Origin of the sequence: Adlercreutzia sp. ZJ141, assembly GCF_011038965.1 — a bacterium.
Classification (GTDB): Bacteria; Actinomycetota; Coriobacteriia; order Coriobacteriales; family Eggerthellaceae; genus ZJ141.
The window spans coordinates 1-57,671 of the sequence record NZ_JAAKEB010000007.1; the positions used below are offsets into that span (position 1 = coordinate 1).

Sequence of the window (57,671 nt, forward strand, 5' to 3'; positions counted from 1 at the left end):
CTTCATACACGTAAACGATGCCTGTAGCCTTGTCGGTCTGCCTTATCTGAGCCATTTTCTGTCTCCTGCACTGCCTAAACAACGTCATAATTATAACCTATGACGTTGTTTCTTGCAACAAAATATGGAGCACAGTGCCCCATATCGGAGGAATTACCACAAGATCATGTGGCAGGAATCAAATCACGTCATGGAAAAGCGGGAATTCAGGCGGTTTGCGAGTTTCGCAACAAGGCAGGTTTTAGATATTTCACAGTCTTGCATCCTTGCGGCGTTGAACAGGGGTTTTAGTTGTCAAAGAAACGTTCAATTCTGAGAGTTTTGCCTGATGCGAGTTGATTATTACTTTGTATGCCCTCGAATCGTCCACACTAAATCCTCGATACCCTAAATCCTTCAGAACCCATCAAAGTGAAAGGACTCACCACACACGAGAGCCTCACTACAAACCTTCGCTTCTACTGCAGAATTCGCTTTCCACTATTCGAAGAACGTGCTCACCGTATTTTTCGGAACTCAAATAGTCCAGCAGCGACCGTCCAGAATAATCTTGCTCACAAGGTGAGACCCCGTGTTCCATGAACAATTTGAGCAGCCTGTCATCGCCCGTGTTGATGTAGGCGTCCTTCGCGTACATAAGCAAGTTCGTACCCTTAAAATTTCGCTGACGTGGATCCGCTCCTTGCACCAAGAGATACTCCACGATAGCTACCTTGTTGTTGTACGTCGCGACGATTAATGGCGTCCAACCGTGGTCGTCATATTGGTCGAGATAACACCCTACCCCATGGATCGACCTTACGCCCTCGAGATCCCCTGTTGCGCAATAGTGCATGAGGTCAGCAAAGCGATCCTTGTACAGCAGAATATCGTAGTCGACAGTGGCTAGTCTCAGTGAAATAGCGTCATCAGAAATCAGTGTTCCAGGTCGACTATGCGACCGATCGGCCGTAATCTCATAGTCGAAGATGTCATAACCCAGAACAGCTGGGAGCTGGAACTCCCTGAAGGTGAACGCTCGAACCTGCCTGCCGATCTCACAAGCCGTTCTGTTAAGATCAAGGCGAACGTCAGAATAGTCGATAGCTGCCTTCGAGTAATACGTAGAACCCCTGCACGGTTGCGGTCTCGCAGCATAAGTTCCGTCTAGAATGTCGTCGAGATAGGAAATAACCAGCTTCGACCCATGCTCTATATACTTCCGGTAGAGGTCTCTCGAAGAGTCTTCCTCCAGAAGCGCAAAGGTATCCTGCGCGATAATGCGACCAGTGTCTATTCCAGCATCGATTTCATGTAGAGTCACTCCGACAACAGTTTCCCCATTCAAAATTGGGAGGGCAGATGTGTACATCCCCTTATACGCTGGAAGCTTAGAGAAATGGATATTAAACAGCCGCCCAGACCTGAACAACTCAGGCTTTACAAGCCGGTCATACTCCATCGAGAGGAACACAAGCCCTTCAGTAGCTTGAGCCTCATCGAGCGTTATCTCCTCAACACCGTAGAGAGCAGCGAAATAGCGCAGCGACCTCTGCCAGTCATTGCATCCATCTTCTGTTCGATTACAAGTTACAACCAAGCGAACGTTGGGAAGGTTCTTGGAGAGTATTTCCTCCAGAACATTAACGGCTATGTCATTCTTCCCCGCAACGCAGATCGTTTGCAACGTCTCGCACATTCCAAAACACCATCCCTTCCTCCAGTATCGAATGTCCCAGGCCGCCCTACGAAAACTTATCGGCACGCTCGCTGGAAAAGGCGGATAATGTAAGTAAGCGCGCCTTGACCGCCCTACATCTAGACGTCCATTCTCAAGTTCACACTGAGCCTACGGCGCAGTCCGTGCAGTTCCTCACGGTACAGCCGCACGCAGAAGAGCGCGAAGCACATGAACAGAACACAGAGTGCTGCGGTACTACCCATAAGGAGAAACCGCCACGTCAGCAAGTAGACAGCGAAGACCACGAACAACACGTGAAACCGCCTACGAACAGCCATAAGCTTCATGCGCGTGAGAACAACGAGGGCTATAACAACCGTCATGAAGTAACCCGCAATGGTACCGATGGCCGCACCTTCGATACCGAGTAAGGGCACGAGCGCAACCTGTAAGGCAATGCAAGTAGCAGCGCCACAGACAAGCATGAGAAGAGACGGCCAAGTCCTTTTCACTACGATGAGTTGGTTGACCGCCACTTGGTAAAGCATGAGCAAAAGCGGTGCCAAGAACAAGTACGGAACACACACAATGCCGCCAGTGTATTCATCCGAGAACAGCAGGCGGTAAACTGGGTCCATAACGGCAATCACCAACGCCGTAGCCAACAGCGAGATAACTCCGAGGTATTCGTAGACTCGGGAGTTAAGTTCCACCTGGTCCTCATCCCTCATGGTAGAAAAGGCAAAGTACTGCCAGCCCTGCGCGAAGGCGGTGTAGATGAGCTGACTCACCTGACCGATCTTCGCAGCCACTGCGAAGATGCCCGCAGCAGATGCCCCTAACGCCGAAAGGATCACGAGCCTGCTAGCAGAGTTGAAGGCCCAATAGAACAGAAAGCTCGGCATGAGGGGCACGCCTATGACGAGCATCGTCTTGAGCAACTTCGGATCGAAGTTCTTGAAAGAGAACCATTTGCGGTTAAGGAAAGCGAAGACCGCGAGAGCCGAAGCTGCCGCGACAAGAGCTGCGACTGGAAGCGCCATGAGATATTCCCCAACGAGGAGCAGTGGGATGGAGACCGTATAAGAGAGAATCGAAGTCGCCAGGTTCATGATGATGAAGACGCGCCTCTTGTTCATCATGCGCGTGGGAGCTTGAATGATCGAATTGCTCCCGGAGACGAGAACGGTCATCGCGCTGACCACCACCAGGTTGACAAACTCCGCGTCGCCGAAGAATAACCTAGCAATGGGATCTTCCAACAACAGCATGCATGCTGCAACAAGGACGGTCATACCCATGACGAAAAACAGCGCAGTGGAGCAGACACTCTTTTTGAAGTTTTCATCATCACGGTCGAAAAACATCCGAAACATCGCGTCATACATTCCCATGATGGCCACAGGTTGCATGAGAGAGACGAGTGTATTCGCGAGATCTGAGTAGCCGAAGTAGCTCGCATCAGGCATAAGACGCGTAACTACTGGCAGCATGACGAGCGGGATAACCTTAGCTACCATCGAGCCTAGACCATAAACGACGAAGTTTTCTACGAACAGGCGAGCACGACTCATGCAGCGGGCGCTTTCTTGACGCTAGTTATTGTCGGGAGAACACGCTTGGCAGCAAGTGCTACTACAGACAGAGCAAGACAGCAGACAAAGGAGACCGATACTGGAAGCAGCACACCAAGACTCAGCGCCGTCCAGTAGCGAATAACGAGTTGATGAACCATGAAAAGCTCAAGCCCGAGTCCACCGAAGGTGATAACGAGAATAAGCATACGCTTTCTAGGCAAGACCAACCTCTCGTTGAAACTCTGCGAAGTCACGGATGTATTCCGTACCGTCGTAGTGTTCGCTCGCAAGTACGAGTAACACTGAGTCCTCTGAGAAGGCATACATATCTTTCCATGTCATACGGGGCACGTAAACTCCCACGTGGGGCCGATCAAGATCAAATACCGTCTCCACACCGTCAGGCTCCACCGTCCTCACCTTGCTCGTCCCCGACACGTTCACAAGCACAAACTCGGTCAGCCGATTGGCATGCTCCCCGCGTACCACATCTGGGTCAGACCCGTACATGTAAAACGCCCTCCTGATCTCGAAGGGCACGTCCGAGCCACCCTCAACCACCACAAGATGCCCGCGCTTATCCCCGTGCTGCGAGAACTCGAGAAACCTTGGCCTCTCGCTCATTGATCCTTCTCCTATTCCTTTTTCAAAGTACTGTTTCAAGCTATTTGGTTGATCTAACCTTCAAATGCGTTAACCGACTCAATGACCCAGCTTTGTTCCTCTGCGGTCATGCCGTTATACATAGGTAGACTCAACACTTCTCCGGCCGCGCGTTCTGCTATCGGAAACGATCCAGAACCGAACCCGAGGTAGCGATACGCTTCCGAAAGGTGCGGAGGTATCGGATAGTGGATGATGGTTCCTACACCCCTCTGGGCAAGGAACTCCTTGAGAGCATCGCGCTTACCACCTCTCACGTGGATAACATACTGATGCCAGGATGAGTCCGCACCAGGGCGTACCTTGGGCTTTATCACCAGCGGGTTCGATATACCAGAATCGTAAGCTGCAGCAATCGCACATCGCTCCTCATTCATTTCATCTAAGTAGCGCATCTTTACTCGGAGTAATCCCGCTTGAATCTCATCAAGGCGACTGTTCATACCCACGACCGAATTGTGGTAGCGCCTCTCTGAACCATAATTGCGTATAACACGCGCTTGAGCATCCCACTCGGGGTTGTCAGTACATAGGGCTCCGCCATCCCCGAACGCACCACAACCCTTCGAAGGATAGAAACTAAAGCACGATATATCGCCGAGCGAGCCCGCACGCTTTCCATGCCAATGATTACCGTGTGACTGGGCGCAATCCTCTAACACGTACAGACCGTGCCGGTCAGCCACTTCTCTAATGGCATCCATGTCACAGCACTGCCCAAAGAGGTGGACGGCAAGGATCGCCTTAGTTCGCGGAGACACCGCGTCCTCTATGCGGGATGCATTGATGTTGTCGTACTCGTCTGGCTCGACAAATACCGGCGTGCCTCCGTTTATGGTGATACCCATGACACAGGCGATGTAGGCGTTAGCCGCAACGATTACCTCGTCGCCCTCGCGGACGCCGAGGACGCGGAACGCGATGACGAGCGCGTCGAGTCCGGAAGCCACACCCGCGCAGTGGGCAGTCCCCACGTAGTCCGCCCACTCGAACTCGAAGGCCTCGACCTCATGCCCGAGCACATACCACCCCGAATCCAGAATCTCGCAAGCCTTGGTCTTGTATTCATCAGCATGGAGGTTGTACTGGCGCTTCAGATTGTTCGGCATTATTTGCATTGACTTCATCGACTCAGCCTTTCATATACTGGCTCTCTATAAAAGAGGCGTTTCAGCTATTAAAGATATTCTCAATTTAGCGAGTTATGCCTGATGGCAAGTTTTTTGAATCCTCTAATCAGCATTTTGGCTGAAACCAATTAACTCATTCTTGAAAACTAGAAGCGCACGCTTGAATATGAGCCAAATATCTTGCAGCACTAGCCCATTGGTTCTCATATTCATTCTTACAAACACCCGTCTTGCCGATGTCCATCATATATGCAGGAAGATAGGCTGCTTTCTTAATTCTTCTTTCCCACTTGGTCTTTTGTCCTGAATTCGGACATGCAATCGACCTAATCTTCTCTTCTTCAATTCTGAATTGCGAAGCATCTTCATGTTTAAATGAAGTACTAATCCCTGAGCCCACTCTATACATCACATAAGGAACTACAGATCGACCAATAGCTATTTGATTGCATTGAACATTGAACAAATAATGCCACATGGGCAAATCTTCGATATTTCGATACTGCGAGATATATTTTTGCAGTCCATCATCCTTTACAATCCGTCTTGATAAAAAAACTCCCGGAGCAGAAAAAAAATATCCCCTCGATAGATTTGTTTTGATTCGTTCTAGCGATATAGGCTTTACTCCATATCGATAACAGAACTCCAGCCCCTTCTTCGCTGAATATTCCACGCCTTGACTTTCCGTGAAAGGGATTGTCGGTGTTTCAAAAAGATCAAATCTACCAACAGCATCAAACACATTGTTCATCGCATAAAGATCATCACCAGCTAATATCTTGAATCTATCCTCTTTTACCAACGAAATCGCTTTGATAAAGTTACGAGTTAATCCCTCATTACGATGAGAGGAAACAACTTCTGCGTTTTGAAACAAGTCGCTATTCTTCGCTATCCATGTTTTCGCTTTTTTTACTGTCTTATCTCTAGAACAATCATCTACCACTAAAATAGAGCATGGCTCGGAGGCAAATCTCTCGACCTGGAATTTAATACTCTCCAGATGCTCGATAATATATTTCTCATGATTAAAGGTAAAAGCAATAAACTGCATTCAAAACTTCCTGATTCTTCCGGATCTAGCATTGCTTACTCTCGGGTAACCGCTAATTCGTGTGGGATTTTGCACGGTTTTCACCGCCTTGTGCCTACCCACATGTTTTCCGCCTGTTTTTGCGTGGTGCGCCGTTTTGTAAGTTTCCCCATGCCCCCAAGTCTTACAGTTTGAAAAACAGGACGGGTGTCTTTATTCAACGTATAGAGGGACGGGATGCCTTGCCCGTCCGCAGTTCTGTTTGGGGTCTTAGGGAAGCTAGCACCTCCCCCAAGACCCCTATGGTAGCCCGTATCCTCGGAAAGTAAGGCAGATATGGAGAACACAGGCAATACCACCGTAGGAGTAAAAGCGCGTCTATACGAGCGCATAGCGATTAGACTCTCGCTTAACCGGCCATTCAGATGGCTGGGTATACGAGCACTCGACAGACTTTGCGACCGTTGTCTTAACTCAGGCCGCTGCGTTAGTGACCTGTATAAGGATAGCTGGTATATCCCCGCAGACTTACTTGGATGCCCAGGCTTCTGTGCGATGATCTCGCACCTTTGAGGCTTGGAGAAATGGAAACCGTTTTGAAGCGATGGATATCTATCGCTCGACGCACTGACGTACCTGAGATGCGCAGCGTGTCTAACACCATAAGCAGACGTAAGACCTACATCTTGAATGCCTGGGAATACGGGCGTACAAACGCAATTGCAGAAAGTTTGAACCGACAGATCAAAGACATCATTCGCACATGCCGTGGCTTTATGAGCTTTGCAGCTTTGAGACGCCGCTGTCTTTTGGTGCTTGGACACAAACAAAAGCCCAACAAGCCCATCCCGCTGTTTACAAGAAGCGACAAGAGAAAGGAGGGTGCTAACTAGCGAATAGGTCAAGTGCGATGGGTTTAAGGTCTCCCCCACACCAGGCGTAACATATTCGATTTTCTGGCTTTTGGTCATCTTTTTTGAAGCTACTCTATGGAGGGCTTAGGTTGGTATGCCCTCTTTTTGCCCCCAAGTGATAACTTGGGGTTAGATTCTCTTTGTTTTACCTGTTCAGACATTAGATTTGGCTATTATTCCCACACGAATTAAGACTTACCCAGTTGTTTTTATGTTATTCTATCCAACTTTTTGGCTGAACCTTTTTATCGAAATTCAGCTCAGCGAGTAAAGTTTCTGTATGCAAGAACGTAGTGCGCTTTTGTCATACCCGTTTCTACGAACAATATCTGCTGCGTCTTTACGGTTGTGTGTTCGATTAGCATGCGCTATCGCCTCAGCCCAGCTCTCAGGCCCATCTTCGAGACGTAGGTAATATACGAAAGGATAGAAAGAAAAATCTCTGGGAATGTTCGTAGATAGAAGCGCTGGAAGACCCGAACAAATCGCTTCTAAAGCAGCGAAACCAAATCCCTCGTACAACGACGGCATTAAGAACACATCGAACACATTGAGATACCGCTGAACGTCGGAGCACCTTCCGAGAAACAACACGTTTTCTTTAATCCCAAGAGAGCGGCACATAGTCTCTAATCGCTCTTTTTCTGGACCATCTCCAACAAGAACAAGAGAAGCATCGATACCTTGTTTTATCAGCCTATTTAAAACCTGAATAGCAAAAGAAACGTTCTTTTCTTCCCCAAGATTTCCAACACACCCAAGGACCAATCGGCTGCCTAGTCCTAAACTATCCCTGAGGCTAACTCGCGTCTCTTCATTAAATCTAAACACTTCCACATTTATTGAATTATTGATTAAGACAGCTTTTTCAGAGGCGCTTTTGCCAAAAACAGATATCGCTGCCTCCTTCGAGCATGCCGCCAATGTTGTTGCAGAGACTCGAATCAACAGATGTCTAAGTCTACTAATTGCCATATACTTTAACCCGCGACCGCTCCTGTTTGTATGCGCATGGGCAATTCTGATATTTACTCCAGCGAATTTTGCAATAAACAGAGGGTAGTAGCTTGTGTCGTTGTAATGAACATGAACTACATCATACTGTCCTTCAGCTAGGATCTTTCTTAGTTGCCTCATATATCTAATAGGATACCTAGACTTGAGAGGCAAAACAAAGAAATTACATCCAAGTTTCTCCAGATAACGTCCATTTGTTCCGAGCTGGCCATTATATACTGCGCAATCGTAAACGACATCGTCATACTTTAATGACTCGCAAATTGTCAAGACCACCTTTGAAATGCCACCCGATACTGCCCCATTCATAATATGAAGGATTCTCTTCATATCTACGTCCTTTCACTGCCCCTTAGGTCTTGAGCCAAGCTATTTCGACGATCACTATCTCGTTGATTCCTATTAATTCGATCACTAATCTTCATGCCGAAGAGCATCCATAGCTCTTTTGATGTGAAAAAAGAGCCACTAAAAAAGCCACGAGGGAATACGGTGATTGAAATCAGCAAAGCAAGCTCTCCTCTTGACGAATTCTCTGAAGAGAGCTTAACTGCAGATATTACCGACCAAGCTATAAGCAACCCTCCGATGAAATAGCCAAAAGTCACAAATATGTCCAAATACAAACTGTGCGTGAGACCTACGAGAACCTCACCACTAAAAGCCCCAAGTCCGGTCAATGGGCATTCATTAAGGCGATCGACAACAACAGAATAGTAATCAGAGCGTCCAGAATCATAAAATGCCTGATCGCTCAGCATCAACACCAAAGTCCTACTAGATATCCCACGAGATTCCAAAAATTCAATTATTGTAGACAGCAATTCCGTATAAAATAGGGTAGCAAACACAAAAGCTGTTAAAACAACAAGAGATATAATGATCTTCTTTCTCCCCTTCTCCATCATTAGAAGAACAACCATAGCAATACCAATACTCAACAATGGCCCTCTCGAACCCGACAGAAGAATATAAACAACAGACAATATAAAGGCTACGATTACCAGAGGGGTTTTCCTCCTTCGCATCTTCAGTAGAAGCAGCAAAGACAACAGCAACACCGCGTTACCGTATCCCATGCTGTATTGGATTGTTCGCGATTCGCTAATCGCAAGAGATGGGACTAATGAGCATACAAAAGCTATAGATGCAAACACAAACAAAACCGGACAACACTGCAACAAATTATTCAACAGGTGATCATAATCTCTCATCATGGATAGAAGCATGAATAACGGCAGACTGTACATTAAGAATGTCTGAAGCTGCGATTTCACATAATTGTACGGAAATGTTGAATCAACAAACAGACGGTTATCATGAATCCATGCCAAAGCAAAAAACATGAAACAGCAAATAATAATCAGTACCGTTATAGAAGATAGATTACCGATAACGGTACGATCAAATAGAAGCCGAACATATAGTACTAACAACACCCCTATAACAATTGCATTTAATATATCGTTATAAGCGAAGGCAAGACTAGATGCACCCACAAGCATATTCTTACAAGCTGGCAAAACTAAATGTACTGCAGCAACAAAAGCTATCCGTTCATCAGAACGTTTAAGCCTTTCTGAATCTGGTGTTGTTTTGCCAATTTCTGACTCCATTATGGGCATGTCAACACAACTCTTATGGAGAGTTGTGTTGCTCTCATGGACTGTACTGAGGTGTTGCGATTTCATGCGGCCACTTTCATGATTGTCGCAAGCTTCCGATTACATCTATTCACAACGATTTCCGATAACGCAGATCCTGTAGCGTATCGGAAGCGGATAATCGAGAGGTGTAAGGTGCTAGCACCACCCCACACCCCCCTTGCGGCATCTGCGTCATCAAAGGATTGGAGAACTCCTGTGGACGGCAGAGAAGCCAACAAGAAAAGAAGGCTTGCATACACGCAGGGATTGCTTCCCTATACATATGAGAGTGAGTGCACAAAACCCGACGGAAGGGTGTTAACCGCACACGAAGTCGAGCATGCAGTACTTGGAAGAATCAAACAAGGCGAGCCCAGTGCATGGGATGTACTGTGTGCCGAGTCTCTTTCGGAGAAGTGCTTTTCACATGGCTGTGCTTTTGATGACGGCGCTATCGATGAGTATCCCGGGTGGTGCAAGTTTGTCATCTTGGGATTTGAGGGCTGGGTGATGTGACTGCCACGATAAGCCATATCAACACCACTCGCGCAGAATCGACCAACAACAAGATCAAAGAACTCAAAAGCGAAAGCCGAGGGTTTGACACCTTCAATGAAACCAGAAGACGACTTCTTTTGGCCTTTGGTGCACCCGATGCTGTTGAAGGATCTACTGCCTATGAAAGAAGAAAGAAGGCTCAAGCAAGCGCTTGTGCTTCCAAACCTTCCAAGCGAAGGAAGAAAAAGCGCTAGAGGATAGACATGACACGCCTGTCTGTACCCAGAAGCCCGCCGGGACCCAAGGTCACATAATGTCGCATTTCTAGTTGTAAAGCTGCATCTCATAGCTTGTGTTTTAAGCCCTTAGATCCAAGGGCATCTGCCAGTGCGTCCTAAAACCCATCCTGTTTCTTCCGAAACTGGTGTTGCCGCCTTAGATCTCATATAAAATGCCTGATCAAGTTAATGTTTTTGGGTTATCGGCAACACAGATTTCGGAAAGGCCAACGTTTATCAATTTGTCTGTGAGATGAATTTGATTTCATCTAGACTGGCTACCACTGTTTTCTTGAGTAGTCGGAAGCGATAGATAACTCCCCCATAACCTATCATAGAATGGAGGTGTAATGTCCATCACTCCACCGCCATGGTGAAATGTCATCTCACCAAAAAACACTTGCGCACCAGTGTCATAAAAGTCAACCCGAACGTGAGGTATGCCTTCCGATAGCATTTCCGCCATATCAAGCATTTCACGAAAGTGAATTGGCGGATCCTGAACAAGCCTCTTATCATTGGCGCAACCATATTCAACATCTATAAATTCCCAATCCGTTGTATAGAAGTTTCGAATATGCTGAGAAAATCTACCTGAATCTACCTGAACAAACCTAGCAACTCCATCAAAGCAGAAAAATTTGTAATCAGTTAGCTCGTTTTTTCCAACATCCTCAACGTACTGTTCTGCTATGACTTTTGGTTTTATCTTTCTATAATTTGGTTCTCTACTCTTCCAAAAATAATTCCTCTTCAATGCTTTACCGAGTTTCTTTTTTGCGGAATCGATATCAAAATTCTTTATATCTTTACAAACAACAACACTACCCGAATCATGATTACACTTAAGCACAAAAGATTCTGGAAGCTTTTGTGCGTCGATATCTTCTACTCTATCCCAAACCGCAAGTGTCGGAATAACATGTTGATCACCCAATATCTTAGCTACATAGTTTTTAACAAGATACTTGTCGGTTAAATTTGTATAAAACTCATTATATGTATGCAGTTTCAACCATTGAAGCTTTTCGTTAAAACCTTCCGGATTATTTAAATTTGGAAATATACCCTGGTACGCATAATAGAAAAGATTTATGTACGTCCTATCACTGATAGCTCTTAAAGGCCATCGTTGACACATATGAACCAGCACAAGCGCCGGATTCTTTATTCCCTTCATTGCTTTTTCGATCACATACATAATCCTTTTCCTTCTAGCCAATCGAATCACAATAGAGAGCGACATATCGCCTCGCAATATCGCACCAACGGAAAATACGCGCATATTGAGTAATTGTGCTCCTTTTTTGCGCGCTCATTGCAGACGCCAGTAATATCGCATCTGCAATTCCTTTAAAATCCGATGAATTAACGGCATAACCTACTTCACCATTTCTAAATTGCCCATCAAATCCCTGATCTTTGGTGTAAACCACAGGTAAACCTTGACTCATGGCCTCAACATAAGACAAACCAAATGTTTCGTGATGGGATGGCATAACAAACACATCAGCCATACGATATTCAGCAATCAGATTCTTTTGTGACATAGGTGGATACAGGTCCACAAAAGAGCACCTTGTCAGCTTTTGAAACACTTTCCTATCCTTCACCTTACCAATTATTCTAAGACGCACATCGTAGCCTCGCTCACGTAGATTATGGCATGCCTTCATGGTTCCGAGCTGATTTTTGTTTTTGCTGATATCACCTACCTGCACAAGACGCATCGTGCCATCGTTACGCCGAGACTCGACGGGAGAATTGGCAAGGAATAGCTCATTGATGCCATTAGGTATAACCAACGATTTCGACTCGATGCTTGCTTTTTTGCTAGCTGGAACAAAATCACGCAATACACGCTGGCGATAAGGTTCAGAAATGAAAACAACTGCATTAGCGTTCTCCATAATTTCTAAGCCACATCTTCTTAACCATGGACGCATAGCGAAGAATTCATTAACGTCGCTATTTCGAACCGCAACGATATAAGGTGTTCCAATCTCTTTTTTAATTTCGTATGCAACGTATCCATTGGCAAAAAGACTATGCGCATGCACGACATCGTATTTCTCTTCAGAAAACAATTCACAAAACGCACGCATAACCTTGTGTTGTTTATGCTTGTAAAAGACCCTATCAAGCTGTCCATAGCACTCAGAAAAACGCACATTTGGGCTAGCAGCCGTGTAATTCGTGCCTCGAACAGCAAAATAGAACACGTCCTGTTCTATTCCCTTCTCGTGAAGCTTATCAAAAAGCAGCTTATACAAAGGACTGGAGTAATATGAACAAACCTGAAGTACTTTCACGCGCTGCCGCTAGTTTAGAGACGCCAGTACCGAATTCCGCATTGCGCTATCTCGATACGATCAAAGATACCTTTTATATCAATAAGTACCTTTTCATTTGAAGGGACATCGGCAAACAAATATTCAATCTCTGAAACACTCATTGCTTTAAACTGATCGTGAGCTACAGCAACAATGACGCAATCGGCATTGCTTGCATCCTTAATTGGATGAAGATCGACCTTGTAATCTAACTTCGCATCTCGCTCAGAGGCCCAAGGGTCAACAACAACGGGCTCTACACCGTACTCCCTCAGGCGGTTGATCACGTCGCCGACCTTCGAGTTCCGGCAATCAGGACAATTCTCCTTAAAGGTAAGACCCAAGATGACAACCTTGGCTTTCGCGGGAGCTTTCCTAGCTCTAATCATCTGTTTAATTGCCGCATCGGCCACGAATTCGCCCATGCCATCGTTCACCTTACGACCAGACAGGATAATCTGAGAATGGTAGCCAAGCTTCTCGGCTTCATAAGTGAAGTAATACGGATCAACTCCGATGCAATGGCCGCCGACCAACCCGGGGCGAAAACCAAGGGCATTCCATTTCGTGTTCATCCCGTCGACAACTTCGTTTGTATCGATCCCCATCCGATCGAAAACCATAGCGAGCTCGTTCATAAACGCGATGTTTATGTCGCGCTGACTGTTCTCGACAACTTTGATAGCCTCCGCGGTTTTGATGGTAGAGACTGGATAAGTGCCAACCTCAATAACTAAGTCGTAGACTCTCTTGATCTGCTCAAGTGCATCTTCGTCGGAACCAGACACGATTTTCCGGATGTTCTGAAGGGTGTGTACCTTGTCACCTGGATTGATGCGCTCGGGACTGTAACCGACCTTAAAATCAGCCCCACATTTCAACCCCGATTCTTCTTCGAGGATAGGAACACAGACATCTTCCGTGACCCCCGGGTACACCGTCGACTCGAACACAACGATAGAGCCAGGAGTGAGACGCCTTCCTACAATCCTTGATGCCCCTTCGACAGGAGTCAAATCAGGTGTCTTGTCTAAGTTTACCGGAGTGGGAACTGCAACAATATGGAACTTTGATTCACGAAGACGTTCGGGATCGGCAGTAAAATCGACTGAGCATTGGGCAACCCCTTCGTCTCCGACTTCATGTGTAGGATCGATGCCTTTCTTGTAAAGCCCTATCTTCTCTTCATTCAAATCGTATCCAATTACTTGAACTTTTTTAGAAAAGGCAACGGCAATGGGCATACCAACATACCCAAGACCTACAAGGGAGAGTTTCGTCTCTCTATTCAGCAGTTCCTCGTAGATTCCCATTTTTTTCCTTTCAGGTTTTGAAAACAAAACAGCTTCAACCGATAAAGCTAGCTGCGGCAGTTCCCCGTACATAGCTTCCCCAAGCCAAGTAGAGAACCAAGTCCATAAGAGATGTGGAAAACCGGAAACAGCATCGCAATCAGGACAATCTCTCGTAAAGATCGTGAGGCTTTGCATGCAAAGGCAGCGTCGAGAAGACAATACAGCACCAACTCAACGGCTAACAGCTCCCAAAACACAGTTGCTACGACACCCAAAAGAGTCAGCGCCAAAATGGAAAGTACAAACGCGAGCGGCACGAAATGTCGAACACTCATAGAGCCTGGACACAGCTTCATCGTTATCACATTCCACATGCCATTCTGTATCGCCATTCTAGCTATACCTGACGCGGTGTCTCTGCAGTAGTAGGTTAGCCTGATGTCTTTCGACATGTAAATCTTTCCGCCATTGCTTCGAATCCGATAATTCATTTCGTTATCTTGGTTTCGGACAAGACGCTCATCGTACCCGCCCCATTTTTCGAAGACCTCGCGCCTAAAGGCCCCGAATGGAACAGTGTCAACATAGCCGCTTTCCCCTTCAGTTCGGAATTGGGAATTACCAACGCCGAATTTAGAAGAGAGCATTTTGGCGATTGCGTTACCTATAAACCCATGACTTTTTGTCTCAGCCACACCGCCGACATTGTCCGCATCGGTGTTTTCGAGGTAGTAGATGCATTTCTCAATGTAGTCATTGGCGTAACTCGCGTGCGCATCGAGTCTGATGATGTACTCGCCTTTTGCTTCGGCGATTCCAATATTCATCGCATAAGGAACGGTTTTGCTCGGATTGTCTAAGAGATGAATTAGTCTCGGGAAACGCCTAACATACGAACTAATGATATTCCGTGTGTGGTCATTTGACATACCGTCGACGAAGATCCATTCCATATCGTCTATTGGATACGTTTGATTGAAGAGCGATTCAATGCAATTGGCTATGTACGCTTCCTCATTACGTACTGGCATTACTACAGAAATACTTGGCCGCTTAACCTTACTCATTACGATTCTTTACCTTGCGCCAACCCACTGTTTCAACTTCCTTTTCGTAAGGCTTTGAAACAGTCACTCTGAACCCCATAACCGCTCCAGTAGTTACAAGCACTAACTTGGCATCCCGCGAAAACGATAAGCTGGCTATGTCTTTCAGATTGCACGCCATCTTCCTTGGAAGGACGTCCTTCACATAGGCTTGGTCAACATCTTCTGTGGAGTCGAGTAGTTCGGCCTCATCTTTGAATGTGATGCTTGCTGTGGAGGTCACTCCCGCAGGCAGGAGCAGGGTCGCCATCATCTCAGGCGTGTAAGATGCAACATATTTGGGAACTTCGGGTCTTGTACCCACAAAGCTCATTGTTCCGCGAAGTACATCGATCAGCTGACTGAACTCATCGAGTCGGTACTTTCTTATGACAGCCCCGACGCGTGTAACACGATTGTCATCGTTCGTGGTCACCGCACTACCGATCTTGTCGGCTTCCTGCACCATGGTTCGAAACTTAAAGATTCGAAACTCCTTGCCGTATTGGGTCACACGCATCTGACGGTAGAACACCGGGCCGGGAGAATCCAGCTTAATGGCGATTGCTAAGATAATAAACAGCCACCAGGTTAAGGCGAACAGAACCAAGGAGCCAATGATGTCGAATACCCGTTTGACAACGAGCTGGCCGCGCTTTTTGGCAAGTGAGTCGTAGTAAGGCCGCACCTCATCGCAGCGCATACTCTCTGGCAGTTCGTCCCAAGAAAGCCACTTCATCGGAGGTTTTTCACCTCTTCTACGAAGCACTCGATAACGTAGTCCACCTGCTCGTCAGTGAGACAGGTGTGTAAAGGCAGCGTTACTTCATTGGCAAAGCGCGCATAGGCGCCTGGGTAGTCGGCGATGTTAAACCCCAGCTTCTGGTAGGCCGTCATCATAGGCAGGGGCTTGTAATGGACATTGCAGGCAACGCCACGCTCGGCCATATTGACGATAAGGGCGTTGCGCTGCTCTGCATTGATGCCAGGAACACGGCAGATGTAGAGGTGCCCTGACGATGAGTGGTCTTCTGTGTAGTGCGGCAATGACTCAACACCAAGCGGCTTGAAGGCTTCGTCGTAGCGTGCGATGATCTCGCGGCGACGGGTAAGCATCGCTGGGTAGCGGTCAAGCTGTACTAGTCCAATTGCCGCCATAACGTCGGTCATGTTGCACTTATACCAAGGATCCACAACATCGTATTCCCAAGCGCCAAGCTTGGTCTTAGCTAAAGCATCTTTTGACTGGCCGTGCAGGCTCAGCAACTGCAACTTATGGTAGATCTCTTCGTCATCAACACCAGGAATGCTTCGCCAGGTTAAGCATCCTCCTTCAGCAGTGGTGAGGTTCTTTACCGCATGGAAGCTAAACGAACTGAAGTCAGCTACAGAGCCGACCATCTTGCCGTGGTAGATCGCGCCCAGCGCATGTGCGGCATCGGCACAAACCGCCACCCTCCCCATTGCCTTCTGAACGGAGTTTGCTGGACGAAAGAGATGTTTCTTTCCCTCAACGATCCGAAAGATAGCATCGTAGTTACACGGCACACCACCCAAGTCAACCGGAATGATAGCCTTCGTTCTTTCGTTAATGGCTGCTTCTACGGCACCGTAGTCCATCTCAAAGGATCCAGGCTGGCAGTCAACAAGCACAAGGGTTGCACCCACGTGACAAACCACCGAAGCAGTAGCAGTGTAGGTGTAGGCCGGAACGATTACCTCATCCCCCGGTCCCACTCCCAACACGCGCAGCGCCAACTCAGCACAGGCAGTCTGCGAGTTCAGACAGCAGCAGCCATCAGCACCTAGATAATCCTTCAGCCTGCGCTCAAGTTCCTTCACTCGCGGGCCGGTGGTAATCCAGCCCGAACGCAATGCATCTGCAACCTCGGCAATCTCAGCTTCAGTGATATCTGGCGGCGAGAAGGGGATGCTCATCTTCACCGTCACTGGCGAGCCGCCTTCGCTTCGCCATCTAGTTTCGGGTAATACGTTGGAACGACTTCTGCAAGTACCCGCTTGATGGAGTCGTTGTCCTTATTCAGGCACGACCGCAGCTTGTCAAGTTTCGCCGTGACAGTCTCAAGGTCTAAGGCATCCCCAGTTGACACCATAATGTCATCGTTTTCGGTTGGAACCACGTGCTCGTCAACCATAAGAAGCTCTTCGTAGAGCTTCTCCCCTGGGCGCAGACCTGTGATCTTGATCTCGATGTCACGGTCTGGCTCTAGGCCGGATAACTTGACCAGATTCACTGCCAAGTCGTAGATTCGAACAGGCTCGCCCATGTTAAGCACGAAGACCTCACCACCGCGCGCCATAGCACCTGCGGTGATAACCAAGCGACTCGCTTCGGGGATAGTCATGAAGTAGCGGGTAATGTCTTTGTGGGTAACGGTGATGGGGCCACCTTCTGCAAGCTGGCGTTTAAAGAGTGGGATAACGCTACCGTGGCTTCCTAACACGTTTCCGAAGCGCACACAGGTAAATACCGTGCTTGAAATGCCTGCGTAGTACTGCACAATCATTTCATCCATACGCTTGGTTGCACCCATAACGTTGGTGGGGTTTACTGCCTTGTCAGTGGATATCTGCACGAAGTGGGTGCAACCCTTCTCATGCGCTAACCGAACCACATTCAGCGTGCCAAACACGTTGTTTTCTATAGCCTCACGAGCGTTTCTTTCCATAAGTGGTACGTGCTTGTGCGCTGCTGCATGGAACACAACTTGCGGCTCAAAGAGTTCAAACGCCTTGCTTATGGCTGGAACATGAGCGATAGAGCCAATGAATACACAGACATCTGTCCCTTGTTCTTTAGCAGGATGAACGATTTCGTGGAACAGCTCATAGGTGGTGTTCTCGTATATATCGAACAGAATAATCTGCGATGGCTTGGCGGGTAACAGTTGGCGCACAAGCTCACTTCCAATAGAGCCGCCTCCACCTGTCACCAGCACGCGCTTACCAGACACGTATCCCATCTGACCCAGATTGAGTGCCACTTCTTCGCGCGCTAAAAGATCCGATATTTCGACATCCCTTAAAGCGACACGATCCAAAGCATCAATGGGTACATCCTTGATTCTTGGCAGTGTTACCGTCTTAATACCTGTGCTCATACAGATACCAAAGATGCGATCGCGTTCCGGCTTGGTAGCGCTTGGTGCCGCTATGACGATCTGTTCTACGCCAAGCCTTTTCGCTATTTCAGGAATTGCATCACAGGTGCCTGCAACCTTCACGCCATGAACATGTTTTCCCACCTTGGCGCTGTCATCATCAACAAGGGCAACGGGGAAGCCAGGCATATCAGGATTACAAGCCAACATGCGCTTGACTGTAAGTGAGCCGGTCTCCCCTGCCCCAACAACAATCGAGCGAGGAAGGCCTTCTGTTTGGGTTCCTAAGAAAGACCATCCTTTTCGCCCAGAGGTCACGCGAACAAGAAGGCGGCTTGCTCCGGCAACGATGAAGAAAATGGCCCATTCGCAAACGTATACGGCAACGGGCATTCGAAATCCGAATGCGAACCAACTAACTACATCTCCGACAACCGAACCTGCAAGCGTGGCAACAACGATACGCATTGCTTCATCAATGCTTGCGTATTCCCAAAGGCAGCTGTACATGCGCATAGCCGCAAACACAACAACATTGATGACGGCAAGAACAGCGATACCTAACAGGGAGCCAGATGAACCTGGAATTATCGATTCAGACGCCGTGCCCCACGAAGCGATCACAAACGCAACAAACGTAGCCGCCACGTCGATGATAACGAAGGGTACGGTCCTGATGACCCCTTTTCTGGTGATTCCAGCAACGGCCATGTCTACCGCGCGTCTTCTATTCCCTTGTCAAGTTTGCTTTCGAACAATTTCGAGGCCTAGTTTGATTGCCTTTTGGCGTCCCATGATGGTCATGTTTAGATACGCGAGCCGTTTGTGACGATCGATCTTCTTGATATGTCCCGTCTGCCCTAAAAGCGGCCCGTTGAGAATCACTACTTTGTCGCCTTCAATCACACCTATCGACAGTTCCACCACACGAGTGCCCGGTTTTGCGAATGCGTTGATGAAGGCAATCTCTTCTTTATCCAAAGGAGCGAACGTGTCGTTGTTGCGCAGGATTTTCGTGAATAGGGGCACGTTTTTTCGCAGCTCGGATTCCAGTTTTGCCGGATCATCCGTAACCACGAACACATAGCCCGGAAGCATCACGTCGGCGCGCTTTACCCACACGCCGCCAATGCGCTTCATGATTTCACATCGAGGAATGAACAGTTCCTGAATGACAACGGTGTCCACTAGCTTTGCAATGAGGTTGAGTGCATGCTGCTCACGGCCACCTATGGTTTGTATGACGTACCACATGGCTCCACCTCCTTGCAGTTCGCAGAGCAAAGCTTGGTGCCGGCTGTTTTGAAGCCGTTCAATAGCCACAAAACAGCCGGCACCACTAAGCCCGTCACTTATCGAATTCTTCAACAAGCAACTTGTAAACACATGCGCGCAAACGCGCGCATAGCTTCGCCTTGATAACCTTGGTCATCACGTCAACAACGACTATTCGCTCCTTTGGATCCTCGAAACGCGCACTCAGCGACGATTCCGCGATTCCCAAAGTATGTATCTATCTCATCGGCCTTGCCTTGCGGCGCAACCGCTGAAACCTTGTTTAAGACGCGTCGGTATTTCCTCCCCCTAGCGCCTCATCTATGGCGCAGTTTCCCGCTGCAAAAGCAATTCTTTACCATTGCACCCGCGGCAGAAAGCTTGTTTTCACCCTACCACACTTTCGCGACGTTACGCCGCACAAACCCATGCTTTACAGTCTAGCGTGCGCGCCACACGTTCGGTAGTTCGCGCGCGCTTCAGCCAGATACGTGTAGTGCTCTATGCGATGCGCGTCGCTCGCGATGTAACTATACAGCCCTTGCTCAAACAGCGCCCGCGCTGGCTTTTTCTCGCGGCCCAACCGCCCACCACGCACGAAGTCGGCCGATGCTTGTAGCTTGCACCCCATATGCGCGAGCCGCCGCGCCAAGCCAACATCCTCTTGGATGGCAGCGTAACGTTCCGGATGCGCAATAATCACGCGATACCCGCGCCCCTGCAGCTCGTAGATCGTGCGCTCGTATTCCACAAAATCAGACGCTTTCGCCCGCGATGACAACTCAAGCAGAAAATCCTTACTGCCATCAAAATGCAAGTAGTCGACCCAATGTAGCCCCAGCTCCATGAGCTTTGAGTGGTTCACCTCAAATCCCATTTGCAGTGGAAACCCATCTGCATGAGCCTTCAGAAGTTCGTAGGCATTCCACATAGCCTCGTAGTCGAAATACGGGTCGCGACAATGCGGCGTGCACACGATACTAGTTACGCCCGCGCGCTTAGCCGCTTCAAGCATAGCCAAGCTTTCCGCCAAGTTAGCGGCGCCGTCATCTACACCAGGTAATATATGGCAATGGATATCGCGCACCGCTTCGCCTTTTCCGCCTTTGCCCTACCGGTTCTTCCGCGCGCCGTTTGCGCGGTAAGCACCCGAGTTTCGGCTGTACTGTGATGCCGACTGGTTGGCTGCGTTCGGCATCGCCGACCCAGCCGACCCAGCTGATCCCACGCCGCTCACGTTCGCACTCGAACCGGCACTTACGCCTGTGGTTGCTGCTTTCGTACGGCCCGACTTCGATGAAGCTGGCCTTGCCGTGCTCGCATTCGACGACGCATAGTTGCCACTCCACGACTCGGTGTTGAGCTGCGGTGCGTCGTCGGAAGACGAATCACTTCGACCCGACTTCTTCACGCGCTTACCGTCTTTGTTGTAGTATGCGTAATAATAATCGCTGCTTTCCATTTCGCAGCAGTTCATCACCACGCCGATTACGTTCGCCTCGGCCTTTTTCAGCTGCTCATAGGCATCTGCCAGCGTCTGGCGCTTCGTGAAATTCTCGCGAACCACCAGTATCGTCGCATCCGCCAACGAAGACAGCACGGCAGCGTCTACGAACGTGCCCACCGGCGGTGTGTCGAAGACCACATAATCGTAGGCTTCTTCCAGCCTTTTCATAAGACGACGGAAGCGCTTCGACGCCAAAATGTCAGCCGGATTGGGAATATGCGGTTCAGCATCAAGAAAGTACATGTTTTGCTGTCGCGTGGCAACCACTGCAGACTCAAGCGACGCCTGATCCGACAGCACGGCATACAACCCCGAAAGAGCATGCATACCTAAATCGTCGGCAAGCGAACGGCGACGCATGTCGCATTCCACTAACAGTACCTGCTTGCCCGACGTGGCAATAGCCTGCGCAAGGTTAAGAGACACCGTCGACTTGCCTTCGTTTGGAATGGAGCTTGTAATAACAATCGAGCGAATGGGATTATCCACACCCATGAAGCGGATGTTTGCAAGCAGCGTCTTCGCCGCGTTCTGCACTTCGAGCTTGCTCGCCTGAGCTTTCTTCGCCATAGCTTACTTGCCCTCCTTCATTGCAGGGATTCGCCCGATCACAGGCAGCCCCAGCAATTCCTCAACATCCTCGGCATTGCGAGCGCGCGTGTTCAGCATGTCAGCAAGAACCACCAAGGCGACAGCTAAGAACAGGCCGGCCAAAAGCGCAACCGCCGTGTACATAAGACGATTCGGACCGCTCGGGCTTTCGGGCGTTTCTGCCTGATCGATGGCGTTTACGCTTTTCACGTCCATAACTTCCTGCGCCACCACACTTGCCTGCTCAGCAAGCTTGTTGGCAATGATGGCCGTGCTCTGCGCGTCCTCGCCCGTTACCGACAGCGTGATTACACGCGTAGTGGTGGCACTGGTAACCTCGATGGTGTAGTCGTTCAGGCTTTCCATCTGCAGTGCTTCGGCTGTGTCGTTCATCACACGGTCGCCTTCAATGAGCGTAGCCACGTCGTTGGTGAGCATCTGGCTAGCCGTGAGGTCTTGGTTGTTCAGGCCTCCGGTTTCCTCGGTGCTCTTTGTGAGCACATACATGCTCACTGACGAAGTGTAAGTGTTTGGCAGGAACAAAAACGCTACTAAGGCCATGGCAATGCCACACGCAAGCGGCAGCGCAATCATCAGCTTCAAATGCTTGCGCATAAGTTGAAGCAGTTCGAGCAACGTCATCAGTTGTTCACCTCCGGGGCAACATCATCCGTAGTTAATCCTGCATTAGCCGCCAAATCGGCGTAATCGCGCGGCGCCGGCGAGTTTGGAGCGGCACCCAAAGCGGCGTTGTCCAGCTGCTCTTGCGGAATGACGGCGTTTTTATCGTTGGGGTCAAGCCCCGCATCTACCCGCTGCATCATAGCGCGCCATTCGTCAAACATGGGGCACACATAGCTAATGCCGTCGACGTTGTAGCTGTAGCTTGGGCATGCCGCGGAATACATGGTAAGGTTTTTGCCTTGGAACTTTTGTGCGAGCGGCACAAGATCACTCATGGCAAGGTCGGTTGACACACAGCCCGCCAAGTTGCCGATAAGCCCCGGCATCTCAACTGGTGACGCCGCCAAAATCTGCTTGATAATAGCTTCCACGATAATACGCTGCGCCTGAGCACGACCGAAATCGCCGCCCGACACGTTGTAGCGCTCGCGCGCGAACGCCAACGCCTGATCGCCATTGAGCAGCTGTTCGCCCGCCTGTAAGCTAACGCCACCATTGCCCGAACTAAACCCTTCAGGCACGTTCACCCATACGCCGCCGAGCATATCCACCAGAGTTTTCAGTTCATCGAAATGAATTTCGGCATAGTGACTAATGGGAACACCTGCAAACTCCGACACCGTCTCTACTGCACCCGCCGGTCCGCCGAACGTGTATGCCGCATTGATTTTCTGCGTACCCTGACCTTCGATGGTGACCATGGTGTCGCGCGGAATAGAAATAAGATCAACCTTCGCCGATGCGGAATCAATGCGAGCCAGCATAGTCACGTCGGAACGGCTAGCCTCGTCACCACGCGCATCGCTACCTAAAAGCAGCATGTAGAATGGCTCGTCAGACTCCTTCACCGACACGGACGGCGCAAGCGCATCCTTCAATTCGGTGGCTTGCTGTTCGTCTTCAATGCTCATGGACTTCCCAAGAGAACCAACCCATGCGGCAAACGCAATACCTAAGCCCACGATGATTGTGAATAACACCGCAAACACAATAAGTGCGATTTTCACGGCCTTATTTTTTTTCTTCTTGACCTTAACTAGGCCATCAGACCCAAAAGCTTCGGCACCGTACGCACCAGCTGCACCGTACGCACCTGAACCGATACCGCGCGCACCCGAGCCAGCACCATAAGGCGCGCCACTATACGATGCACCGCGCGTGACCGGAACGAAACCGGATTGCGGAGCGGGGGCATGCGTTTGCGTTCGCGTATGTGTCGACGCGGCGGGCACTTGTGTATGCGCAGGCGCGGCATGCGCACCTGCAGCGGACCTTCCTGCGACAGGCCTACCAGCGGTAGGCTTCCCTGCGGCGGACTTGCCAGCGGCGGGCGCCCCTTTATCCGAGCCTTCCCCGCGCGGCACATTCATACCCTGACCACGTCCGGCAGGATGAGCCTGCTCAGGCCGGAGCGTATGTCGATGTCCATTAATATCAGTCATGCGGGTTGCGCGATGAGCGCTTCCTTTCGTCTTCTTTCGTGCCCTTGCGAAACACAGCGCCGCTACCGAAGCGACGCTGTATAACGATTTGTATGGGCGCTTGTAATCAATGTGCGATTATAAGCAACCCCTCCAGTAAACCAAAGACAGGGGTTATATCTTTTTCCGAAATCTGGCGAAAACCCATGTTTAGCACCGTTTTCACTATCTTTCGCTTTCTTTCTTCACCAAGTTTCACTTACACATTGAACTTGAAATGCATGACGTCGCCGTCTTGTACTACGTAGTCTTTACCCTCTTGTCGCAGTTTGCCTGCATCGCGGCAGCCTTTTTCGCCACCGAGTGCCACGTAGTCTTCATAGCTGGCGGTTTCCGCTTTAATGAAACCGCGTTCGAAGTCGGAATGGATAACGCCTGCCGCCTGCGGGGCCTTCGCTCCTACGGGAATAGTCCATGCGCGCGATTCCGTTTCGCCGCTGGTGAAGTAGCTTTGCAGCCCCAGCAACTGATACGCACCGCGAATCAGGCGCGCCAACCCGCTTTCGGATAGCCCCAGCACTTCCATGTACTCGGCGGCCTCATCGGGGTCCATCTCGGCCAGCTCGGCGATGTCGGCTTCCACCTTCGCACAAATAGGCACCGGTACGCAGCCGTCGATTTCAGGCAGCTCGGAAGCAACTTTATCCTCGTCGACGTTGGCAATGTAGAGCATCGGCTTCATGGTGAGCAGATGGAGTTCGAAAATAGCCGCGGCATCTTCGTCAGACAAGTCCAGCGTGCGGGCGCGGTGCCCATTATTTAAACCTTCGAGCACACGCTTGGCAACTTCTAGCTTGCGAGCATTGTCTTTGTCGCGCTTCGCTTCCTTTTCCAAACGCGGCAGGGCCTTCTCCACCGTAGCAATGTCGGCCAAAATGAGCTCGGTCTTGATGGTTTCAACGTCACTTTGCGGATCAACCTTGCCCGTTACGTGCGTAACGTCGGGATCTCCGAAGAAGCGCACCACCTCGGCAATAGCATCGGTTTCGCGGATGTTTGCCAAAAACTGGTTTCCCAGGCCCTCTCCTTGACTGGCACCCGCCACCAGACCGGCGATGTCAACGAATTCCACCGTCGCCGGCACAATGCGCGCCGGATGATCGATTTTGGCCAGCTCGTCCAAACGGGAATCGGGAACCGGCACCACGCCGACATTCGGCTCGATGGTGGCGAAGGGGTAGTTCGCCGCCAAGCCGCCTTTGTTGGTGAGAGCTGTAAATAGCGTCGACTTGCCAACGTTGGGCAACCCTACGATACCAATAGAAAGTGCCATGGAGCTTCCTTCTCTTCCGCTTTGATGCTTGCGTTATGCACGCACGTACGCTTGCGCCGTACGCTGTTCGAATACCTAACCGGATGATGATAGCACGCTTGCATAGTACGCGCGTTCATATCGTACGAAAGCACCACGTCGAACAATGCAGCCGAACGGCGCGACCACCCTATGCAGAGCAGAGCACCGCTGCACCCTCACGCGCTTTCAATCAAGCTATTTAACAAGCACAGCCGCTTTGACAACAACGAGCGAGACTGCATGTAATACACAATTCGGAACAATTTTTCGAAAAATCAATTTGGCGACATTTCGCCTCTTATTCAACCGTTTGACCATTTCATGAGCGCGTTATGCAGATTCTATAGATGCTTGACTCGCGTGATAAAATTTGTGCCGTGATGACTCTGTACTAGCACAATGAGGATGGAAAGCATGGAACTAGCAAAGCAAGCAAAAATCGTCGACTCCATTCATGACACGCTGAACGACTTTGTCGGACAGCGTTTGAAGGTGCGCGCGAACATGGGCCGCTCGAAGATCGTTGAGAGCGAAGGCGTGCTCATGCAGGTGCATCCGCAGCTGTTCATCATGGAAGTCGATCGTAAGCGTGGCCGCACCGCGCGTCAATCATATCAGTATGTCGACGTACTCACCGGCATGGTTGAGCTGTCGCAAAACGGCGAACCACTATTCGAGCCTTTCGTACCCGATGCCCCCGATCCTATGGACACGCTCGAGCATAAAGACTTTCATCGCGAAACTGTGCTGCTGTAGCGCGGCACTCCATAGCACCCGCGCGTTTGCGGCAGATCCACCGCATCGATGCCGCCGCAGTATCGTTAGCGATTTCAAAAAGCCCGCCTGTTAGACAAACGACAGACGGGCTTTTCTTTTCTCTCTTTAGGAAACACTGCTCGATTCCACCAGCCAGAACCCTTTCATGACTGCAACAGATAACGTCCCTCAAGCAACTTCACGTATGCGCTTCCTAAGCGTATAAATTCTTCGAGCTCGAGCGTTTCCCCCCGGCGTGTTGCTTCAATTCCCGCACCGGCTAGCAACTCAGGGATGCGAGCGGCAACCGCGGCACCCGCTTCCCCTCTGCCTGCGAAAAACGTCTTACATGAGTTCGCGATGGTCTTGCGGCGGCTAGCAAACGCCGCATCGGCCATCAAGCACGCTGCATCGACCAGCTCACGCGAGGCGGGGCTGCCATCAATTCCCGCACTTTCACACCGATCGAGCCTGATCACTGAACTCTCCACACGCGGCGGCGGAAAAAAGTTGCCCGGCCCCACCGCAAAGCGGCCCGCCGGACGCGCGAACAGGCGAAGCTTCACCGTGTAGGCACCGTAGTTCTTCGTGCCGGGAGATGCACACATGCGGTCGGCTACTTCTTTCTGCACCATAACCGTAGCGCTCTCCAAACTAGAGAGCTGCTGGAAATAGCCCAGCACCACTGTGGCGGCAACCGCGTACGGTAGGTTCGCCACCAACTTGTTCGGCAACGCTGCAACATCCCCATCGACCGGCATTGCAGAGTGCTCATCGGTCGGCGTCTCAAGACACCCATCAGTTGTCGTCGCGGGGTGCCGTTTCCGTTCCACATCAGAAGGAAGCAGATGAAGCGCATCCTTTTGAATAAGACGGAAGCGATCGGCCCATGGTGCGCACGTTTCGTTAAGCACGGCAGGCAGGTCGGCGTCGATTTCCACCGATGTCACAAAGCCAGCAGTTTTCAGTAACGCGATGGTCAGCGTACCAATGCCGGGTCCTACCTCGAGCACCGAGTCGCGCGGCGTCACACCAGCAAGCTGGATGATCTTGCGTACAATAGCATCGTTTACAAGGAAGTTCTGACCGAACGAATACTTCGTCGAGAGTCCATGGGCGTCTAGTACCGCACGCGTTGCCGACACGTTGGCTAGTGGGGAAAGCGTGGCCGCGGCACCATCCAAGCCCGCTTCCCGCAAGTTAGCCACGACGCTTTCCGTTTCGTCCAGCAGCCCGAGCACTCCCTTGGCCACCCCTGCCACGAGACGGCTTGTTTGTGCGCCCGCCTTGACCTTGACCAGGCTTCTTTCGCTTGTCGTGTTCGGCAGCAGCACCGGGCTTTGCACCATTTAGCCCCAGATCAAGACGCGGTTTTCCGCCCGTTCGCTTCTTGGAGGCATCCTTCTGAGCGTCTTTCCGCACGTCCTTTTGCGAACTCTTTTGGGCGCCCTTTTGCGCATCGGCCTGCCCAGCATTGGATTCGCCGAGGACAACGATGTTACCCGCATGTGCTTGCGGTCGCCTTGGCGACACGTCGTACACAACAGCCTCTTCGACGATCTCACCGGTGTCGTCAATGCGGCCCACCCAATCGAGCACCGTGTCTAAGCGGAAGCCCGCCACCGCAAGCGCCGACTTCACCACAGTAATGAGCGCATCGAAGCCATGCGGGTCGCCACCTTCACCTACCACGTGCAGCGTCGCCGGGCGCTTAACGCCCTTGCGCGCGTTAGTCCAGAAATAAGGCTGCAAGCGATCGAGCAGCGCTTTGAGCTGCGACGGTGCACCCGCGAAGTACACCGGAGACACCACTACCAGCTCGTCGGCGGCATCGATGAGCGGGTATATCTCCTGCATGTCGTCACCGATCACGCACACCGGCGCACCGTCGATAGCACCGTCGGCGTCCACATGCGCGCAAGTGCCTGACGCGTCAGCACCTACACGAGCACAAGCATCCGGTGCGTCGTCTTTGCCTGTATCGGCTTCATCCGCGCGTTCACCGTCATCCTCACCGTTTTCATCGCACACGTCGCACCGCACGGGCATGCAGCAGGCGCACCCCGTGCAACCCGCAATGTCGAGCGTCGACACCGGAACGAGCGCCACCTCTTCATCGGGATGCTCTTCAATACACGCTTCAAATAGTAGGTCGGCAAGCGCCGCACTGCGCCCATTCACCCGCGGCGAACCAACGATTATCAGCCGGTTTGTCATCTTATCCCCTCACTTGAAGCCAGTGGCCCCGTCGTTTCTCCGCCTCAGTCCTGTGCGCCCCTGTTCGCAATGCTCACGGCGCGCAAATTATCTAGGGAAACACTGATTAATTCCGCCAGCCTTGCACTGACGAACCGGTATCTGAGAATTTCAGACCTCATTTACGCACGTCAGTGCGCGCATTCGGTCTTCAATCCTCAGGTATCCGCCTCGCCAGCGCAAGGCAAGACGGCTTTAATCAGTGTTTCCCTAGCGCATACGTAATCGTGCGCGTGCGTTTCTTGCCACGGCGTGCGCGGACGATCCAAAAACGCACGCGCATTGAGTTCGAGTTGTTCAAGCAACGCCTGGCGCTCGGTGCCCAAAGCGCACCCACGAACCTCGGCAAGGCGTGCCGCCGTGAACAAAACGTGCACCGGCTCGCATTCCACACCGCGCAATGGAACGGGGGTCATGTACGGCGAATCGGTTTCGGTGAGCAGCCTATCTGCGGGAACGCGCGCCGCAGCGTCGCGGATGGCCTCACCGCTGTTAAACGTCAGCGCCCCGCCGAACGCCACGTAGCACCCCGCATCAACCCAGGGAGCAAGCGTTTCCCAATCGGACGTGAAACAATGCAACAGCACACCAGCCTTTGGCCAGCCTTGCTCCTCCAAAATGGAGAACGCGTCGTCATGAGCCTCCCGCACATGTAGCGCCACGGGCAGCCCCGTTTCGTGTGCGAGCTGAATTTGGCGCGCAAACACGCTTTTCTGTGCAGCGCGCGGCGACAGGTCGTAATGGTAATCGAGCCCGATCTCGCCGATAGCAGCAACGCGTGCGCAAGTTAGATGGCGACGCAACGCACCTTCAATATCGGGCGTCCAATCCTTCGCATTGTGAGGATGCACTCCTACGCACAACCGCACGTCCGGCAAGGACGGCACGGGCGATACAGCGCCGCACGCTGCAGCTTCGCCCCCTTCCCCACCGCACGCCAACGCGGACACTTCGGCCGCTGCCGCAGCAGCTGCCGTACCCATCGGATCAGCCGCCGCAGCCGTGTTCGCCAGAAGCTGCGGCAACAGCTCTTCAGCCTCGCGCAGCCAACCATCGAGTGCAGCAAACGGCGTATTACCGTCTTCCACTTCGTCAATAATAAGTCCCAAAAGCGACATCCCATACGCTGCCGCGCGCGCAAACGCCAGCGACGGATGCTTCAGATAGTGAACGTGGGCATGCGTATCGACAACCGGAGCCTCAAGCTTCGGCGCGGCAACCACCTTGTACGTGTCGCTCTTCCGCCGAACGCGGAAGAGCGCATCGCAAAATGCCTGATTATTGTCACAGCTTTCGTCGGACATGCCCTCGGTGCCCTTCCGTTTCCTTACAGCTCAGGAATATCGGTCAGGCGCGGGAACAGCGGGTCACCCACCTCAACAGCGTTACCGGCGGGCAGCTGACCCCATGCGGTGGCAGCTTCGATGTCGCAAACAGACGACACATCGCCCAAGCTCAAGCGCCGGAACACCTCTGCCGAGGTATTCGGCATGAACGGCGCCATGTACAGTGCAATAATGCGGATAGACTCAAGCGAGTTATACATGACAGCTGCCAATTGATCTGCGGTTTCCTCGGACTTCGCCAGGTTCCACGGCGCCGATTCCTCAACGTAGAGGTTCACGCGACTCGCTAGCTTCTGCACAGCTGCGGCAGCCCCAGTGAAGTCGACCTGTGCCATGCAGGCGTCGTATTCGGCATACAGCGCGTCGCTGATTTCGCGCAGCGGATTTTCGGCCGCGAACGCAGGCGCAGCAGGCACCTTTGCACCGAAGTACTTCTTCGTCATGTTGAACACGCGGCTCACCAGGTTTCCCCAGGTGTTGGCCAAATCGGCGTTGTACACCTGCACCATGCGTTCCATAGAGATGTTGCCATCTTGGCCGAACTGCACGTCGCTCATGAAATAGTAACGGTACGCATCCACGCCGAACACCTTCACCAGGTCGGCCGGCATAAGGCCGTTGCCCTTGCTCTTCGACATCTTCTCGCCCTTGGTCAGCAAAAAGCCATGGCCAAACACCGTATGCGTAATGGGCAGTCCTGCCGCCATCAGCATGGCTGGCCAGATAACGCAGTGAAAACGCGTGATGTCCTTCCCCACGAAATGGTATTGCATAGGCCAACGCCGCTCGAACTCGCCAGCGCGCTCGTCCTCGTCAGCGTACCCAATACCGGTCAGATACGCGATCAGCGCATCGGCCCACACGTAGGCCACATGCCCCTGATCAAACGGCAGCGGCACGCCCCAGCTAAACGTCGACCGACTGATGGAGAGATCCTTCAGGCCGCTTTTCACAAACGTCACGATCTCGTTCTTGCGGGTTTCAGGACGAATGAAATCGGGGTTCGCCTCGAAGAAGTCAAGCAGTGGCTGTTGGAATTCCGACAGTTTGAAGAACCAGTTTTCCTCACCCGACGCCATCAGCTGCACTGGGCGCTTGCAGTCGGGACACACGAACTGGCCGTCGTCGTTTTTCTCCAAGTCACTTTCGGCATAATAGGTTTCCTCGTGTACGCAGTACCAACCCTCGTAACTGCTCTTGTACAGGTAGCCCTTGTCGTGCAGATCGCACCAAAACTTCTGCACGCTGCGCGCATGACGCGGCTCGGTGGTGCGCACGAAGTCGGTATAGGTGATGTTCAACAAGTCCCATGCGTCACGAAACGCCGGTTCCATGGAGTCGCACCATTCCTGAGGCTGCATGCCCTTAGCGGCAGCGGTGTCGGCCACCTTCTGGCCATGCTCATCCATGCCGGTGACGAAGGCCACGTCGTAGCCGTTCATTCGCTGGTAGCGAGCCACCGTGTCGGCGGCCACCGTAGTGTAGGCCGTACCCAGATGCGGCGCGGCATTCACGTAGTAGATCGGCGTGGTGAACGAATAGGTTCCCTTGGACATATCGCGCAAACTCCCTTCCCGCCGCAAACGAATGGTGCCCTTGGCGGATATCGTGAAAACAACCTTTGCATTTTAGCACGCGAAGCAAGGTGAATTTCGTCGTAAATAGTCACGCAGATACGGCAACGCGAAATCAACTTCACCTCTTTTGGGCTCGAACAAGATATGCGCATCAAGCAACCTCCGCCGATACGTACCCGCATACTGCGGAGTCTTGCCCATGATTTCGGCAATGGCGGCATTATTGGCGGAACCATCGAATCGAGCAAGCGCTTCTAGATACTCAACACCACCGGCCGACAAACCGGCAAGCTCCGGCTCACACACAGCAGCATCAAGCTCAATGGTCGACTGCGCGATGCCCGCCATTACATCAGCGGCAGTTACACGCACGCCATTTATATCCCTCGACACCACGCTGTCCCACATGTTGTAGCCCACAAGTTGCACCATGTACGGATACCCATACGTAGCCTCAGCCGCACGGCAAGCGAGATCAGCATCAAGCGCCATCCCCCGCAACTCAAACGTTTCTTTATATGATGCGCTTACTTCCTCAATAGGAACATCGAAGAGAACTTCTCGCTTCGCACGACGCATGAACGTGAGAACATCGTCATTCAGCAGGTCAGACACAAGGCTCGGTAGCCCTGCGAACACAATAGCAACCTCTCGATTCTCGCTCACAAGGTGTTGAATGGCCGTTGCCACAGCAACCAAGTCGTCACGGTGCGCCGCCTGCGCTTCATCAATGGTAACAAGAAGCCCCACGCCCTTCCGCTCGAGTTTGTTCAAACGTTCGGAAAACGCCTGACGCAATGTGAGCGGCATGGTCTTACCAGAAAGCTCAACTTGCCCCAAGCTACCACTCATACCCAACATACTTACTTCTGGGCGCACGACAAGCTTATCAACAAGTCCGGCTTTGCCCGACAACGCCTGAACCAACCGTTCGGACAGTCCTTCCGAGCCCGTTTCAGACACCACCGCCCATCCGCGCTCTTTGGCTCGATTCGCTAAGCTAGCGAGCGTAACTGTTTTCCCCGTTCCACGCGCACCTGTTACCAGCATGATGCGCCCCGGCGCACCGACACCGTTGTCCAGGCCTTTCTCGAAATCCCGAACCACTTCGGTTCGACCGATCATCTTCGGCGGGTTGCCGCCCGCCGTCGGCTTAAACGGGTTTGCTCGCATCGCATAGCCTTCCTTCGAAACCAAAACTGCCTCGATTATGCCGAGCAAAATAGACAGAATAAACAAAATAGACAGAATAAACAAAATAGACAGAATAAACAGCGGGTGCGCCAAGCGGATTCTACCGCCCAGGGAAACACTGATTAAGTCGATAGACTTGTACGCACACGTCCTCAATCGCGCTTACCACCGCTTCGATATCGCATTCGCGAAGGGTGCTGTAGTCTACGACGAGCGTTTGGTCGGCAGAAAGCCACGCAAGGTCATCTGCAGAATCGGCAGCGATGCGACACGAGGTGTCATCTGTAGCGCACGCAACTTTGGCATACGCTGCACCTTGGCAGAAACTCGCAAGCGACCGCACTCGCACGCCCCGCTCGTGCAGCGCCGCCACCACTTCATCGACAGACTGTACACCGGCAGCGCCCCTGCACATGCGCAGCAAAAAACTCAACCCCGCATCTTCGTTGAGCACTTGCACGCGACTCGCCAGTGGCCCTGCTGCCAACCGTGCGAGCAGTACATCACGCAACATACGGCACCTCGTACGCAACCGGCTCACGTGCCGCTCGTAAGCACCGCTTTCTAAAAAGCGCGCCATGGCAACCTGCTCGATGCTGCCCACCGTACTCGAATAAAACGACAGTTCACCAGCAAGTCGTTCTGCCAGCCGCTCGGGAAGCACCAGGTAGGCTAGGCGAAACGACGGCCCCATACTCTTCGTGAACGTGTTCGCGTAGATAACCTTACCGCAAGCGTCCATACTCTGTAACGTAGGAAGCGGGCGTCCCGCCAAGCGAAATTGACAATCGTAGTCATCTTCCACGATGTAGCGATCAGCACACTTCGCCGCCCATGCAAGCAATTCGTAGCGACGGGGGGCCGCCGTCACGCCACCCGTGGGAAACTGATGCGACGGCATAAGATGCGCGACGCGTGCCCCACTTCGCTCGAGCACGGTCATCGAAACACCAGATGGCTCGAGGGGAATCGGCACTGCACGAACCCCGAGCGAGTGGTACACGTGCGTTAAGCGCGGATACCCCGGGTCTTCGACCGCATAGGCACCTCCACTACCGATAAGCTGCACGATCAAGCTGTACAGCGTTTGTGCGCCCGCACCTACAACCACCTGATCAGGCGATGCATGCATACCCCGCTCGCTGCGTACATGATGGGCAATAGCTTCGCGCAAGCGCGGATGTCCGAACACACCCGGCTGCGAAAGCAGCGTTTTCTCTGATTCCTGGCTAAGCGTCGCGCGCAACTCGCGCGACCACTGCGCAAGCGGAAACCAGCTGCGCCCCGCGGACGACCCCGTAAGGTCGATAACAGCACCGCACCCAGCCGACGTTCGCAGCCCTTCGAGTGCCAACATGCTTTGAGTGCCTGCTGCCACCGACGTCGCCGACACACGAGGCGGAAGCTCGCACGCGAAATAACCCCGTCGTTCTTCTGCTCGAACATACCCTTCCGCAACCAGCTGGGCATACGCCCCTTCAACCGTAACAACACTCACACCCAAATGCTTGGCGAATGCCCGCTTGCTCGGCAGCTTCTCATTCGGTGCGATAACGCCTCCCTCAATGTCGGAGCGCAAGCACGCATACAAATGCGCATATAGGCTTTTCTCGTCCCGGTTCTCCATGTTGTACGTAAGCACAGTTTGTCTCCTTATTTTCAGCAGCAACCGCAGCGAAGCAGCGAAGATGGAGGGGTGAAGCATTACGTGCTCAAGCAGGTGCTCGCTTGAGCACGTAATGCTTCGCACCTCCGTCTTCACTCCTGCCCCTCTGCACGGTCACAACGAAGAAGTGGGGAGAAGGGCTCGGGGCGTTGCGCGCGCAGATTGCGCAGCGACTGAAACGGTCCAGTGGACCGTTTCACCAAGCGAGCACTTGCTTGAGCACGTAACACTCCGAGCCCTTCTCCCCACTTCTTCACACCACAGACCACAACACCTTCCGTATCTGGTCTTATCGAAAACACCGTAACTGACTATATCAACCTATCCATATGGATTTTATACTGACGCCCAATACGCAAAGAAACGCCAAAGGAGGCTATCATGACCGAAGTACAATCCGTCGCCACTGCGGCAACTAACGCAACTATTGAATCCTCTCGTCTGTACGAACGCGACGGTGCCTACATCCCCCGTATCGCCGCCGTGCACGACCTGTGCGGCTACGGCAAGTGCTCGCTCGGCGTGGCAATTCCCGTGCTGTCTGCGGCAGGATGCGACGTTTGCCCTGTTCCAACGGGTCTGTTCTCGTCGCACACCGCTTTTCCCGGTTGGTACATGCACGACACCACCGCCATTCTCGATGACTACGTGAGCGCATGGACGGGCATTGGCGTCGACATCGACGCAATTTATTCCGGCTTTTTGGGTGCGCCTGAGCAAGTGAATCTCATCCGCCGTCTGTACGACCTGTTCCCGAACGCGCTGCGCGTGGTTGACCCGGTTATGGCCGATCACGGCAAGGTGTATCCCACATATACCCCCGAGCTATGCGACGCCATGGCACAACTCGCACATGGCGCCGACGTTCTTACACCGAACCTCACCGAAGCCGCCATTATCTTGGGCGAGCCCATCGGCGAGAACTGGTGCGGTACAGACATCTCAGATGAGGAAGCTGCCCGCATGATCCACGCACTACAGGAACGCGGCGCGAAGAATGTGGTATTAAAAGGCATTCAGCGCAACGGAGAAAGCATCATCCGCAACTTCGTGGGCACGGAAAACGGCTGCATTGAGGAAGTAAGCAACGAGTACGTACCCTACATGCTCCACGGAACGGGCGATGTATACTGCTCGTGCTTGCTCGCAGCCATTATGGCTGGCAAGACACTAGCGGAAGCTGTTGCATTCGCGGGTGATTTCACGCACGACTCTATGCTGGTCAGCGCCAAGCAGCCCGATTTCAAAAACCGCGGCGTTAGCTTCGAACCTCTGCTGGGGAAGGTAACCGCACTGCTGTAACCAGCGATGATGCGCTGGTGTTGATGCTGAAAAAACGGCGACATCAGCGCGCAAGCGGAATAATCGATCGCACTGATTGAGGGCGGCACGGCGCATCGGGCCGCCCTCAATCAGTTAGAAACCGCTCGAAACCCGTTCGATACGTTCGTTAAATGTAGCTCATTTGCGCAGATGTGGTGTTATACCAATGCTGCCAATTCGGTGGGCAATACTTCTTCGCAGCAGCCTCCGAAATAGTGTAACCATACCCACGCGCCAAACCACGCACATGAGTGTCAATAGCTTCTTCCCAACTACCCCAGCTCGAGCTTCCCCATCCCCATGCGTTATGGGGAAGGAAGCATGCAGCACCCAAACTGCTTTCGGTGTAGGCGATGGCAGGTGACCAACGCGGATCGACACCGTAGTTCCATGCAGCTTCAGCGAATGCGGTGCCCTGACCCGCCAGAGGCGATCCAGCAAGGTAAGCATCAATACGATTCGCCCATTCGCTTACGAATGCCGTTTTGTCCAAGCTCCAGTCAGCATCGTCGGTGGTTATACCACCCGATACCTGTTCTCCCGATGAAGCGCCGCTCGACGATTCGGAAAATTCCTGTGATGTTTCTTGATCAACCTCTGCAGCTGCGCGTTCGTCGTCCTGCTGTTTCTGAGCCGCTGCGGCCGCTGCAGCCTCGGCAGCCGCACGTTCAGCAGCTTCTCGCTCCGCTTGTTCCTGTGCTCTACGTTGCGCATCCTCGCGAGCAGTCTGCGCAGCAGCAAGCGCGTCGCTGGCCTCGTCAAGAGCCTGGTTTGCTTCGACCTTAGCGTCGGCTAAGGTCGCTTTCGTACGATCGAGCTCGTTACTCAGAGAAGCTAACTCATCAATTTCCGCCATGTTGCGGGCATGCAGATGATCAAGGTACTCATACGTAGTCAGAAAGGAGTTCAGGTCTCCTGCCCCCAGCACCATATCGATGAGTGCATGAACCTGCTGCTGGAACTTGTACATGAAACGCATCGCCTGCGCGCTTCGCTCCTGTTGTTCAGGAAGGGCAGCCTCGATTTGTTCAATACGCTGCTCATTGTCGGCAATCTTGGCGTCCAGCTCATCAACCAGTGCAACTGCTTCGTCGTAGGCAGCAGCCGTACGCTCGACCTCCTGCTGAGCAGCATCGGCTTCGGCATCAATGTCGGTGGTTTTGGCACAAGCGACGCGCGGAGCAGCAAAGCTCACAGCCACCATGCACAACATTAAAGCGAGCACACAAAGAGCAGCATGGATTCGACATCGTGCCGCGCCCGCTCGCGTCTGTTCCGTTTTCGCAAGAACCATATCGTCCGTTTCTCGTACGTTTCACGTTTGCGCACGCACAGCCGCTTCGGTACGAGCTGCCCGCGTATTCAGTTGCGCAGCACGCAGCCAAACAACCTATAACATTTTATTATAGGAACGGAGCCACAACAGAAGCTCAGATGACACGAAAACCGCATAGACACAGAGAGAATCCTCAGCGGATTCTTGTCGCAACCGACACACCCTACACGCCTGCCATAGCTTTGCGCGACGGAACTTGCGTCCGTACACGCCACAGGAAATTCCGCCACATGAGGCGCTTTTAGAACCGCACCTTTTGTTTGCCGTTGCGTAAGCGGAGCAAGAACAACACCGCAAAGGTTGCCGTGAAACACGCCGTTATGGCTTCGGCAGCGGGGAAGGTTGCCCACACGCCTATCATACCGAACGCCTGAGCCAGCACAAACGCGCAGATGAGCATGGCAGGAAGCCCTCGAATGATCGAGATAGTCAGCCCTCGACTCGGAAGCTCCACTGCGCTGAAATACGCCGCCGCAACAATGTTGGCCCCCGCGAAGAAATACCCCACGAAGTAGATGCGCATGCCTTGCGCTGCCAACTGCGTGAGCGTAGGGTCGTTGTCACGATTGAAAGCCAGCGCCAACGGCTCGGCAAACGCGAATACCGCCGCATAGACAGCAACGGCGATAGCCAGTGCCGTTGCCAGTGCCATGCCGAGCACGGCGCGCACGTCATGCGCATCGCCGCGTGCATAGGCATTACTGGCCAGCGGCTGCAACCCCTGGGCGATGCCCGTGAACATAGCCGTCGCCACGAACGAGAAGTTTGCCACCACGCCATAGGCGGCCACACCGATAGTTCCCTCGAAATGCAGAATTATGAGGTTCAGCACCAGCAGCACCAGCCCACCGGATGCTTCCACCACAAACGACGAGAAGCCCAGTGTCAGTTCGCGACCGACAAGCCGCGCGTCAAACGCCATGCGCACTGGCCGAAACGTGCTTCGCTTGCGCACAAAGTGCGCAAGCAGGATACCGATACTTATCGCCGGAGAGAACCCCGTGGCAAGCGCCGCTCCGAACATACCCCACCCAAAGCCAAACACGAATAGCCAGTCACCCAGAATATTCATAAAGCTGCTTATAACCATGGCTGCCATTGCCAACTGCGGAGCGCCATCGTTGCGCACGAACGGCAGCAACACATCGTTGAGCAGGAATAACGGTGCGAAAGCGAACAGCACGCGCAGGTATTGTACGGTTAAATCGAACGTGTCTTCACGTGCACCCAGCGCAATGGCAAGCTGCGGAGCGAGTGCCTGTACGGTGGCCAAGAACAGCGCCGATGCTATCAATGCGACGACAACCGCCATAGTGAACGCTCGATTGGCCCCCTGCGTATCGCCACACGACTTCCTTACCTGAAACTCCGTCGCCGCGCCAATGCCGAGCATGAGCCCCGTTGCGTGCATGAGCGTATACACCACGATTGCGTAATTGAGCGCGGCCAACCCTTCGGGGCCAACTCCGTTAGCAATAAAGAAGGTGTCAGCCAGAATGTACACCGACACACCCAACATGCCCAGCACGTTCAGCGACACATACTGGGAAAACGAACGCGCCACGCTCGTGCCGCCCATACTGCCCGATCTGCCTTGCTGGTCACGCCGGCCACCAGGACCACGCCCGTCACCAGAGCCACGCCCGCTGCTCATGTCACGCCCACTGAGCCCTTCGCTGTTTTCCTCGTCGCGCCGCTTATCAGCGGACATTTCAACCTCTCGCGCCATGCTCGACCTTACGCTTCCAACGCAATAGCATAGGCATCGTTGCGCGCGATACCGAACTCATCTACCAACGCGCGCGCGATCTGTTTCTTGCGCATGCCTGCATCCGCAAGCTGGTGGGCGCGCACACGAGCCGCCTCTGTGGCAGCGTCCGCATCGGATACGCGCTCTGCTTCGCTTTGTCCGTCGATAACGATAACGATCTCGCCTTTTATACCAGCACCCTTCCCTGTCGCAGCGCTGGTCTCGCGTGCGCGAAACTCGTCTCGCACCTGCCCCGATACACCGGAAACAACCTCTTCGTGCAGCTTCGTCAGCTCGCGGCACACCGACACGCAGCGCAAGGGGAGCACATCAGCAATGCAATCCAAGGCATCGACCAGCCTATTCGGGCTTTCGTAGAAAATAAGCGCCGCATCGAGCGCACGCACAGCCTCAAGTGCCGCTGTGCGCTCGGCATCTTTTCGCGGAAAGAAGCCACCGAAGAAAAACCGCGGGTTCGTGCAGCCGCTGGCCACGTATGCTGTTGCCGCAGCGGTTGGGCCAGGAAGAACCTCCACCGCTACACCTGCTTCGCGCGCTGCACGTACCAAGCGAAGCCCCGGGTCAGACACGCCCGGCATACCGGCATCGCTGCAATAAGCGATCACTTCACCATCACGCACTCGTTGTACCACGCCTTCAGCGCGACGAGCCATGAGTGTCTCGTCTAAACGTTCGACGCGCTTTTCGATACCAAACGCGAGCAGCAGCTTGCCCGTAACGCGAGTATCTTCCGCACACACCACATCGGAAGTACGCAGCGCTTCGAGTGCGCGGGCCGTCATGTCGCCCAAGTTCCCAATGGGCGTGGGTACAATGATAAGTTTTCCGGTCACGCCTTACGCTCGCTTCGTTTCCACCTCGAGCTCACCGCCATGCGACTGCTCGCCGCGAGCGCCATCGGCGTCCACAAACCAATCGCGCGTGGAACGAGCCTCATCTTCCTTGGCAGCCAGGTTCGCCTTAGCAACGGCGATCATCAGTTTGATGCGGTTGAGCTGGTTCACCTCAGATGCACCGGGGTCGTAATCGACCGCCACAATGTTACTTTGTGGATAGCGGCGACGCAGCTCTTTGATCACGGCTTTGCCAACCACGTGGTTCGGCAAGCATGCGAACGGCTGGGCGCACACCACATTCGGACAACCGCCGCGAATCAGTTCGCACATCTCGGCGGTGAGGAGCCACCCTTCGCCCATGGAGTTGCACAGCGACAGGATTTCACTCGCGTATTCAGCCAGCTCATAAATGCTTGCGGGCGGCTCGAAACGGCTCGATGCGCGCAGCGCGTCGTTCACCGGCTTGCGGAACCTTCCAATGACCCCCAGTGCCAGCCTGCCACCGAGCGCACTTTTCGCCGAGCGGCCAAGCGGGTCTTTCTGGAAAATCGACCCCGCCACGCCAAACAGGAAGAACTCGATAAGGCCTGGCACCACAGCTTCGCAGCCTTCGCGCTCGATGACGTCGACCAGCTGATTGTTCGCTGTAGGATGGAACTTCACCAGAATCTCGCCGACCACGCCCACACGCGGCTTGCTTCCCTCACCTACAAGCGGAATGGTGTCGAAATCTTCAACGATGCGGCGTACTGTGCGCTTCCATTCGCCACGGCGAACGCCGCGCGCCAGTTGCGCCTTGCAGTCGGCCATCCACGTGTCGAACAGCCTATTCACACTGCCGGGTTCCATTTCGTAGGGACGCGTGCGATACAAACACTGCATAAGCAAATCACCGTACGTGAGTGCGTACACAGCTTGCAAGAGCATCTTCGGCGTAATTTTGAATCCGGGATTCTCTTCGCCGAGATCTTTAAACGACAGCGCGATAACGGGAATATGCCCCAGTCCCACACTCTTGAGCGCCTTGCGGATAAGAGCGATGTAATTCGTGGCACGACATCCACCGCCGGTCTGTGTAATGAGCACAGCAAGTTTGTCGGTGTCGTATTTGCCACTCATCACCGCTTCCATGATTTGCCCGGTTACCAAAATCGATGGGTAGCAGATGTCGTTGTTCACGTACTTTAAGCCCGCATCAACCGCGCCATGATCAACACTGGGCAAAAGCACCGCGTTGTAGCCGAAGCGATGAAAGATTGGCACTAGCAGCTCGAAATGGTACGGCGCCATTTGCGGAGCCAAAATCGTATAGCCGGCGTCCTTCATCTCCTTGGTGAACTGCACGCGCTCGAACTGCGTCGATTCGCCTTCGCGCTGCTTGAAGCGCTGCGTCACCTCGCTGTTAGCCTTCTTTGTGAACGTAGCGGGCGCACCGGGAATACCCAGCTCAGCATCGCTTACTGCACGCACGGCCTGCTTCGTGGCATCCTCATCCGTGACGATCTGAGCCTCAGACAGGTCGAAATCGCACGCCGGACAGCCACGGTCGGTGAGCGCGGCATCCATGGCGGCGCTCGCAAGGTCATCTTGCTGGTCTTTCAGCGCGGCCAGCAGACTGCGCACGCGAATGCGCGCGGCACCGAGGTTCGATACCTCGTCGATTTTCAGCACGGTGTACACCTTGCCGGCGGCCTCTAAGATCTCCTGCACCTGGTCGGTTGTCAACGCGTCCAAGCCGCAGCCGAAACTGTTCAGCTGGATGAGGTCGAGGTCACGCCGCTCGGTTGCCACCTTAGCAGCAGCGTAGAGGCGCGTATGGTACATCCACTGGTCGACCACGCGAATGGGGCGCTGCAGCGTACCCAGATGTGCAATTGAGTCTTCGGTGAGCACCGCCAAGCCGAAGCTGGTTAAAAGCTCGGGGATGGCGTGGTTGATCTCGGGATCGTTATGGTAAGGGCGCCCCGCCAGCACAATGCCGTGCGTGCCGGTTTCTTCCATCCATGCAAGCGTTTCTTCGCCCTTGGTGCGCATGTCGGCCTTGAACGCCTCGTCTTCGGCCCACGCGGCGTCCACGGCAGCGTCCACTTCCTCTTGCGTGGGCACGCCAGATGCGCCCATCAGCTCAGGGTGAGCTTCCATGAGCTCCACATAGATACGCTTCTTCAGGTGCTCTTTCTGATCGTACGGCAACCACGGGTTCAAAAACGGCACGCTTTCGGTGCGTAGCTCATCGATGTTTAAGCGCAGCGCCTCGGCATAGCTAGCTACAATAGGGCAGTTGAAATGGTTGCCCGCGGTGCCGTCTTCTTGGCGCTCCCACTTGCTGCAGGGAAACCAGATAAAGTCGGGATGCTTCGCCAGCAGGTTCATCACGTGTCCGTGCGACAACTTCGCCGGATAGCACACGCTTTCCGACGGCATCGATTCGATACCCGCCTCGTAGGTTTTCTTTGTTGACGGGTCACTGACAAGCACGCGGAAACCCAGTTTCGTGAAGAAGGTAAACCAGAATGGGAAGTTCTCATACATGCTCAGCGCGCGCGGAATACCCACCGTAGCGCGCGTTGCTTCCTCAGGCGACAGCGGCTCATAGCCGAACAGGCGCTTGCTTTTGTACTCGTACAGGTTCGGAACGTTTTTCGCCTCGTTCTGCACGCCCGCGCCCTTTTCGCAGCGGTTACCCGTGATGAAGCGGCGTCGCTTGCCGGTTTGTTCGTCGCGGCCGAAGTCATTCACCGTAAGCAAACACGAATTTGAGCAACCCTTGCAGCGCACCGTGCGGTGCGACGGCGTAAGCGACTCGATTTCCGCAAGCGGCAGCATCGAGGTGATGGGGGGTTCGACGTCAGCTGGGCCCTGCCCACGCTCCACGGCAGCCATGCACGCGCGGTCATACGCATCGCGGAAGCGGTCGCGCGCAAGGAGCGCAGCACCGTACGCACCCATGTTACCGGCGATGTCGGGGCGCACTGCGTTCACTTCCGACAGCTGCTCAAACGCGCGCAGTACGGCATCGTTTAAGAAAGTGCCGCCCTGCACGATAACGCGGGTGCCTACATCGCGCGGGTCACGGATCTTGATGACCTTGAACAGCGCATTCTTTATGACCGATATCGCCAAGCCAGCGGCGATATCGCCCACCGTGGCACCTTCCTTCTGCGCCTGCTTAACGCGGCTGTTCATAAACACCGTGCAACGACTTCCCAGGTCAACCGGATGAGCAGCAGAAATGGCAGTTTTCGCGAAGTCAGATACGTTAAGGTTTAAGCCACTCGCGAAGCTTTCGATAAAGCTACCACAGCCCGACGAGCACGCTTCGTTGAGCATGATGTGGTCGATTACGCCGTCTTTCACCCGCAGGCACTTCATGTCCTGCCCGCCAATGTCTAAGATGAATTCCACGCCCGGCAGCATCTCCTGCGCGCCGCGCAAGTGCGCCACCGTTTCAATTTCACCGGAGTCGACGCGCAGCGCCTCAAGCAGAAGCCCCTCGCCGTAACCGGTGACCGTGGCATGTCCGATTTCTACCAGCGCTTCGCCGGTAACGGCATTGACCGGCAGTTCATTGTATAAGTCGGCGATGGCACGCTTCGCGCAGCCAAGCACGTCGCCCTTGTTGCTGACATACGTGCTCCACAACAGCTCGCCCTCTTCGCCGATGAGCGCCGCCTTAAACGTGGTGGAGCCCGCGTCAATGCCCAGATAAGCCATTCCGGTGTAGTCCATCAGGCTGCCGCGCTTCACGCACTCGGTTGCGTGGCGTTCGTTGAATTCCGCAAGCTCTTCCTCGTTGGCGAACAGCGGGGCTAAGCGCACGACCTCAGAACCTTGAACGTCGCCTAAATTCTTCAGGCGCTCGAGCACGTCGCTTAAACGCTCGGCGCGCGCCATGTCGCTTGCCGCACCGGCGATGGCACAACCGCTTGCCACGAACAGGTGTGCGTTCTCGGGTACAATAATGTGGTCATCATCCAAGTTGAGTGTTTCGTAGAAGCGGCGGCGCAGCTCAGGCAGGTACTGTAACGGGCCACCCAAAAACGCCACATTACCGCGGATAGGACGTCCACACGCCAGGCCCGAGATGGTTTGCGTGACGACCGATTGGAAGATGGATGCAGCGATGTCTTCCTTGCGCGCGCCCTCGTTGAGCAGAGGTTGCACATCGGTTTTCGCGAACACGCCGCAGCGGCTGGCAATGGGGTAGATGGTGGTGTGGCTTTGCGCGAGCTCGTTCAGACCGCCCGCATCGGTATCTAAAAGCGCGGCCATCTGATCGATGAAGGCACCTGTGCCGCCGGCGCACGTGCCGTTCATACGCTGCTCGATACCCTGATCGAAGTAGATGATCTTCGCATCTTCGCCGCCCAGCTCGATGGCCACATCGGTTTTGGGAATGAACGTTTCCACGGCTGTTTTTGAGGCAATAACCTCCTGCACAAACTCGATACCCAACCATTGCGCCAAAAGCAAGCCGCCCGACCCGGTGATGGCAATGGTCATGGGCTCATCGCCGTACTCGACCGCCGCTTCGGAGAGCACTTCGACGATGGTCGCACGCACGTCAGCATGATGGCGGCGGTACACCGCCCAACGCACCTGGTTGTTATTATCGAGAATCGCCAGCTTCACCGTAGTTGAGCCAACGTCGATGCCGATATGCAGATGTTCGTCAAAACCCATATGCAGTGTCCTCGGTTACGATTGCGTTCGTTAACTCCCAGTCACAGGCCTGTTTGTGCAGCCAGACGTATGACGGGCCCATACAGCCAAAGCACCAAGGCCACACGACCAAAGTGCTTGTTTTCTCCCACTGAACTAATTTTAGCATTCGGCTTTTTTTGATTATCGAGCGCCCAAACTCAAATTGCATCAACAGAAAGAGAACAAATTCCCCGCTTGCAAGTCAGCGGCAAAGCTCCACGGCAGGCGCGCCTCTGCAACGAGCAGGCCCTGGCAAGTCTCCGCAGCAGCTACGCCCGAACTTAAGGAAATACCGTGGGAAACGTCAGCGGTTCGCGCGGCGACGCACACGGAAGTCGCCTAAGCGCTTGCGGGGAGCCGCGCCACTTGCAACGCCTTGCGCGCCTGTCCGCAGCGAAAGCGCTTTGCCTGGGCATCGGGAAACACACGCTCCACACCCAATGCATGCTTGCTGGTCAAACGCAACAGCAACGCCACCGATCAGGCTAAACGCCCCAACAGGACAACTTTGTACGCATTCGTGAGGGCATACACTCAAGCACTTCGAGCCGTCGCGTTCGCAAACAACACCGCGCCCGCGCTGTTCCCTACCGCGCCCGCGACCTTCTTCACCACACTCTCGCTTTTCCCTATTCATGCGCATTCTCCAATCTTTACCCACACTTCCTTATCCCGCCATCGCGGTTTTACCATGCGCGCCACTCGTCGCGCACCGAGGTTTGCTATCCTATGCCAGACACATCAAACCGTCAAAGGAAGCGACATGCAAATAACCCCCGCGGAAATTCGCGAAACGCTCGCGATGGTGAACAAGCAGAACCTCGACATCCGAACCATCACGCTTGGCCTAAACCTGCGAGCATGCACCGATTCTGACGTCGATACCATGGCGCGCAAGGTATACGACCGCATGACCCATGCGGCAGAGCGGTTAGTTCCTACCGCTGAACAGCTCGAACGTGAATTCGGTATTCCTATCGTGAACAAACGAATCTCTGTTACGCCCATCGCCGAAATTTGCGCGGCCACCAACGCTACCGACCTGTCACCCATCGCGCGGGCTATGGATCACGCCGGCAAAGAGGTAGGTGTCGATTTCGTCGGCGGCTTTTCTGCACTGGTACACAAAGGTGCCAGCCGCGCCGACAACTGCCTGATGGAATCGATCCCTGAGGCACTGGCCACTACCGATCGGGTATGCTCGAGCGTAAACGTGGGATCAACGCGAGCCGGCATTAACATGGACGCCGTACTGAAGATGGCCGGTATCATCCGCGAAACCGCCGAGCGCACCGCCGACAACGAATGTATGGGCGCAGGCAAGTTGGTGGTGTTCTGCAACGCCGTTGAGGACAACCCGTTCATGGCTGGGGCTTTCCATGGTGCCGGCGAGGCCGACGAGACCATAAACGTGGGCGTGTCGGGCCCGGGCGTGGTGCGATCGGTGCTAGCTGACCTGCCGAAAGACGCCGATCTGACCACCGTGGCAGAAGCTATCAAGGCCACCGCGTTCAAGATCACCCGCGCAGGCGAACTCATGGCACGCGAGGCTTCGCAACGCCTCGGCTACGCGAAGGGCATCCTGGACCTGTCGCTTGCCCCCACCCCAGCCGAAGGCGACTCTGTTGCCGAAATTCTTGAGGCCATTGGCGTGGGACAATGCGGCGGCCCGGGCACCACAGCGGCACTGGCCATGCTCAACGACGCCGTGAAGAAGGGCGGCGTTATGGCGTCAAGTTCCGTCGGGGGGCTTTCCGGCGCGTTCATTCCCGTATCGGAAGACGCCGGCATGATTCGCGCTGCGGAATCCGGCGCACTGTGCTTGGAGAAACTCGAAGCCATGACCTGCGTGTGCTCGGTTGGCCTGGACATGATTGCCGTTCCCGGCGACACCACGGTAGAAACGATAGCGGGCATTATCGCTGATGAATGTGCTATCGGAATGATCAACAACAAGACCACCGCTGTGCGCATCATTCCCGCCATTGGGCGCAGTATGGGGGAGCGCCTAGAGTTCGGCGGGCTTTTGGGATACGCACCCATCATGCCCGTGAACAAGCATGCAGGCAGCGTGTTCGCTCACCGCGGCGGCCGCATCCCCGCGCCTATCAACAGCTTGAAGAATTAGGGTTACCCAAGAGCTAAACGTACCGATTGAGGATGCCGGCCCTTCACCAACGGGCCGGCATTTGATATGTCTAGCGTTTCGAAATGGCAAAGGTGGACACCACTGCCAGCGATCTCACTGTCATGCAACCAAGCTAACGCTTAGCACCTTCGCAGCTTCTTCGAAGCCCGGTCATTCTACCGATAAAACCTCGGATATGTTACCGATACACCGCGCGCTTCGCGGATGCCATCAAGCGATGCCGCCGTCAAATGGGCAAGTCCCTCGTAGAAGGGATGTTCGGCTGCCTCGGCAAGCTCATCGAGGAAATGCCCCGACCACGTGAGGAAGTGATCGCGCAAAAACTCGTCTAGACACGTCGGCCGCTCACGCGCAAGCGTTGCCATAAGCGCTAGCATGAGCCCGATATGATCTTCGGGCGTGCGCTCATCCTGTGTGCGGGCAATGCCATGTGCCCGCATCCACGCACGTAGCTCGAGCGTACTTTTGCCAAACACGACCATTTCGCGGTCAGTATATACCGACCCCCAGGGTGGTGTAGGCTTCTTACCTGGACCAATAAACAAACGGCGATATTCCCACATCAGATCGTCATCTGACAAGAAACGTCCTTCGTCGTCGCGGCAGGTAGCGAGCGAGTCAACCATCATGCGAAGCGCCGATGCCGCCTGATCCTCCGGAACAAACGGCCATGCGGGTGCGGCGGCCTCAACATCGAGATCGACCATCGCCTGAAACGACACAGCTGCCGCGCCCTTACGCGGGTCTTGCAGGTAGAACGGGGAAAGCGCCTCCCCAATAAACGCGATCGCCTCAAGTTGATCGGCGTCGCGCAACTCAAACTCGTCGGTGTCGCACAGCATTTCGTCGTCGCTTTGGACGCTCTCTTGCTCCGTCATAGTTCCTCCTTACACCTTTTCCTGCCGCTTTCTCCTTATGCAAGCGGCAGGAGACCTTCTTCTAAGCGCTTTTGTAGAAGCGCCTTGCGAGATTCTCTTACGGCGTCGGACATGATGATGTGGCCGTAGGCTTCAGTGGGAACGTCGTCGATAATGTCATTGATGATTCGCATGTCAACCGCCGTAAGAAAACGGCTGATAGCAGCTTTTAAATCGGGATTGGCGCTGTTCCTCATGTAGTCGAAGGGATGAATGGCGTGGCTTTCGCCGTTCTCGTCAACCAAACGATAGCACGACACATTGGCACCGAACGCATCTTGCTCGAGCGCTTCGGCACTCGCCATGCGTCGCTGAGCCACGGAAGAACTCCGCTTACTGAACAGGGAGCTACCTAAATCGTACACAGGAGCCAACTCATAGGTCATGTTTTGCCTCATGAGCAGGCCCCAGTTGCCGTTGTTTCGATCGGGATTCTTAATGAACGCATCCACCACGAACATATCCCAAAACCGCTCGCGCACACCAGGTGTTCGCTTGAGCAGGTCGGACGTTTCTATCGCAGCCAAAACATCTCCGAGATAGACGCTTTCACCATCCGACGGAGCAGAACTGAATCCTGCATTGTCGTCTGACAGGGCATTCTTGATGTCCTTAAACTCGAACAGACGCGAGTCGGGAAACGTGAAGTCCTTGCAAGCGCAGACGATCTTGCCATTTCGATAGGCGAGGAAAGTTTCGTGCGCGGGAATACCCAACGACTTGTAAATGAGGGCACCAACATGCTCGGAAACAGGGCTTGACGTGTACGAGGGAAGATGACGACCTTGCAAGTCACGTGTTGTGCGCGGGTACTTCGCGATCCACGGCTCCCCTTCAAAGACAATGCCTTCTTTCTGGCCGGCGCGCCCGCCATAGAACAAGCCGCTTATTTTACATTCACGCAGATCAACAACGTCCACGAAGCTTTCCTCCCTGTGCGATTCTCTCGACACCATTGTAGCCGATTCGCCCTACGAGAAGGCACCATTCGGTGGATTCAGAGCGGGCGAAGCTGGCGGTGGAGCTAGTCGCGAGTGAGCTTGCGATGGACGCGATGCGGTTTGGCGGCTTCCTCTCCCAAACGCTCGATCTTGTTCTTCTGGTAGCTGTCGAAGTTGCCTTCGAACCAGAACCAGGCACCGGGGTTTTCGTCAGTGCCTTCCCACGCCAGAATGTGTGTGGCAATGCGGTCAAGGAACATGCGATCGTGGCTAGTCACCACAACGCAACCGGGAAACTCCATGAGCGCTTCCTCGAGGCTTTCCAACGTTTCGACATCAAGGTCGTTCGTGGGTTCGTCAAGCAGCAGCAGGTTACCGCCTTCTTTAAGCGTGAGCGCCAGGTTCAGGCGATTGCGCTCGCCACCCGACAGCACGCCTGCCGGTTTCTGCTGATCGGAGCCCTTAAAGCCAAACGCGGCAACGTACGCGCGGCTGGGAACTTCGGTGTCACCCACCTGCATGAAGTCGAGCCCGTCGGACACAACCTCCCACAGTTTCTTGTTCGGATCGATATTCTCGCGACCCTGATCAACGTAGGATACCTTGGCCGTCTCGCCCAACGTAAGCGCACCTGACGTGGGTGCTTCCTGCCCGACGATCATCTTGAACAGCGTCGACTTACCCACGCCATTCGGGCCGATGACGCCAACGATGCCATTGCGCGGCAGGTTAAACGACAGGTCGTCGATGAGCACGCGATCACCGAACGCCTTGTGCAGGTGCTCAGCACGCAGCACTTCTGCCCCCAAGCGCGGACCGACGGGAATGTGGATTTCCGTGAAGTCAACGCGCTTTGACGCAGCTGCTTCGGCAACCATGCGGTCGTAGTTCTCCAAACGGGCCTTACTCTTCGCCTGACGAGCCTTCGGCGAACTGCGCACCCACTCGAGTTCCCGGCGCATGCGCTTGGCTAGCTTCGCGTCTTTTTGGCCCTGCGCCTCCATGCGCGCCGCCTTCGTTTCCAAATATGTGGAGTAGTTGCCCTTGTACGGGAACAACCGCCCGCGATCGACTTCGCAAATCCACTCGGCCACATTGTCGAGGAAGTAGCGGTCGTGCGTGACAGCCAGCACGGCGCCGGGATAGCGCTTCAAGAACTGCTCGAGCCACAGCACCGACTCCGCATCGAGATGATTCGTAGGCTCGTCAAGAAGCAGCAGGTCGGGCGCTTCAAGCAACAAGCGGCACAGCGCCACGCGGCGACGCTCGCCGCCCGACAGCACGCGCACCGGCATATCGGGATCGGGGCATTGCAGAGCGTCCATCGCCTGCGACAATTGGCTGTCCAAATCCCAGCCGTTCTTCGCATCGATTTCGTCTTGCAAACGGCCCATCTCGTCCATGAGTGCGTCGAAGTCGGCATCAGGCTCGGCCATTTCCATGCCGATAGCGTTAAAGCGCTCGACTTTTGCCAGAATATCGCCGAATGCCATCTGCACGTTTTCGAGAACGGTCTTGTCGTCGTCAAGCGGCGGCTCCTGCTGCAAAATACCCACCGTATAGCCCGGCGTTAAGCGCGCCTCGCCGTTCGACACGTCTTCGAGCCCTGCCATTAGCTTCAGCAGCGTCGACTTCCCCATGCCGTTCGGGCCGACCACGCCGATCTTCGCGCCTGGATAAAACGACAGCGACACGTCGTCGAGGATAACCTTGTCGCCGTGGGCCTTACGGGCCTTATACATTTGATAGATGAATTCCGCCATGATGCTCCTTGCTCACGTGGGGCGCACCGCTCCCGCGTTTGCGGCGCGACGTGCGGTTGCGCGCTCGTATGCGCGCCTGCCCAGGGGCTTTCCGAATGTCGTCTATTTTCGCATGGAATGTTGAAGAGGGCGAGAAGAATTCAAGGGAACAGAACGAGCGCTCGTGAACGCGCGCGACGAGCTATTCCCCGAAGAACGCTCCCGATTGACGCCCCCACAGGTGCGCGTACGTGCCGCCCGCTTCGACCAACTGGTCGTGTGTTCCGTCTTCCACCACACCGCCATCGCCAAGCACCACGATGCGGTCGAGGTTCGCCACCGTGCTCAACCGATGCGCCACCACAATGGCCGTACGGCCGCTCATCAGGCGTGCGAGTGCATCTTGTACGAGCGCTTCGCTTTCCGAATCGAGGGCGCTGGTAGCCTCATCGAGCACCAGAATAGGGCAGTCGGCCAGCATGGCCCGCGCGATAACAATGCGCTGCCGCTGCCCACCCGATAGCTTGATGCCGCGCTCGCCGGTGATGGTGTCGAAACCCTGCGGCAGCTTCTCGATAAACTCAAGCGCGTTCGCCTGCCGCGCCGCCTCGCGAATTTGGTCGATGGTTGCATCGGGTCTGCCGTACGCAATGTTTTCGGCGATGCTACGATGGAACAGCAGCGACTCCTGCGGTACGTACGCGATGTTGCGACGCAGGCTTTGCTGTGTGACGCGCGCAACATCTTGCCCGTCAACAAGGATACGCCCTTCCTGAATGTCAACCAACCGCAGCAGCAACTTTGTGAGCGTAGTTTTTCCCGCCCCACTCATGCCCACCAAGCCAACGCGCTGACCAGCGGGAATGTGCAAGTCGAAATCGTGGAATACGCTCGTTTGTACGCCACCATCGTCGTAGCTAAACCCGATGCGCTCGAAGTCGATAGAGCCTTCGCGCACCACCAGCGGCGTTGCATCGTCAACGTCGGCCACAAGCCGCGGTTCATCGAGCACCACCGTCATGCCACTCGCATCGCCGAACGCACGGTTAAAGCGCTGCAGCCCCGAGTTAATGAAGTTGAACTGGATGGTGATGGTGTAGGTGTAGGTGAACATCATCACCAGCGTGCCCGCCGTAATACCGAACCACGCGTTGCCACCTGAAATGAACACCGTCACCACACTCATGATGACAACCGCCAAGCATGCGGTAATAATGCCACGCGCCAGCGACGAACGCATCCGCTTCGAATCACGCGCAACTACTTCCTTATTCGCCGCATCGAACAAGGCACGCTCGTAGTCTTCTCGGCCGTAGGTTTTCACCGACAGAATGTTCGTAACAGCATCGGAAAGCTCGCCTGACAAGTTGTTCTGCGCCGTGGCAGCCTTCTCGTTTAAGTGCAGGATGCGCTTGTACATGATGTAAGACACGCTGGCATACACCGACAGTAGCACGAGCAGCACGCACACATACACCGGAACGCGCGGGCCTAACAGCACACACACATAGATGATCGAGCCCGTGACCGGCAGAAACGGATGCACCATCGCCTCAACAAGCTGGTTGTACGCGCTCATGAACTTCGAGGTTTGCGACACCAGCGTACCGCCGAAGCGGTTCGTGTGGAAACTCATCGATTGGTTCGACAGCGCGTCGAATGCCATGGTTGCAAGATCGTAGTTCACGGCAATTTCGAGCTTCCACAGCGTGTAGTCTTGCAGCTTACTGCACGTTTGCCCGCACACGTTGATAAGCACCAACGCAGCAATGTAAGGCCCGAACACCTGAAACACCTGATCGGGTGGAACTGGAGAAGAACTCACCCGGTCGACGATAAGGCCCATAACAAACGGGTTGCCGTACGTTTGAAATCCGCCGAACCCAAGCGTCGACAGAACCAGCGCCACAAACAGCCCTAAGTGGTTCTTTGTCGCCACCCAATAATAGTGAAGCGTGCGGCGCGTAACGGAAGGGCGCGCTTGCTTGCCACCCTGCTCGCGCTGCTGATCTTGGCCGCTCTGCCCGCTTTGTCCGCCCTGCTGGTTCTGCTTGTGCTGCTCGCTCTGCTCGCGCTGCTGCCCGTCGCACGTGTTCGCATTCTGCTTATCCGACATACACCGACCTCACCAAATACTCCACGTTGCCTTCCGCCCCTCGAATGGGGCTTTCCACCACGCCTGTTACACGAAAGTTTTGCGCGCCAAGTGCCGCGCACACCTCATCGACCGTGCGCAGGCGAACTGTCTCGTCGCGAACGATGCCGCGGTCGGTTTCGTTGTGTGCCGACTCGAACTGGGGTTTCACCAGCGCAATGAGCACGCTTTCCTGCCCGGGTGCCGCCCCGCGTTTGCACAACCCCGCAAACACCGGCGCTAAGTCGGCGAGCCCAATGAAGCTCAAATCGGCCACCAGCACGTCAAAAGGCGCCCCCAGTTGCTCAGGCGTTGCAAGCCTGATATTTGTCCGCTCGAAGATGCGCACGCGAGCATCTTGCTGCAACTTCCACGCGAGCAGCCCGTAGCCAACATCCACGCAGGTAACCTGTACCGCGCCCGCCTGTAGCAGGCAATCGGTGAAACCGCCGGTCGATGATCCGATGTCGATACAGCGCAAGCCGCGCACGCTTTGCCCGAACGCGTCGAGTGCGCCTTGCAGCTTGTGCCCTCCACGCGACACGAAGCGCTTGCGGCCGCGCACGAAGATGCTGGCATCGGGGCGAACCTTCATGGCCGCACTGGTTGCATACACGTCATCAACGCGCACCTCGTGTGCGATAACGGCCCGCAACACCTCGTCGCGAGATTCGAATGATCCCTGCTCAACCAACAGATCGTCGAGCCGCACCTTCCGCATGCCGCTAAAAACCTTTGAGGTTAGGGCAACAATAGCTGGGCGATCTGTACTGCGTTCAACGCCGCCCCTTTGCGGATTTGATCGGCGACATTCCAAAACGCCAAGCCGTGCTCCACGGTGGGGTCTTTACGCAAACGCCCCACGTACGAGCCGTCGGTTCCGGCCAGCAAGCCGGGCATGGGGTACACGTTGTTCGCCGGATCGTCCATGAGGGTGATTCCTGGCGCAGCCGCAAGCGCAGCGCGAGCAGCATCCACCGTCACGTCGCCCTCGAACTCCACGTTGATGGATTCGCCGTGGCAGCGAAGTACAGGCACGCGCACGCACGTAGCGGCAACCTGAATATTGTCATCACCCATGATCTTCTTGGTTTCCACAACCATCTTCCATTCTTCCTTAGTGGAAGCGTCGTCGAGGAATTTGTCGATATGAGGAATGCAATTGAACGCAATACGATGCTGGAACGCCTTTACCGTCAGCTCGTCGTCGGGTGTGCCGTTGAGGTACTCGCGCGTCTGGTCGTACAGCTCGGCCATGGCAGGCGCACCCGCGCCGCTGGCTGCTTGGTAGGTGGACACCACCACGCGCGTGATACGCGACAGCTCGTAGAGCGGCTTTAAGGCCACCACCATCTGGATGGTGGAGCAGTTGGGGTTGGCAATAACGCCATTGTGCCAACTCACGTCGGTCGGGTTCACCTCGGGCACCACCAGCGGCACGTCTGCGTCCATACGGAACGCGCTGGAGTTGTCGATCATAACCGCACCGGCAGCAACCACGGCCTCGCGCATGGCGTGCGACACGTCCGACCCAGCACTGAAGAGGGCAATATCTACGCCCTCAAACGCCTGAGGTGTCATTTCTTGCACGGTCAATTCGCCTGCGGCAACCTGCCCACAGCCGTCAAAAGGCACCGTTGTACCGGCACTGCGAGCCGACGCCAACGCGCGAACTTCGCTCGCCGGAAAATCGAGATCATGCAGCACCTTCAAAAACTCGCGTCCCACCGCGCCCGTTGCTCCCGCAACCGCCACCACCGGGTTTGCCGGCATTTCCTTCGTCCACGCCATAATCTTCTCCTTGTTCGCAAAAACCCTTATCGTTCGTACTTGATGTAAAAGCTACTGGTCGTTCGTAGAGTCAGCGAGAAGCGTTCCGGTGCTCCAGATTGACGCGAAAGTGCGAGGAAGCGTACTTTGGTACGCGACGAGCACTTGGAGCGGCAAGATGGAGTGCCCGAACGCTTCGTAGCGTCGGCCCGTTCCGTCGATCGTTAGATCGACGGAACCATCAGCGGCCTTTGTTCATCTTCGCGGCGATTTCTTCCGCAGAGAGCATTTTTTCCTCGAACACGGTGTCGGAATCCAAATCGAATGCGGTATGCAGGCAGCGCACTGCGTCGGTTGCTTGCGATGCTGCCACGATAACCGACAGGCGAATGGGCGACGTTGATACCGAGATGATGTTGATGTCGTTCGCGCCGAGCGTGGTGAATGCTTTTGCGGCCACACCAGGCTGCGACTTCATGCCCGTTCCTACCAGACTCACCTTGGCGATGTCTTTGTCCACCAGATATCCGGTCGCGCCGATTTCCTGAACCAGACGGTCGAGCGTTTCCTCCGCGCGATCGATGTCGGCAACGGGGCACGTGAAGCTGATGTTCGCCAGCCCATCAAACGACGTGTTCTGGATAATCATGTCGACGTTCACCATATTGCCGGCCAGCGCGGAAAACACCTTTGCCGCCACGCCCGACGTGTCGGGAATGCCTCGCAGCGTGAACTTCACTTCCGACGTATCGTGCGCAATGCCGGTGATGACGGCTTCCTCCATATCGGGTTCCTCCTTGATGTAGGTGCCTTCCGCATCGGAGAATGCCGAGCGGGAATGAATGACCACGTTCCATTTCTTCGCAAACTCAACCGCGCGCGACTGCAGCACGCCCGCACCGGCGCTGGAAAGCTCGAGCATATCGTCGTAGGAAATCTGGTCGAGCTTCTTGGCGCGCGGACACACGCGCGGGTCGGACGTGTACACGCCGTCGACGTCGGAATAGATTTCGCAGACGTCGGCGTTAATGCCCCACGCCACCGCAACCGCCGTGGTGTCGGAGCCGCCGCGGCCAAGCGTGGTCATGTCGTCGTTGGCGTCGATACCCTGAAAACCAGCAATAACGGGAATGTAGCCCTCGTCAAGCGCGGCAAGAATGCGTTTGCTGTTGATGCTGGTGATCTTCGCTTTGTTGTGCGTGCCGTCGGTTTTGATTCCTGCCTGGCGACCAGTGAAGCTGATGGACTTGTAGCCGCGCGCCTCAATTGCCATAGCCAGAAGTGTCATGGACACCTGCTCGCCCGTGGACAGCAGCCGATCCATTTCACGCGCCGGCGGGTTGGCATTGAGTGCCTTAGCAAGACCCACCAATTCGTCGGTGGTCTTGCCCATAGCGGACACAACCGCCACCACCTTATGCCCTTCCTGGCGCTTCGCGATGAGCCGCTTGGCAACGTTGCCGATGCGCTCTGCGGAAGCGACGGACGTGCCACCGAATTTGCAAACGATAATTGACATGGTTTTCCGTTCTTGACGTGCTTAAATCGACAGCCCCACACTATAGCAAACCAAAGCGTTGCCGACAGCCCCCGCAGGGGCGTTTACCGGTATTTAACGTCAGGCGGTACCGATGTCAGTAAGTTGAGCACAGGCACCATTTCGCCAACGTGCATGTCAAATGATCCCTTAGCACACCGAAAACGGGCCCACCGTTTGGCGGGCCCGCACTATGCGAAGTCGTTCTTCAGGAAACGCTGTTCTTAACCGGCACGCTACAACGTGAATAAGCCGAGCGATTGCAGCAGTAAGATGGCCAGCAGCACGGGGCACACGAACTTCATCATGATGACGTACAGATGACGGCGCTGGAACTTGAACTTGCCCCCTTGCTCAACTTCGTCGATGATGACTTTCGGCTTGACAACCCACCCGAACAAAATGCAAGTGAGCAGCGCCAACAGCGGCATGAACAAGTTGTTCGATGCGTAGTCCATAACGTCAAGAATCTGTGCAACCGCGCCGTTGGGCAGCGTCAGTTCAAAGTAGAACACGTTGTAACCCAGGCACACGATAAGCCCCGCAATAAGCGCCCACATGGCCGTGATAATCACGCTTTTTTTGCGGCTCAGTTTAAACTTGTCTATGATGCTCGACACAATAGCTTCCATGATGGACACAGCCGACGTAATGGCAGCGAACGTAACCAACAGGAAGAACAGCAGGCCCACGATGGGACCGGCAGCACCCATGGCAGCGAACACCTTCGGCAAACTGACGAACATAAGGCCAGGTCCTGCGCCCATGCCCTCAACGCCCATGAACACGAACACGGCGGGCACGATCATCAAACCGGCGAGCATGGCGGCCAGCGTGTCGAAGAACTCGATGCGGTTGATGGACTGCATGAGGTTCGAATCGCTGCGCGCATACGAGCCGTACGCAACCATGATGCCCATGGCAACGCTGATACTAAAGAACAGCTGACCGGTCGCATCGGTGAGAACCACCAGGAACTGTTGCAACGTGATGCCCGAGAAATCGGGGATCACATAAACAGCCAGACCCTCCAACCCCGTGCGGGTAACACCTTGCGCGTCGGTATAGGACAGCGTGAGCGCGAAAATGGAAATACCCACGATCAAAACCAGCAAGATAGGCATGAGGATGCGGCTAGTGGTTTCGATACCTTTGTTCACGCCGCGATACACCACAACAGCCGACACACCCAAAAACACGATCATCCACACGATCGGTTCAGCGAAGCTGGTAATGTGCCCTGTAAAGAAGCCATCCTGCGCGGCATCGGCACCACCGAACGTAAGGAACGTGGCCAGGTACTTCAGCACCCAACCGCCAATAGCGCAGTAGTACGGCAAGATGATAACCGGCACCAAGCAGGCAAGCACTCCAAGGAAACCCCAGCGCTTGTTGATTTTGCCGTAAGCAGTCAGCGGCCCTTGCCGCGTCTTGCGCCCAAGCGTCACCTCGGTGGTGAGCAGGGCGAAGCCAAACGTTAAAACCAAGACCAAATACACCAGCAAGAACAGGCCGCCGCCATCCTTTGCCGCCAAATACGGGAAACGCCAAAGGTTTCCTAGGCCGATTGCACTGCCGGCGGCTGCAAGCACGAATCCAAACGATCCGGTAAAGGTCCCCCGCTTGCCCGCGAGGCTGGGCCCCTCCGTCGCGGACGATTTCATTTCTTCCATTCCTTCTCCTTTGCCGTGTGTGCATCGGGCGCGGCTTCACGAAACTAAAGAAACGCACATGCGCGGCCCGCACAGCCGCCCTGACGCAAAACATGTCCGAGAAACATACCACGAACGGAAGCATACGTCCAATACCGCAGCCTGCCAGCCGACGTATATCGCGCGGCGAACGGACAGGTGTGGCACATGTAGAAAAGCGCATGCTATCAGGCACTTCATCGCAGTAGAGCGCTGGAGAATAAGTCGGGCACTGCGTTTTCTGTTATAGACCGCGCGACGAGTGCGCACTCGCGCTATTCCCCCAGTTTCTCCGCCGCTTCCAGCCACTCGAGTTCGAGCTCGTCGATGCGTGCTTGGAAACCGGCTATCTCGTCTTGCTTCTCAGTGAGCGCCACGTAGTCGGATTGATCGACGCTTGCCATGGCCTCGCGCGTAGCGGCAATTTTACCGCGTAAGGTTTCCACCTTGCCTTCGTTTGACTGCATAAGCTTGCGCAGCGCACGCACTTCCCCACCTGACAAGCGCGGCGCACTTGCGACACCACCGGCATCGCGAGATGCGTTGCCCGCCGATGCGCCACCTGCCAGCGCGCCACCCGTAGCCGTGCTGCCCGCACCCGCGCCACCTGCCAGCGCGCCACCTGTAGCCGTGCCGCCCGCAGCCGCATGGCCCGCCGTGGTACCGCCGCTCGTTACAGCCCGCATGTCAGCCACAATGCTGAGGTATTCGTCCACGCCACCCGGCAAATGACGAATCTTACCCTGAAGCAAAGCGAACTGATGGTCGGTCACGCGCTCCATCAAGTAGCGATCGTGCGTGACAAGCAAAAGTGTTCCTGGCCAGCCGTCGAGCATGTCTTCCACAACGGCCAGCATGTCGACATCCATGTCGTTTCCCGGCTCGTCAAGCACAAGCACGTTCGGCTCGTCCAACAGAATAAGCATGAGCGCAAGCCGG

47 protein-coding genes (1 of these 47 running past the window's edge) are annotated in these 57,671 nt (G+C 54.3%); 5 read left to right on the top strand and 42 right to left on the bottom strand.

The genetic code is table 11. The features are described from left to right. Positions 1-442: 442 nt before the first annotated feature. The 6 genes from G7Y44_RS04435 to G7Y44_RS04460 all read right to left on the bottom strand — a co-directional run bounded on the left by G7Y44_RS04435 (position 443) and on the right by G7Y44_RS04460 (position 6,087). Entirely contained in the window at positions 443-1,678 is a 1,236-nt protein-coding gene (locus tag G7Y44_RS04435) for a formyltransferase family protein (protein WP_165247899.1), read from the bottom strand. A 119-nt stretch (positions 1,679-1,797) separates the two neighbouring features. Further along, complete coding sequence (locus G7Y44_RS04440) at positions 1,798-3,234, bottom strand: lipopolysaccharide biosynthesis protein (protein WP_165247901.1); 1,437 nt, start codon at positions 3,232-3,234, stop codon at positions 1,798-1,800. Beyond that, a complete protein-coding gene (locus G7Y44_RS04445) occupies positions 3,231-3,458 on the bottom strand; it encodes a hypothetical protein (protein ID WP_165247903.1) in 228 nt (75 codons plus the stop codon). The genes G7Y44_RS04440 and G7Y44_RS04445 overlap by 4 nt, the downstream gene beginning before the upstream one ends. After that, a complete protein-coding gene (locus G7Y44_RS04450; protein ID WP_165247905.1) occupies positions 3,451-3,861 on the bottom strand; it encodes a sugar 3,4-ketoisomerase in 411 nt (136 codons plus the stop codon). The genes G7Y44_RS04445 and G7Y44_RS04450 overlap by 8 nt, the downstream gene beginning before the upstream one ends. Positions 3,862-3,914: 53 nt before the next feature. Beyond that, positions 3,915-5,027 (bottom strand): DegT/DnrJ/EryC1/StrS family aminotransferase, encoded by a 1,113-nt coding sequence (locus G7Y44_RS04455; protein WP_241159179.1) that lies wholly within the window; start codon positions 5,025-5,027, stop codon positions 3,915-3,917. 136 nt (positions 5,028-5,163) lie between these two features. Continuing rightward, positions 5,164-6,087 carry a glycosyltransferase gene (locus G7Y44_RS04460; RefSeq protein ID WP_165247907.1) on the bottom strand — a complete coding sequence of 308 codons (924 nt, stop codon included), beginning with the start codon at positions 6,085-6,087 and terminating at the stop codon, positions 5,164-5,166. Between the two features lie 563 nt (positions 6,088-6,650). On the opposite strand from G7Y44_RS04460, the gene G7Y44_RS04465 reads away from it, so the two are divergent. Beyond that, positions 6,651-6,959 carry a transposase gene (locus G7Y44_RS04465; protein WP_165247909.1) on the top strand — a complete coding sequence of 103 codons (309 nt, stop codon included), beginning with the start codon at positions 6,651-6,653 and terminating at the stop codon, positions 6,957-6,959. Between the two features lie 276 nt (positions 6,960-7,235). Here the strand turns inward: G7Y44_RS04465 and G7Y44_RS04470 are convergent, their stop codons facing one another. Continuing rightward, entirely contained in the window at positions 7,236-8,327 is a 1,092-nt protein-coding gene (locus tag G7Y44_RS04470; RefSeq protein ID WP_165247911.1) for a glycosyltransferase, read from the bottom strand. A gap of 2 nt (positions 8,328-8,329) precedes the next feature. Continuing rightward, complete coding sequence (locus G7Y44_RS04475; protein ID WP_165247913.1) at positions 8,330-9,613, bottom strand: O-antigen ligase family protein; 1,284 nt, start codon at positions 9,611-9,613, stop codon at positions 8,330-8,332. Between the two features lie 87 nt (positions 9,614-9,700). Between G7Y44_RS04475 and G7Y44_RS04480 the strand changes: the two genes are divergently transcribed. Next, entirely contained in the window at positions 9,701-10,159 is a 459-nt protein-coding gene (locus G7Y44_RS04480) for a hypothetical protein (RefSeq protein WP_165247915.1), read from the top strand. 525 nt (positions 10,160-10,684) lie between these two features. Here G7Y44_RS04480 and G7Y44_RS04490 read toward each other — a convergent pair. The 14 genes from G7Y44_RS04490 to ychF form a co-directional block, all read right to left on the bottom strand. After that, positions 10,685-11,614 carry an ATP-grasp fold amidoligase family protein gene (locus G7Y44_RS04490; RefSeq protein WP_165247919.1) on the bottom strand — a complete coding sequence of 310 codons (930 nt, stop codon included), beginning with the start codon at positions 11,612-11,614 and terminating at the stop codon, positions 10,685-10,687. Between the two features lie 19 nt (positions 11,615-11,633). Then, on the bottom strand, positions 11,634-12,731 hold the full coding sequence (locus G7Y44_RS04495) for a glycosyltransferase family 4 protein (RefSeq protein WP_165247921.1): 1,098 nt from the start codon (positions 12,729-12,731) through the stop codon (positions 11,634-11,636). A gap of 14 nt (positions 12,732-12,745) precedes the next feature. After that, positions 12,746-14,137: a nucleotide sugar dehydrogenase gene (locus G7Y44_RS04500; RefSeq protein WP_241159180.1), complete on the bottom strand. Its 1,392-nt coding sequence runs from the start codon at positions 14,135-14,137 to the stop codon at positions 12,746-12,748. Then, on the bottom strand, positions 14,113-15,114 hold the full coding sequence (locus G7Y44_RS04505; RefSeq protein ID WP_165247923.1) for a glycosyltransferase family 2 protein: 1,002 nt from the start codon (positions 15,112-15,114) through the stop codon (positions 14,113-14,115). Before G7Y44_RS04505 ends, G7Y44_RS04500 begins: the two co-directional genes overlap by 25 nt. Further along, a complete protein-coding gene (locus G7Y44_RS04510) occupies positions 15,107-15,871 on the bottom strand; it encodes a sugar transferase (RefSeq protein WP_165247925.1) in 765 nt (254 codons plus the stop codon). Before G7Y44_RS04510 ends, G7Y44_RS04505 begins: the two co-directional genes overlap by 8 nt. Further along, positions 15,868-17,082 carry a DegT/DnrJ/EryC1/StrS family aminotransferase gene (locus tag G7Y44_RS04515; protein ID WP_206214398.1) on the bottom strand — a complete coding sequence of 405 codons (1,215 nt, stop codon included), beginning with the start codon at positions 17,080-17,082 and terminating at the stop codon, positions 15,868-15,870. Before G7Y44_RS04515 ends, G7Y44_RS04510 begins: the two co-directional genes overlap by 4 nt. Beyond that, complete coding sequence (locus G7Y44_RS04520) at positions 17,079-18,965, bottom strand: polysaccharide biosynthesis protein (protein ID WP_165247927.1); 1,887 nt, start codon at positions 18,963-18,965, stop codon at positions 17,079-17,081. The genes G7Y44_RS04515 and G7Y44_RS04520 overlap by 4 nt, the downstream gene beginning before the upstream one ends. A 27-nt stretch (positions 18,966-18,992) precedes the next feature. Then, complete coding sequence (gene loaP / locus G7Y44_RS04525) at positions 18,993-19,508, bottom strand: antiterminator LoaP (RefSeq protein WP_165247929.1); 516 nt, start codon at positions 19,506-19,508, stop codon at positions 18,993-18,995. Positions 19,509-19,602: 94 nt separating this feature from the next. After that, entirely contained in the window at positions 19,603-19,758 is a 156-nt protein-coding gene (locus G7Y44_RS04530; protein ID WP_165247931.1) for a hypothetical protein, read from the bottom strand. Positions 19,759-19,962: 204 nt separating this feature from the next. Next, positions 19,963-20,616: a CpsB/CapC family capsule biosynthesis tyrosine phosphatase gene (locus tag G7Y44_RS04535; protein WP_165247933.1), complete on the bottom strand. Its 654-nt coding sequence runs from the start codon at positions 20,614-20,616 to the stop codon at positions 19,963-19,965. A 24-nt stretch (positions 20,617-20,640) separates the two neighbouring features. Further along, positions 20,641-21,606: a CpsD/CapB family tyrosine-protein kinase gene (locus G7Y44_RS04540; protein WP_165247934.1), complete on the bottom strand. Its 966-nt coding sequence runs from the start codon at positions 21,604-21,606 to the stop codon at positions 20,641-20,643. Positions 21,607-21,609: 3 nt separating this feature from the next. Beyond that, a complete protein-coding gene (locus G7Y44_RS04545; RefSeq protein ID WP_165247936.1) occupies positions 21,610-22,269 on the bottom strand; it encodes a YveK family protein in 660 nt (219 codons plus the stop codon). Next, complete coding sequence (locus tag G7Y44_RS04550; protein ID WP_241159181.1) at positions 22,269-23,753, bottom strand: LCP family protein; 1,485 nt, start codon at positions 23,751-23,753, stop codon at positions 22,269-22,271. The genes G7Y44_RS04545 and G7Y44_RS04550 overlap by 1 nt, the downstream gene beginning before the upstream one ends. Positions 23,754-23,991: 238 nt before the next feature. Next, positions 23,992-25,065 carry a redox-regulated ATPase YchF gene (ychF, locus tag G7Y44_RS04555; RefSeq protein ID WP_165247937.1) on the bottom strand — a complete coding sequence of 358 codons (1,074 nt, stop codon included), beginning with the start codon at positions 25,063-25,065 and terminating at the stop codon, positions 23,992-23,994. 435 nt (positions 25,066-25,500) lie between these two features. Here ychF and G7Y44_RS04560 point away from each other — a divergent pair, with 435 nt between their 5' ends. Then, positions 25,501-25,842 carry a Veg family protein gene (locus G7Y44_RS04560; RefSeq protein ID WP_165043864.1) on the top strand — a complete coding sequence of 114 codons (342 nt, stop codon included), beginning with the start codon at positions 25,501-25,503 and terminating at the stop codon, positions 25,840-25,842. A gap of 164 nt (positions 25,843-26,006) precedes the next feature. On the opposite strand, the gene rsmA is transcribed toward G7Y44_RS04560, so the two are convergent. From rsmA to pdxR, 6 genes are all read right to left on the bottom strand, one after another. Beyond that, positions 26,007-27,050, bottom strand: coding sequence for a 16S rRNA (adenine(1518)-N(6)/adenine(1519)-N(6))-dimethyltransferase RsmA (rsmA, locus tag G7Y44_RS04565; RefSeq protein ID WP_241159182.1), 1,044 nt, complete (start codon positions 27,048-27,050; stop codon positions 26,007-26,009). Beyond that, positions 27,043-28,059 carry a flavodoxin family protein gene (locus tag G7Y44_RS10395; RefSeq protein ID WP_165247940.1) on the bottom strand — a complete coding sequence of 339 codons (1,017 nt, stop codon included), beginning with the start codon at positions 28,057-28,059 and terminating at the stop codon, positions 27,043-27,045. Before G7Y44_RS10395 ends, rsmA begins: the two co-directional genes overlap by 8 nt. 197 nt (positions 28,060-28,256) lie before the next feature. Beyond that, complete coding sequence (locus tag G7Y44_RS10400) at positions 28,257-29,402, bottom strand: TatD family hydrolase (RefSeq protein ID WP_241159183.1); 1,146 nt, start codon at positions 29,400-29,402, stop codon at positions 28,257-28,259. Positions 29,403-29,425: 23 nt separating this feature from the next. Continuing rightward, a complete protein-coding gene (gene metG / locus G7Y44_RS04580) occupies positions 29,426-31,000 on the bottom strand; it encodes a methionine--tRNA ligase (protein WP_165247942.1) in 1,575 nt (524 codons plus the stop codon). A gap of 72 nt (positions 31,001-31,072) precedes the next feature. After that, on the bottom strand, positions 31,073-32,371 hold the full coding sequence (locus G7Y44_RS04585; RefSeq protein ID WP_241159184.1) for an ATP-binding protein: 1,299 nt from the start codon (positions 32,369-32,371) through the stop codon (positions 31,073-31,075). Then, positions 32,316-33,977 (bottom strand): MocR-like pyridoxine biosynthesis transcription factor PdxR, encoded by a 1,662-nt coding sequence (gene pdxR, locus G7Y44_RS04590; RefSeq protein ID WP_165247943.1) that lies wholly within the window; start codon positions 33,975-33,977, stop codon positions 32,316-32,318. The genes G7Y44_RS04585 and pdxR overlap by 56 nt, the downstream gene beginning before the upstream one ends. A 285-nt stretch (positions 33,978-34,262) precedes the next feature. Here pdxR and G7Y44_RS04595 point away from each other — a divergent pair, with 285 nt between their 5' ends. Beyond that, entirely contained in the window at positions 34,263-35,183 is a 921-nt protein-coding gene (locus G7Y44_RS04595) for a PfkB family carbohydrate kinase (protein ID WP_165247945.1), read from the top strand. Between the two features lie 148 nt (positions 35,184-35,331). Here the strand turns inward: G7Y44_RS04595 and G7Y44_RS04600 are convergent, their stop codons facing one another. The 5 genes from G7Y44_RS04600 to G7Y44_RS04620 all read right to left on the bottom strand — a co-directional run bounded on the left by G7Y44_RS04600 (position 35,332) and on the right by G7Y44_RS04620 (position 44,488). Beyond that, positions 35,332-36,408, bottom strand: coding sequence for a coiled-coil domain-containing protein (locus tag G7Y44_RS04600; protein WP_165247946.1), 1,077 nt, complete (start codon positions 36,406-36,408; stop codon positions 35,332-35,334). A 373-nt stretch (positions 36,409-36,781) separates the two neighbouring features. Next, positions 36,782-38,269, bottom strand: coding sequence for an MATE family efflux transporter (locus G7Y44_RS04605; protein ID WP_241159185.1), 1,488 nt, complete (start codon positions 38,267-38,269; stop codon positions 36,782-36,784). Between the two features lie 8 nt (positions 38,270-38,277). Further along, positions 38,278-39,144 (bottom strand): 16S rRNA (cytidine(1402)-2'-O)-methyltransferase, encoded by an 867-nt coding sequence (gene rsmI, locus G7Y44_RS04610; protein WP_165247948.1) that lies wholly within the window; start codon positions 39,142-39,144, stop codon positions 38,278-38,280. Between the two features lie 3 nt (positions 39,145-39,147). Beyond that, positions 39,148-43,830, bottom strand: a complete 4,683-nt coding sequence (locus G7Y44_RS04615) for a 2-hydroxyacyl-CoA dehydratase (RefSeq protein ID WP_165247950.1) — start codon at positions 43,828-43,830, stop codon at positions 39,148-39,150. Positions 43,831-44,155: 325 nt separating this feature from the next. Beyond that, complete coding sequence (locus tag G7Y44_RS04620; protein WP_165247952.1) at positions 44,156-44,488, bottom strand: ATP-binding protein; 333 nt, start codon at positions 44,486-44,488, stop codon at positions 44,156-44,158. A 126-nt stretch (positions 44,489-44,614) separates the two neighbouring features. Here G7Y44_RS04620 and G7Y44_RS04625 point away from each other — a divergent pair, with 126 nt between their 5' ends. Next, entirely contained in the window at positions 44,615-45,979 is a 1,365-nt protein-coding gene (locus tag G7Y44_RS04625) for a PFL family protein (RefSeq protein WP_165247953.1), read from the top strand. Between the two features lie 176 nt (positions 45,980-46,155). Here G7Y44_RS04625 and dmsD read toward each other — a convergent pair whose 3' ends face one another. The 9 genes from dmsD to G7Y44_RS04670 form a co-directional block, all read right to left on the bottom strand. Beyond that, entirely contained in the window at positions 46,156-46,878 is a 723-nt protein-coding gene (gene dmsD, locus G7Y44_RS04630; RefSeq protein WP_241159186.1) for a Tat proofreading chaperone DmsD, read from the bottom strand. Positions 46,879-46,913: 35 nt separating this feature from the next. After that, positions 46,914-47,837, bottom strand: coding sequence for a HipA domain-containing protein (locus G7Y44_RS04635; RefSeq protein ID WP_165247955.1), 924 nt, complete (start codon positions 47,835-47,837; stop codon positions 46,914-46,916). 104 nt (positions 47,838-47,941) lie between these two features. Next, positions 47,942-49,621, bottom strand: a complete 1,680-nt coding sequence (gene ettA / locus G7Y44_RS04640) for an energy-dependent translational throttle protein EttA (protein WP_165247957.1) — start codon at positions 49,619-49,621, stop codon at positions 47,942-47,944. Positions 49,622-49,802: 181 nt separating this feature from the next. Further along, positions 49,803-51,716: an ABC transporter ATP-binding protein gene (locus G7Y44_RS04645; protein WP_165247959.1), complete on the bottom strand. Its 1,914-nt coding sequence runs from the start codon at positions 51,714-51,716 to the stop codon at positions 49,803-49,805. Further along, a complete protein-coding gene (locus tag G7Y44_RS04650) occupies positions 51,706-52,455 on the bottom strand; it encodes a TlyA family RNA methyltransferase (RefSeq protein ID WP_165247961.1) in 750 nt (249 codons plus the stop codon). The genes G7Y44_RS04645 and G7Y44_RS04650 overlap by 11 nt, the downstream gene beginning before the upstream one ends. A 20-nt stretch (positions 52,456-52,475) precedes the next feature. Next, positions 52,476-53,525: an aspartate-semialdehyde dehydrogenase gene (locus tag G7Y44_RS04655; RefSeq protein ID WP_165247963.1), complete on the bottom strand. Its 1,050-nt coding sequence runs from the start codon at positions 53,523-53,525 to the stop codon at positions 52,476-52,478. Between the two features lie 220 nt (positions 53,526-53,745). Then, positions 53,746-55,023 carry an aspartate kinase gene (locus tag G7Y44_RS04660; protein WP_165043898.1) on the bottom strand — a complete coding sequence of 426 codons (1,278 nt, stop codon included), beginning with the start codon at positions 55,021-55,023 and terminating at the stop codon, positions 53,746-53,748. Positions 55,024-55,277: 254 nt separating this feature from the next. Beyond that, complete coding sequence (locus tag G7Y44_RS04665) at positions 55,278-56,714, bottom strand: sodium-dependent transporter (RefSeq protein WP_241159187.1); 1,437 nt, start codon at positions 56,712-56,714, stop codon at positions 55,278-55,280. A gap of 293 nt (positions 56,715-57,007) precedes the next feature. Further along, a protein-coding gene (locus G7Y44_RS04670) for an ABC-F family ATP-binding cassette domain-containing protein (protein WP_165247965.1) crosses the window boundary here: on the bottom strand, positions 57,008-57,671 show its end. It continues 1,274 nt past the right edge of the window; the window shows 664 of its 1,938 coding nt (coding positions 1,275-1,938); its start codon lies beyond the right edge, outside the window; the stop codon is at positions 57,008-57,010.

Bases quoted from the DNA above. Each gene is read 5' to 3' on its own strand.
- G7Y44_RS04615 (WP_165247950.1), bottom strand. From the start codon at position 43,830: ATGGGTTTTGACGAACATCTGCATATCGGCATCGACGTTGGCTCAACT.
- G7Y44_RS04435 (WP_165247899.1), bottom strand. From the start codon at position 1,678: ATGTGCGAGACGTTGCAAACGATCTGCGTTGCGGGGAAGAATGACATA.
- G7Y44_RS04540 (WP_165247934.1), bottom strand. From the start codon at position 21,606: ATGGCGAAGAAAGCTCAGGCGAGCAAGCTCGAAGTGCAGAACGCGGCG.
- G7Y44_RS04665 (WP_241159187.1), bottom strand. From the start codon at position 56,714: ATGGAAGAAATGAAATCGTCCGCGACGGAGGGGCCCAGCCTCGCGGGC.
- G7Y44_RS04460 (WP_165247907.1), bottom strand. From the start codon at position 6,087: ATGCAGTTTATTGCTTTTACCTTTAATCATGAGAAATATATTATCGAG.
- G7Y44_RS04440 (WP_165247901.1), bottom strand. From the start codon at position 3,234: ATGAGTCGTGCTCGCCTGTTCGTAGAAAACTTCGTCGTTTATGGTCTA.
- G7Y44_RS04655 (WP_165247963.1), bottom strand. From the start codon at position 53,525: ATGGCGTGGACGAAGGAAATGCCGGCAAACCCGGTGGTGGCGGTTGCG.
- G7Y44_RS04600 (WP_165247946.1), bottom strand. From the start codon at position 36,408: ATGGTGGCTGTGAGCTTTGCTGCTCCGCGCGTCGCTTGTGCCAAAACC.
- G7Y44_RS04625 (WP_165247953.1), top strand. From the start codon at position 44,615: ATGCAAATAACCCCCGCGGAAATTCGCGAAACGCTCGCGATGGTGAAC.
- G7Y44_RS04450 (WP_165247905.1), bottom strand. From the start codon at position 3,861: ATGAGCGAGAGGCCAAGGTTTCTCGAGTTCTCGCAGCACGGGGATAAG.
- G7Y44_RS04520 (WP_165247927.1), bottom strand. From the start codon at position 18,965: ATGGCCGTTGCTGGAATCACCAGAAAAGGGGTCATCAGGACCGTACCC.
- G7Y44_RS10400 (WP_241159183.1), bottom strand. From the start codon at position 29,402: ATGTCCGACGAAAGCTGTGACAATAATCAGGCATTTTGCGATGCGCTC.
- G7Y44_RS04455 (WP_241159179.1), bottom strand. From the start codon at position 5,027: ATGAAGTCAATGCAAATAATGCCGAACAATCTGAAGCGCCAGTACAAC.
- G7Y44_RS04510 (WP_165247925.1), bottom strand. From the start codon at position 15,871: ATGAAGTGGCTTTCTTGGGACGAACTGCCAGAGAGTATGCGCTGCGAT.
- G7Y44_RS04505 (WP_165247923.1), bottom strand. From the start codon at position 15,114: ATGAGTAAGGTTAAGCGGCCAAGTATTTCTGTAGTAATGCCAGTACGT.
- loaP (WP_165247929.1), bottom strand. From the start codon at position 19,508: ATGTGGTACGTCATACAAACCATAGGTGGCCGTGAGCAGCATGCACTC.
- dmsD (WP_241159186.1), bottom strand. From the start codon at position 46,878: ATGACGGAGCAAGAGAGCGTCCAAAGCGACGACGAAATGCTGTGCGAC.
- G7Y44_RS10395 (WP_165247940.1), bottom strand. From the start codon at position 28,059: ATGACAAACCGGCTGATAATCGTTGGTTCGCCGCGGGTGAATGGGCGC.
- G7Y44_RS04660 (WP_165043898.1), bottom strand. From the start codon at position 55,023: ATGTCAATTATCGTTTGCAAATTCGGTGGCACGTCCGTCGCTTCCGCA.
- ychF (WP_165247937.1), bottom strand. From the start codon at position 25,065: ATGGCACTTTCTATTGGTATCGTAGGGTTGCCCAACGTTGGCAAGTCG.
- G7Y44_RS04465 (WP_165247909.1), top strand. From the start codon at position 6,651: ATGGAAACCGTTTTGAAGCGATGGATATCTATCGCTCGACGCACTGAC.
- G7Y44_RS04470 (WP_165247911.1), bottom strand. From the start codon at position 8,327: ATGAAGAGAATCCTTCATATTATGAATGGGGCAGTATCGGGTGGCATT.
- G7Y44_RS04620 (WP_165247952.1), bottom strand. From the start codon at position 44,488: ATGAATAGGGAAAAGCGAGAGTGTGGTGAAGAAGGTCGCGGGCGCGGT.
- ettA (WP_165247957.1), bottom strand. From the start codon at position 49,621: ATGGCGGAATTCATCTATCAAATGTATAAGGCCCGTAAGGCCCACGGC.
- G7Y44_RS04650 (WP_165247961.1), bottom strand. From the start codon at position 52,455: ATGCGGAAGGTGCGGCTCGACGATCTGTTGGTTGAGCAGGGATCATTC.
- G7Y44_RS04605 (WP_241159185.1), bottom strand. From the start codon at position 38,269: ATGGCGCGAGAGGTTGAAATGTCCGCTGATAAGCGGCGCGACGAGGAA.
- G7Y44_RS04500 (WP_241159180.1), bottom strand. From the start codon at position 14,137: ATGTACGGGGAACTGCCGCAGCTAGCTTTATCGGTTGAAGCTGTTTTG.
- G7Y44_RS04475 (WP_165247913.1), bottom strand. From the start codon at position 9,613: ATGGAGTCAGAAATTGGCAAAACAACACCAGATTCAGAAAGGCTTAAA.
- G7Y44_RS04595 (WP_165247945.1), top strand. From the start codon at position 34,263: ATGACCGAAGTACAATCCGTCGCCACTGCGGCAACTAACGCAACTATT.
- G7Y44_RS04550 (WP_241159181.1), bottom strand. From the start codon at position 23,753: ATGACTGATATTAATGGACATCGACATACGCTCCGGCCTGAGCAGGCT.
- G7Y44_RS04560 (WP_165043864.1), top strand. From the start codon at position 25,501: ATGGAACTAGCAAAGCAAGCAAAAATCGTCGACTCCATTCATGACACG.
- G7Y44_RS04480 (WP_165247915.1), top strand. From the start codon at position 9,701: ATGATTGTCGCAAGCTTCCGATTACATCTATTCACAACGATTTCCGAT.
- G7Y44_RS04645 (WP_165247959.1), bottom strand. From the start codon at position 51,716: ATGTCGGATAAGCAGAATGCGAACACGTGCGACGGGCAGCAGCGCGAG.
- G7Y44_RS04545 (WP_165247936.1), bottom strand. From the start codon at position 22,269: ATGACGTTGCTCGAACTGCTTCAACTTATGCGCAAGCATTTGAAGCTG.
- metG (WP_165247942.1), bottom strand. From the start codon at position 31,000: ATGTCCAAGGGAACCTATTCGTTCACCACGCCGATCTACTACGTGAAT.